Here is a 57,005-nt window from a genome sequence, read left to right as displayed (position 1 = left end):
TGGCCGAGGCATAGCCGAAGTCGAAGAACTTGAAGCCCTCATCGAACAAGAAGTAGATGAGGCTGTGGCTGGCCCGGGCGGGTCCGCCTCCGGTCATGACATAGATGGTGTCGAAGACCTGGAATCCGACGATGGTCTCAATGACCAGGACGAAGAACACCACGGGCTTCAGCAGCGGCAGTGTGACGTACCAGAACGATTTCCAGGCGCCTGCCCCGTCGATGCGGGCAGCCTCGTGGACTTCGGCCGGCTGTGCCTTCAGCCCGGCCAGGAAGATCAGCATGGAGTAGCCGAAGCCTTTCCACACGGACACCACGGCCAGGGACAGCAGTACCAGCAGCTGGGGTCCGGAGGTGAAGGGGACGGGGCCCATGCCCAGGCCGCCCAAGGCCGCATTCAGTGGGCCATCCGTGGAGAAGATCCACGTCCAGATGATGCCGGCCATGACGAACGAGCTGAGGTACGGAATGAACAGCAACGCCCGGAAAGTCCCGGTGAACCTGACCAGTTTGTCCAGGAGGACAGCTCCGGCCAGTGACACGGCGATGATGAACGGGACGAAGATCGCCACGTACAGGAACGTCACCTTGAGGCTTTGCCAGAAGTTGGGATCAGCAGCCAAGCGGGTGTAGTTGTCTGCGCCCAGGAATTCGAAGTCGCCGTTGAGGCTGTATTCGGTCATGCTCATGGCTCCGGCCCCGAAGATGGGGAGGAATTTGAAGAGACCGAAAATGACCAGGGTGGGCAGGACGAAGAGGATGCCGGCCAGTGCCTCGCGGCTACGGGCTTTCCTGGCCCCAAAAGGCTTGAGCGGTGGTGCCGTCAGCTCTGGATGTCGGCCGGCCAGTGTGCTTCTGGTGCGGGTGTTTACAGACATGGGGTGACCAATCGGTGGTTGGGCTGGACTCAGGATGCTGAGCGCTGCAGGATGCCGCGGGCTTCTTTGGCAGCACGGTCAAGGGCTTCCTTTGCGCTGACATCGCCGCGCAGGGCCGCCTGGATGTTCGGCGCGAGGGCGCCCATGACCTGGCGCGCAACGGGGGACGGTTCGCCGGGGTTGGCGGACTTCAAAGCCTCTGCCATGGCGATGGAATCGGGGTCCGTGCCAAGGGCTGCGGCGTCGCTGCGTGTGGGCAGGTTGCCTGCGGCGGCGTTGAGGGCCTTCTGGGACTCAGCGGAGCTCAGGTAGCTCATCACCTTGTAAGCGGCTTCGCGGTTTTCCTTCTTGTTGATGGAAGTCAGCGCCAGCAATCCGGGGTTGCCGTACGTCGCCTGGACCTTGCCCTGCAAAGGAGCACCCAAGGCAACGTTGTCGGCGCCGAGGGCGGCGCGCATCTGCTTCAGCTCCGGCAGCGAGGTGGTGGCCCGCATTGCTGCCTTGCCGGTGGCGATCGGCGCCCCTTCAACTTTGGGGCCGTCGGTGGCGGCATCCGCGGGCAGCCCGCCGAGCTTCTTGAGGTCCATCAGCAACTGCAGCGCCGAAACGCCGGCCTCCGAGTCGAAAGCGATGTCCTTGGCATCATCGGTGAACACGGTTCCGCCGGCCTGCCACAGCAGCGGATAGAAGGACAGGTTGAGCGTCTGTTCGGGGCTGCCGGCGTAGTCCATCACCGCGATGCCCTTCTCCGCAAGGACCGGCGCAGCACTGCGGAGATCGTCCCAGGTCTTGGGCAGTGGAATCCCGGCGTCCGCGAAGATCTTGGTGTTGTAGGCGGTGGTGTTGATGTTCTGGAACAGCGGAACGCCGAACACCTCTTTGTCGAACGTCGCCGCTTCCAGTGTGCCGGGATAGAAGCTGTCCTTGTCCTGCTCAACGGCCTTGTCCACCGGCAGCAGTCCGCGCACGTTGCGGTAGGTTGCTGCCTGGTCGGGCGTAATGAGCACGACGTCGGGTCCCGAGCCCGCGGCCAGCGCCGCCGAGATCTGGGCGTCCCGCTTGTCGAACGTCTGGAGTTCGATACTCAGGTCAATCCCAGGGTTCGCCTTCTCGAAGCTGGCCTCGGTGTCCTGCCAGAACTTCTTGCTGGCGGTCTCGTCCTTGATGACCGGGTACATCCAGAGCGTCACCTTGCCGGTGGCCTGGCCGCCGTCGGACGTTGGCGAACCGGTGGAACCGCAGGCGGTGAGCGTCAAAGCGGCGGTGACGACGGCGGCAGTTGCCAAAGCGGCGCGGTGCATCTTGCGTGTGAACATGGTGGCTACTTTCGGGTGAGGGTGGCTTCGTGGATTGCGCTGAGCGCGAGCTCGTGGCGGCTGGCTGCTACGGGTGCGGTGAGGAGGGGATCGCCGCATTCGCGCATCCAGTCGAAGAGGATTGCGGAGAGATCCCTGAGGATCTCCGATTGCTCCGGATGGCCGGCGATGTTGTCCAGTTCCTCTGGATCCATCGTCAGGTCGTAGAGTTCCAGCGCCGGACTGGTACCGATGGTTGGCCCGCCAAGGTCTGCGGGCAGGCTGCGGTGAATCCAGGATTGGGTGGGATCCATGGCGCGGGGCGCGTTGGAGAAGTTGACGATCAGCTTGTGCGTGGATGTCCGCACTGATCGTTTGGGGTCGTAATACGTGTGGTGGCTCAATTGGCTGAAACAGTGGCTTCGCGGAGCATCTCCCGCTTCCACGGCCGGCCGCAGGGTGGTTCCGGCGAGGCCGTCAGGAGTTGTCAGTCCTGCCAGGTCCATCAAGGTGGGCAGGACATCCACGTGACTGACGATGTCCCCCACTCGTCGCCCGGACCACGCCGGGTTGCCCGGATGGCGGAGCATCAGCGCAACTCCCAGTCCGGCGTCGTACAGGGTGCATTTGGCGCGGGGCAGCGCGAGCCCGTGGTCGGTGGTGAACAGCACCAGCGTCTGGTCGCGGAGGCCGAGCGAATCGAGTTCGGCGAGAATGCTCCCGACGCCTTCGTCCATATGTTTGACGGCGCCCTGCAGTTCGGCGATCTCCTCGCGGGCGCCGACGTCGTCCACCAAGTGGGCTGGAACGGTGTGGCCCAGGGAGACGTCCGGTTCCACGCCGTCGGCCAGGAAGCCCATCACCCCCGGACGGTCCCTTTCGGAGGGCACCCGGTGCGGCTCCGTGAAGCCGACCTGCAGGTAGAAGGGCCGGTCGCTGCCGGACATGCGACGCAAGGCGTCGGTGGCGCGATCCACGACGACGTCCCGCGCACCACCCGTCCGGGCGTGGTCGAAACCGAGCCTGCCGGCCACGACGTCGTCCGCCAAAACACGCGATTCGTGGTGCACGCCCACCAGCTCGGTTTGGTAGCCGACGGACTTCAGCCTGTAGGCGATGTGGTCCTTCGGTTCTTTGAGATCCCAGCTGAAGGGCTCGTGCGTCAGCCCGAGGACACCGTTGGTCTGCGGATACGTGCCCGTGAAGAGCGAGGCCCGGGCAGGGCTGCAGTGGGGAGCAGTTGCGAAAGCCTGCTCGAAGAGTACTGATTCATCGGCCAAGGCGTCCAGGTTGGGGGTGGACACTGTTTCCACCCCGTACGTGCCCAGGAAGCGGCCGAGGTCGTGGCAGTGGATCAGGAGAATGTTTTGCACGTTCAGCCCATCCTTTCGAGGTCGGCGCGGGTGAGGGCGTGTTCCATGGGCTGGCCGCCGATGAAGCGGCGGAGTTCATCAACCACGATCCCGCCGGCCCTGCGCCGGGAGTCGACGGTTGCTCCGCCGAGGTGGGGAGTGAGGAGCACGTTGGGCAGGGAGCGCCAGGGATCGCCTGCCGGCAGGGGTTCTTCGTCGAAGACGTCCAATGCGGCATCAATCCGGCCCGAGTGCACCTCCTTATAGAGGGCTTCCATGTCCACGATGGTGGAACGGGCCGTGTTCACGAACGCGGCCCCGTCCGGGAGTAGCGCGAGTTCGGCAGCACCGATGAGTCCTGCGGTTTCGGGGGTGGCCGGAGCATGGACAGCGACCACATCGCTGTGGGTCATGAGGTCATCCAACGTGGCGGAGCTGGCCGCGAGGGGATCTCCCGTGGGGATGTACGGATCGAACACGGCTACTTTCGCGCCGAGGGACCGGCAGGCCTCGATGTAGCGGCGGCCTGTCCGTGAGGCTCCAACGACTCCAACGCGGGCACCGGAGATTTCACGGGCGCGTTGGACGTTGCGGGCGTCGTCCCAGTTGGCTCCGGAACGGAGGCCGTGATCGAGCCGGTGCACGCGTCGCAGCAGGTTCAGCGTGAAGGTGAGCGAGAGTTCCGCGACGGCCGGTGCCATGGCTGCGCCGGCCTGGGAGATGGGGATGCCTGCGGCCCAGAAATCGTCGCTGACCAGGGCGTGCAGTGATGAGGCGGCGTGGACCACGCACTTGAGGTTCGGCGCCGCTGCCAGGTGTTCGGCGTCGAGGCGGGGGAAACCCCAGGCGGTGATGAACGCGTCCTTGCCTGCGGCAGCGGCGGAGAAAGCACCCAGGGACTGGAGTTCGGCGGGGGCGACTTGGGTGACCTCGCCGAGTCCGTCCAGGGCAGCGCGGGTTTCGGGGGAGATGAAGGCCGCCCGTTCCGCATCCGGGATGCTCAGCAGGATCTGCAGCCGGGTTGCTGTGGGTGGCGAGGATGTCGATGCAACGCCTTTGTTGTTGTTCATGGGACCGAGATTGCCAGTTTCAATATCTTTTGTCAATGACTAAAGTAAGTACAATGGAGAGTGTGAAGGCATCCGGACTGCGGATGCCAGAATGGGGGAGATCCCATGCGACGCGACAACAGGAGCCACCAGCAATGAAGCCACGCGCAGGCAGCAAGGCCCTGATCCGCGAGATCAATGAGGCCCTGGTGCTGGACATTGTCCGGACACAGGCGCCGGTATCGCGCGCCAAAATCACGGTTCAAACCGGTTTGAGCGCGGCCAGCGTCACGGGGATTACCGGCAAGCTCATCCAATCCGGACTGCTGGTTGAGACCGAGATTGCGCCCAGCACGGGTGGCAGGCCCGCACGACTGCTTGAGCTCGGACGCGAAGGTGTTTTCGCGGCGGGGGTGAGGCTGTCCGCTACGGAAGCCCACGCCGTCGTCGTCGATTTGCGCGGTGACGTGGTGGCCACCCACAGCGAGCCGTTGGCGTCCACCGGGCCTGACGAAGCAGCAGCGGCCGTGGAGCGGGCCGTGCGCGCGGCGGCCGGCCCGGTGGACTCCCGGCTTATTGGGGTGGGGGTTGCCGTTTCCGGCGTGGTTGACCAAGTCAGTGGCCTGGTGCGGCACAGCGGGGCGATGGGCTGGGCTGACATCAAGTTCCAAATGCTCCTTGAAGAGATTTCCGGGCAACCGGTCATCGTTGACAGTTACGTCAATGCCTATGCTCGCGGGCTGCTGTTCGATGACGTTTTCAAAGGCCGGGAGATGCTCATCTTCAGCGTCGGAACCAGCCTGGGTGCCGCCGTCGTGATTGAAGGCCGCATCCAGCGCGGCTTCAACGGTGCAGCTGGGGGCTTCGCCCATTCGCGGGCCATCACCGGGCCGGGGCCGGCCCGGCCCTGTCACTGCGGCGCGGAAGACTGCTTCGAAACCCGCGGCAGCCTGTGGGGCATGCAGCAGGAGTTGGCGCGAAGTGGCCAGGACCGGGGCATGGACCCCGACGTCGATTCCGGCCTGATTGCCGACGCCGCCCTGCACCTGGGTATCGGAATGGCGAACACGGCCAAGGTCATGGGCCCCGAACAAGTCGTGGTGGGTTTCGCGCCCGAGGCCGATCTGGGGTCCTTCGCCGAGCAGACCAAGCGCGCGTTCTTGAATCAGTACCGCCACGCGAACACTCCGTCTCCGTCATTTGATGCAGCGATTGCAGATCCCGTAGCCCTCGCCCGGGGTGCTGCATGCTCGGTGCTGGCGGGACTGTTTACGGCCAGCCCAACTGGGTAGCAGCAGCTGCCGTTGTGAGGGCTCAGAACGGCATCTGCTGCTACTTACATGGGCTTGGAGGGCCTACTTTTCTTTCTTGGGCTTCTTGTCTTTCTTTTCTTTCTTGAGCTTCCCCTCGGGGGACAGGTCATCAATCCGGACCAGGTTGGGGCCCTGCAACGTGTAGAGCAGGCCGTCTTCGTCCGCTGTGATGTGCGGGCCGCTGTACCAGCCGCCGTTGATCGCCGGGGCCACCACGGTGACCTCGAACGTGGTGGGGTCGATGCTGAAGACCGTGGTGTCAGAGACGCCGTAGACCTTCTCCTCGGTGGCCACCAGGGCTCCGAAATCAGTGCATACCGCGCTCAGGTCTCCGGTATGGACCACTTGGCGGGTGGTGAGGTCCACAACGAACAGGCCGGCCGCCTTCCGGGACATGCCAAAAAGGTAGTTGCCGTGGATTGCCATCGCAGCGATGCCTTGGGTCTGGCCGGGATCCAGGCGCCACAGCTCCTGGTTAGCTACCGGGTCCCAGGCAACTACGGTGCTCCGGGGGCCCGTGGGGTAGATGTTGTCGCCGCCGAGGTAGGCCACGCCGTCCTTGGTGGCTACGGCCCGGACCATTTGGAGGGCATCGATCGGGTTGACCTGGGCGATTACCTGGGTGGTTGAGGGCTTGTAGGCAGCGAAACAGCCGCCACCGCCGGTGTCGTTCTGGGCGCCGGCAATGACCAATCCGTTGACTGCATCCCAACAGACGTCCAACGGGCGGTTCTGCCCTGCGGGCAATGCGGCTACCTGGTACGGAAGTTGACCGGTAGCGGGGTCGTAGGCGTAGATCCCCCTGGAGTTGTACTGGCCTGTGTAGAGAATTCCGCCCACAATCACTGCGTCCTTGGCTTCACCCGTCGCCCGGAGATAGGACACCTGTTCCGTGGCAAGTTGGTGGCGGGCGATTGTCCCGGTGCCACCCACGTAGACGTCGCCCGCACCGGCAGCCAGGCCCATGCATAGCTGCGGTCCGCCCGGCGCCCCGGCCTGTTGCAGGTCATGCTTGACGGCTGTCTTCGCTACCGGGTCCACTTCAATGACGTCGTAGGAGGAGACCGTCAGTGCCTTGTTGCCGTAGACGTCCAGGCCCCACATGGCGCCGACATCTTCGGTGAGGATCTGGGTGATCTTCTTGGTGACCATGTTGTAGGACCACACGCCCGGTTCCTTGACGAAGAAGACGTCGTTGCCCAACTGCCTGAACATCACGCCGGTCTTGGCAATGATGGTGTACTGGGCGTGGTTGGCAAGGTTGATCAGCACGGACTTGCCCGGGCCCTTGACCCCCACTCCCAACTGCCCGTTCAGCACGCTGAGTGACGTGACAGAGACGCCGGTGGCTACTTCTGCCGGGAGGATGTTGGTGGAGGCTTTGGTGGTCCGGTCGAAAGCGAACAGGCGGCCGGGACTTGATCCGTTGCCGCCGCCCAGCGTGCTGCCCGTGCCGAAGTACACGTGGCTGGCGGTGGCGGCCACGGCCTGGGCAATCGTGGCTCCGGCGTCCGGGATGCCCCAGCTGGTCATGGCATTCGTGGCGGGATCGTATTCCCACAGGGAAGGTGCATTGGTGGTCAACCCGCCACCGGCAAGGTAGACCTTTCCATCGGGGGCCACGGCCAGGGCCCGGATATCGCGGTCGCCGGTTTCGCCGACGCCGACCGCGGGAACGTTGGGTGTGCTGAGGTCCCAGCGGTAGAGGTTCGGCTTGCCGTCAATTCCGTCGCGCAGTACGCCTGCGTACAGGTAGCGGCCGGTGGAGTCTGCAGCCAGGGCCTGGATGCTGTACCCGGAGCCGAGGTCTGTCCGCGAAGTGATGGTGCCAGTGGGGAGATGGAACCCGATGATACGCACAGGGTTGAGGTTGCGGGACCCGATGTAGACGGTGTCGCCCACCAGCAGCGAACTCATCAGGGAAAACTGAACGACGGCGGGTCCAAGGTCGGTGATATGCGGGACGCCTGCGGTTTGCTTTTTCGGTGCGGCCTGGGCAGCGCCGGAGGACATTGCTGACAGTGCTACGGCGAGTCCGCCGACGCCCCCGGTCTGCAGCAACTGACGACGATTGATGGCGAATGTGGACATGGAAGATCTCCTCATTGAGTATCCCGTGGGGCATATATCGTGGGGTGGTTTGGTGCCGCCAGGGGCGTTCCGGATACGTCCTGTGCACTTCATTCAGGGTTTCAGCCTGGGGGCGGGAAATCCATGATTCGAACATTTTCAGACATTCGATGTGTGGGAGGCCGTTCGGTCAGTGCGGCGCTTCCCTGTGGTGCACGCGCCGGAACTGGCTCGGTGAATAGCCGGTCTTCCTGGTAAAGAGTCGGCTGAAGTAGGCGGGATCGTCATAACCGGTCAGTGACGCGATCCTCTGCACGGGCAGGGCTGTGTCGGCCAGGAGCGATTGGGCGCGTGACATCCGGAGTTGGATGATGAGCTCTTTAGGGCCCACGCCGGTGGCTGCCTGGACCGAATGCCGGAGTTCGGAAACGGAAACCTTCAATGCAGCAGCCAGTTGCGGCAGGCTGAGCGGGAGATGGGCCATCTCCTGGAGTCTGCCGAGCAGCTCTCCTTGGGATTCTCCGGTGCTCGCGACTCCGTGGTTGCCGGCGTCGACGAGCACCCGTTGGCAGAGTATGGAAGCCTCCACATCACCGCGGTGACCGCCTGTCGCGAGTGTTGATCGAAGGGCTGGGAAAAGTCCAAGTGCTTCCGCGGGGCGGGCGTCCGAAGAGGCATCCAGCTCCACCATTGGGCGGTCCCGTGCAAAGCATCCCAGTTCCTCCAATGCCCTCGCCGTAGGACCGGTGAACAACACCCAGTGTTCCTTCCACCCCGCCGGTCCTGGACCATACCCGTGGCTTACGCCGGGGAAGAGCCAGATGATCGCCGGAGCTTGGACCGTGTACCGCCTGCCGTCCACGGAGAAGTGCCCGGAGCCTTCGGATACCAGCACCATGGCGTGGCTGCTCAGGGTCCGTCCGGAAAAGGAAGGCAAAGTCCCGCTTTGCTCACCTGCACCCAGGCAAGCCAAGCCCAGGTTACGGAGGGGAGAGCCCGGATGGCGGTACGTTGACCAATCGTCCATGAACCTCAATGCTGCCCTTACCAGCACGTGGAAACAAGTCGCACAAAAGTCCAAGTCCCAGGACACGGGAGTCCATTCACTTCGTTGCACACCGCTGCCAGGCTGGACATCATGTTGACCTCGAATGGCTACGTCCTGGATGAATCGGTATCCCGCCTCGCGGAGCTTGAGCCTGTACCCCCTTCCGAGCGCCGGGATCGTGACGCATTGTGGGCAAGGCTCCGCCGCGACGGATACCTTTACCTGAAGGGGCAGCTTAATCCGGACCATCTGATGGATTTCCGTGAGTTCTACTTTGCTTCCCTCAGCGAAGCCAATGTGTACGCGACGGGTACGGATCCGCGGGAGGGCATTGCAGCGCCGGGTGCGGTTGACCGTGCTGCGTTGCGGCGGGGCCTCTTCGACCACATCGTTCCCGGGCGGGAGTACCAGGCGCTGTGCACTGCGGAAGGCATTGCCGGCTGGTTCGCTTGGTTCCTGGAAGATGATGTCCATTTGCACCGTCGGAAGATCATTCGCCACACCAAGCCCGGCGAAAGCGGGATCGGCACCGCCACGCAGGCCCACTACGATCTGGTCTATCTGCGCGAAGGCAGCGATCGTGTGCTTTCCATGTGGATTCCGCTAGGTGATTGCCCACGCGAGCGGGGAGGCCTGGCCTACCTGGAGGGCAGCCACCACTGGGTGATGGCCGAGGAGCGGGAGGGAACCCTGAAAATGCCCGCTGCCTCCATTACGGCTGACCTTCCGGGGCTGGCGGACGAACGCGATGCCCGCTGGCTCGTGACGGATTATGAGGTGGGCGATGTGGTGGTCCACTCGGCGCATATTGTGCACGCCGCATTGGATAACACCGACCGCAACGGCACCATGCGCCTGTCTACCGATATCCGCTACCAGCGGCTCAGCGAACCAATTGATTGGCGCTGGCAGGAGCATTGGAATTACGACGACGGGCTCTAACCCGCCGCCGCTCACGGGATCAGGCTGCGTCGATGGAAGCGGGGGAGTTGAGCTTCTTTCGGGTGGCATGTCCCTTGACGAAGAAGATGGCCAGCAATGCCAAAAGGATGTAGACCCAGTTGAAGATCCCGGCGAGGGAAATCAGGCCGGCCGCTCCGGCTGATTCGGTGGCAGCATCGATCCCACCTGTGGCCAGGAACGTGGTGGGATCCGTGGCGGCGTGCAGCAGGATCGCCCAGGTGATGCTGCCTGTGACCCGCATGGAGAGGTACATCATGGCACCAAATCCGAAGGTGTAGACCACGGTCACGGCGACAACCAGTGGCTCCATTGTGAGAATGTTTCCACTGTGCAGCAAGGCGAAATACGCGGTGGACAAAACGAAGACGAGCCGTTCACCGTAGCCACCGTTACGGAGCATGTTGACAACGATTCCTCGTGTGGCAAGTTCTTCGGTGAATCCCACGCATAGGCCGAAGAAGGCCATGACCAAGACAAGTCCCACCGAGTACGAGGACCAGTTGGTCGCTACCAGCCGCAGGACGATAGGGATGATGAGCAGGGGGATCACAACCCACATCCAAGCCTTCCCCCGGAGGGGCTGGGGGCCGAAAATCTCCTTGACCCAACCGAGCGAGCGTGCAAACAGGAGCAGCAATATTCCGGCGACCAGGATGGGCAGCGCCAGCGTAAGGAACGCGGTGAGCGGATCAGCCAACGGGTTTTCCAGGTTGATGAAGCCCCCGAACAGGGTGCCGATACCAAGGCCGATCAGTTCATAGACGCCCCAGTAGAGGGCAACGAACAGAAGTGCTTTCCACCACGTCCCACGGTTCCAAAAACGGATCCATCCAGAGTCACTTTCATGCATGCCCAGCACCTTCCTGCTTGTTCCCCCTTTAGGCCGGGGCCATCCTGATAAGCCTAGGTGATGCCGGCGTGTGAAAGGTGCGCCGCTGCGGTTTTTGCGGTGCGGGATTGATGTGGCTGCTGTTTCAGGAACGCTGTGGCATCCGCGCAGCTTCCTTCCACCACGTCATCGTTGCAGTTGCAGCTTCCATCAGGGGTGTCGGTTCCAGGCCCAGGAGCTTCTGGCTTTCCGAGGAATCCATCACGAACGGGCGTTCGAACTGGTACAGCAATTCGGCAATCTCGCGCATGTCCGTGGAGAAAACACCCGCCACCCGCAGCACCCATCCGGGCACGGCGCTCACCTTGGGCACAGCAACCCCTGCGGCCGATGCGTGTGCTGCGGCCATGTCTCCCTGGGTGACGGCTGCGCCTGTGGGGGCGTGCAGCACCGTGTTCCACAGTTTGGGCTTCTGCGCGGCCGCAATCATGGCTGCGGCGAGGTCCGGGACGTAGGTGAACGAGTGCGGCTGGCGTGTGCTTCCGATGAACTGCACTGCCTTGCCTGCCAGGATGGGCGCCACCATGCGCTCTCCGGCATGTGCCATCTTCACGCGTGGTCCGAAGAAGTCTCCGGCGACGACACTTACGGTGTCGGCGGCATGCGTTTTCCTCGCCGTCAGCAGCGCGGTCCGCACTCCGCGCTTGCCACCGGTAGCCGTACGTGGGCCGGCTTCGGTCATGACGTTGTCCGGCTCGCTGTACGAATAGAGGCTTTCGGGGAAGACGACGACGGCGCCCGCGGCTGCCGCTGCATCCATCACCACTTGCTCGGCTTGGGGGAGTTCGGCAGCCCAGGCGGAGGCGCGGTATGCGGATCCATGGATGCAATGGAAGACGGCGGTTGCTCCCTGAATCGCCTGATCCAGCTGCGAGGCGTCCGAGACGTCGGCCTGGACCCGTTCCACCAAGGGATGCTCCGGGCCGCTGCCGGACCGCGTCAAAACGCGCACCTGATGGCCTTGCCGGGCCAGTTGTTCCGCGACGGCGTAGCCAACGGGACCTGCTCCTGTGACGACGTACATAGTGTGCCTTCTTTCGGGTCTGTATCCGTGAAATCAAAAGCGAGAGCAGTGCTCTCTAAATCAGCATGAGGGTGAATGTCGACCATGTCAAGAGCACTGCTCTCGTTTGTTGACAGCGCTCTCTGTTGTGGCAAGCTATTGGCATGACGTCCGCCGGCTCCAGTGCAACCAAGACCAAGGGAACAACGCCGCGGGAACGCGCCCGCACCCAGACAATCGCCGACATCATCCGCCTCGGCCGGGAGCACTTGGCTGTCCACGGTGCGGCTGCCCTGTCCCTGCGCGCCGTGGCGAGGGATCTCGGCGTCGTATCCTCGGCCGTATACCGCTACGTCGAGAACCGCGACGAACTCCTCACCCTCCTGCTCATCGATGCCTACAACGAGCTCGGCGACCACGTGGATGCGGCCGTCGGAGCGGTCCCGCAACAGGATTTCGCCGGGCAGTTCAGGGCCCTCGGCAATGCTGTCCGTGCGTGGGCCATCCGCGAGCCGGCCAGCTACGCCCTGTTGTTCGGAAGTCCCGTCCCCGGGTATCAAGCGCCGGGGGAGCGCACCACCGTCCCGGGAACCCGGGTCATCGTCCGCCTCGTCGGTATCTTCGATGCCGCCTACCGTGCGGGTGCGCTCAACGCCGAGGTGACCCCCGCCGTCGTGATTCCTCCGGCCTTGGCCGCAGACCTGGCGGCCATTCGCGCCGAGATGAATCTCGGGGCCCCCGACCCGTCGCTTGCGCGGGGTGTCCTGGCGTGGACGTCGGTGTTCGGGGCCATCAGCTTCGAGGTTTTTGGGCAGTATGGCGCCGGCACCTTCGCCGCCCGCGACGAACTGTTCGCGCATCAGCTCAGCGTGCTGCAGGGCGTCGTGGGGCTCCAAGGCTAGGCGCTAAAGTATTCAGATGGTTCGAGGGCTTGCAGACATCGGTGCGGAGGGCGTCCTGCTCGCCGGTGCAGGCCGCGCCATACTGCTGCAAATCGCCGACCCCAAAGTGGGCCATGGCGTGGCCGAGCACAGCAATTTCGCCGAGCGCCCCATGGACCGCCTCCGCGCGACCATGACGTACGTATATGCGGTGGTTTACGGCTCGGAGGAGCAACTCAAGGCCGTCCGCCGCGCCGTCAACCGTGCCCACGCGCCGGTCCGCCGCGAACCTGACGGCGACTCCAAGGGCTACAGTGCCTTCGATGCCGAATCCCAGCTGTGGGTGGTCGCGACCCTCTACGACACCGCCGTCACCGTCTATGAGCAGGTGCACGGAACGCTCGACGGCGAGACCGCCGAACGTATTTACCGCGAGTATGCGCGGATCGGGACAGCCCTGCAGCTTCCGGCGGGCATGTGGCCGGCCGACCGTGACGCTTTCGCTGCCTATTGGGACGCCCACGTGCAAGGACTCCAGCCGGACGAGAAGGCGCTGGGGGTTGCGCGGGACCTGCTCCATCCAGCTGGTGGACCGCGGCTGTTGCGCCTGGCCATGCCGCTGGCGCGGTTCCTCACCGCAGGACTGCTGCCCGACCACCTGCGTGAAGGCTTCGGCTTTGAGTGGGGCCCGGGCCATGCGCGCCGCTTCGAACGGACCATGCGCCTGATGGGACGTGTTTATCCACGGCTGCCACAGCGGATCCGGCATTGGCCCCGCGATCACTACCTGGGCCAGCTGGTGGTGGACTCAAAGGTGCTGCATGCGTAACTCCACGTCGGTGGAAGAGTCCATCGATGCCCTTGCGCATCGGTATCTGGACCGCGTCCGGGGAAGTCGCCTGCAATCCGGGCTCACCGAGTTCGTAGTCTTCGGGCTGAAGCAGGCCTGGGCATGTGTTTTTGGGGCCGCACTGCTCGCCGTGATTATCGGGGCCCGCCTTTGGTATCCGGATAACGCAGGGCTTGCCCGTAACGATTTCCTGACCCTTGCCGCCGTCGTCATCCAAATTCTGATGATCAGCTTCAAACTGGAGACGCTGCGGGAATTGCGGGTCATCCTGCTCTTCCACGTGGTGGGGACGGTGATGGAACTGTTCAAGACGGACGTCGGATCCTGGGCGTACGAGGCGGAGGGGTTCCTTCGGGTTGGGGCAGTTCCCTTGTTCAGCGGGTTCATGTACGCGGCCGTGGGGTCCTACATGGTGCGTGTTTTCCGGCTGTTCGACCTCCGCTTCGACAGGTACCCGAGGCGCTGGATCACTGCCCTCGTGGCGGGTGCGATCTACGTCAATTTCTTCTCGCACCACTACATCTTCGACGCACGCTGGGTGCTGCTGGCCGCCGTCGTGCTGGTCTACGGGCGGTGCGTGATGCACTTTCGGGTGTTCCGGCGTCGTTTCCGCATGCCCATCCTGGTCTCGTTCCTGCTGGTGGCGCTGTTCATTTGGTTCGCGGAGAACATCGGCACTTGGTCCCGTGCGTGGCTGTATCCGAACCAACTGAACGGCTGGCAGGCCGTCTCCATCGACAAGCTGCTGGCGTGGTTCCTGCTGATGATCATCTCCGTGGTGCTGGTGGCGTGGGTGTACAAGCCGGAGCCGCTGGATGCCCTTGGCGCCGCTAAGGTCCCTAGGCTTCGCCGCGTAGCGCCTTGAGGGCCGCGCGGCGCGCGTGAGTTTGTTCCGGGGCGGAGGTTGAAATGTGAGGGCGCTGTGTCGTTAGGTGAAGCTTTGTGGTGGCACCTGCAGTTCAGCGGCGGTCCATGGCAGACGGGTCGCATATGATCACAGAATGCCGGACTTACCGTGGACCACCAATCAGTTGCGTAAATTGGGCATCTGCATCAGGGACTCCCGGCCAATTCCCGAATCACTCCCCACCTACGACGCCGTAATGGTGTACTACAACGACGTAGCTGCTGACACCCAATCAAAGATCAAAGCGTTGGATTGGACTCCGTTACTTGGTGAGCGCGTACCGGAGGTCACATCCCGCCCTAAGACCATCGATACCCTCCGGCAGAAGCTTCAGCGCGACCACTCGACGCCCTTGCAAAGCGTGCAGGACGTCGCTGGTGTGCGGTTTGAAGCAGAAATGACCCTTGATGAGCAGGACGGGGTGGCGAATGCTATCGCTGGTCTGTTCGGCCACGATCTGCAGGTGTGCTGTCGCGACATGCGGGACAGTCCGCATAGTGGATACCGTGCGCTTCACCTCTGGCTAAAACTCCCGGCGCGAGTTGAAGTCCAAATCAGAACCCACCTCCAAGGCCGATGGGCGAACACCTACGAAGCAGCAGCAGACGTGCTGGGCAGGGGGATCCGATATGATGAGTTGCCCACGGACGACAGGGAGAAACAGTTCGTCGTTGACCTACAAGACATCTCCACCACTGGCCTCTCTACCCTTGAGCGGCGCCGTAGCAAAGTCCGCACGCTTCGCAGCTTGGAAGAGGCCAAAAAACAGCCGTCCAAGCGCAAGCTGAGAGAATTCACTCAAGCGGAAAGAGACATGGACGAGACGGAGAATGTCGTCTTGGAAGGACTGGCGAACCTCAAAGCTTCGTTTGATACCATGCGGCTTACTAGGAAGGAATGAGACATGCCTGGCTATGTTATCGAGTACAACCGCATTACCGGCGATCGGCTGGTTACGGCATTTCCTGGAGCCGATGGTCATAAAGCAGCCCTCTTAGAGCGTCTGCGACTGGAGAAATTACGCCCCAGCGACGACTGGGAAGTTGTCTCGCTGAACAGCGACTCTTTGGAGACCGTCCAGAAGACTCATTCGCGTTACTTCACAGGCAAAGAGGTTCACGCTTTAAGCGCCTGAAACACGCCTCGTAGAGGAAGGACTCGGTCAGTCAGGAGACTGGCCGAGTCCTTCTTTCGTTTCCACTGCTCATGTAGAACGTTCTGAACCCGAGTGCCAACCTGACCTGGGCTTGCCAGTTCACCGTGGGCGAAACCAGCCCTCCAGCCGCGTGATTCCGGGGTTTCTCTATGCCCGAAAAACAAAGTTGAGCGCACTTGACTCAACTTTGGATTGACTTAATTCTGAGGCTGAGTACAGTTGAGTGCAGAACGCTCAACTAGCCGATTGTTGAGCAGGCTTCCGGCACGTAGACCGCCCAGCGGACCGCTGTCAGGTGCAATCTCCAACATCGGCCATTGAAAGGAAAACAAGATATGTCACGTGCAGTAGGTATCGACCTCGGAACCACCAACTCCGTGGTCTCTGTTCTCGAAGGTGGCGAGCCCACCGTCATCGCCAACGCAGAAGGCGGCCGCACCACGCCGTCGGTCGTTGCGTTCTCCAAGTCCGGCGAAGTCCTGGTCGGCGAAATCGCCAAGCGCCAGGCCGTCAACAACATCGACCGCACCATCGCTTCCGTCAAGCGCCACATGGGCACAGACTGGAACGTCGCCATCGATGACAAGAAGTACACGCCGCAGGAAATCTCCGCGCGTATCCTCATGAAGCTCAAGAACGACGCCGAGAGCTACTTGGGCGAAAAGGTCACCGACGCTGTGATCACCGTTCCGGCCTACTTCAACGACGCCGAGCGCCAGTCCACCAAGGAAGCCGGCGAAATCGCAGGCCTCAACGTCCTCCGCATCGTCAACGAGCCCACCGCAGCGGCACTGGCCTACGGCCTGGACAAGGGCAAAGAAGACGAACTCATCCTGGTCTTCGACCTCGGTGGCGGAACCTTCGACGTCTCCCTCCTCGAGGTTGGCAAGGACGAAGACAACTTCTCCACCATCCAGGTCCGCGCAACCGCCGGTGACAACCGCCTCGGTGGCGACGACTGGGACAACCGCGTCGTCGAGTGGCTCCTGAGTCAGCTCAAGGTCAAGGGCATCGACCTCTCCAAGGACAAGATCGCCCTCCAGCGTTTGCGTGAAGCTGCAGAGCAGGCCAAGAAGGAACTGTCCTCCTCCACCAGCACCAACATCTCCCTCCAGTACCTCTCCGTCACCCCCGACGGCCCGGTCCACCTGGACGAGCAGCTGACCCGTGCCAAGTTCCAGGACCTCACCAAGGACCTGCTGGACCGCACCAAGAAGCCGTTCCAGGACGTCATCGCAGAAGCTGGCATCAAGGTTGCCGACATCGACCACATCGTCCTCGTCGGTGGCTCCACCCGTATGCCTGCGGTCTCCGAGCTCGTCAAGGAACTCGCCGGTGGCAAGGAGCCCAACAAGGGCGTCAACCCGGACGAAGTTGTGGCCGTGGGCGCCGCACTCCAGGCCGGTGTCCTGAAGGGCGAGCGCAAGGACGTCCTCCTCATCGACGTCACCCCGCTGTCCCTCGGCATCGAAACCAAGGGTGGCGTCATGACGCACCTCATCGAGCGCAACACCGCTATCCCCACCAAGCGTTCCGAGACCTTCACCACCGCTGACGACAACCAGCCGTCCGTGGCTATCCAGGTCTTCCAGGGCGAGCGTGAGTTCACCCGCGACAACAAGCCGCTGGGCACGTTCGAACTGACCGGCATCGCCCCGGCACCGCGTGGTGTTCCGCAGGTCGAGGTCACCTTCGACATCGACGCCAACGGCATCGTCCACGTGTCCGCCAAGGACAAGGGCACCGGTACGGAACAGTCCATGACCATCACCGGTGGCACGGCGCTCTCCAAGGACGACATTGACCGCATGGTCCGTGAAGCCGAAGAGCACGCCGCTGAGGACAAGGCCCGCCGCGAAGCTACGGACACCCGTAACTCCGCTGAGCAGCTCGCCTACTCCGTCGAGAAGCTGATCGCCGACAACGACGACAAGCTGCCCGAGGAAGTCAAGACCGAGGTCAAGGCCGACGTCGACGCCCTCAAGTCCGCGCTGGAAGGCACCGACGACGCCGCCGTGAAGACTGCGTTCGAGAAGCTCCAGGCTTCCCAGACCAAGCTCGGCGAAGCCATCTACTCGCAGGCCGCCGCAGCTGACGCTCCGGGTGCCGGTGCAGAAGGTGCTCCCGCCGGTGAAAAGGCTGCGGACGATGAAGACATCGTCGATGCCGAAATCATCGACGAAGACGAAGCGAAGAAGTAGCCATGCCTCACCACGGCAACGAAGCAGAGCACTCTGAAGGCAACGAGCCGCGCAAGCCCGTGATTCGGGACAACCGCAAGGTTGACCCGGAGACCGGCGCAGCCCGTCACCCTGAAAGCGAAGCTGCGGCTCCCACCGAAGGCAACGCCGCTCCCACGGACGGCGACGCCCTCTCCCAGGCTGAGGAAATCCTCAACGGGGTAGAGGTGCCGGCTGAAGAGTCGGTAGCCTCCGGTGCCGCGGCTGAAGCCCAGGCAGCGGAGCTCCGCAACGACCTCCTCCGCCTTCAGGCCGAGTACGTCAACTACCGCAAGCGCGTCGAACGCGACCGTGCCGTAGCAGGAGAGATGGCCGTCATCGGCGTCCTCAACTCCCTGCTCCCGGTACTGGACGACGTCGACGCCGCACGCCAGCACGGTGACCTCGATGGCGGCCCCTTCGCCGCCATCGCCACCAAGCTGGAGAACGCGTTGAAGACGTACGGACTGGAACGCATCGCGGACACGGGCGTCGAATTCGACCCCACCATCCACGAGGCACTCATCCAGCAGCCCGGCGAGGACATCGAGGTTGACACGGTCAGCCAGGTGCTGCGCTCCGGATACCGCTCCGGTGAGCGGGTCCTGCGTGCAGCCCAGGTCATCGTGGCTGTCCCGGTGTAGGTTCCACCGCGAAGCGGGGGCAACGGGCCCCCCCCCCCCCCCCCCGGGGGGGTAGAATCTAGACCCAAAACGCCCCCCCCCCCACACGCCCCCCCCCCCCCCCCCCCCCCGCCGCCCGCCCGCGCCCCCCCCCCCCCCCCCCCCCCCCCCCCCCCCCCCCCGCTCCGGTAGGCCCGAAGCCACTCCCGGGCCCCTTGTCTCGCTCCGCTCCGGCGGTCGGCTCGCCTAAGGTGGGTGGACGCAGGTGCTTATTTATTGATTTGAAAGGAAACGCTCTTGGCCAGCCAGGACTGGGTTGAAAAGGATTTTTACGCGATCCTTGGTATCGCCAAGGACGCGTCCGACGCGGATATTAAGAAGGCTTACCGCAAGCTCGCCCGGCAGTACCACCCGGATACCAACGCTGGGGATGCTGCCGCGGAGAAGAAGTTCAAGGACATTTCCGAGGCATACTCGGTGTTGTCGAGTCCTGAGGACCGGCAGCAGTATGACGCCATCCGTGCCATGGGTGGTGCCCGGTTTGCTCCGGGTGCGGGCGCTGGACGTGGTGGTGCTGGAGCCAACGGTGGGTTTGAGGACCTGTTCGGTGGCTTGTTTGGTGGCGGGCCCGGGGCGCGTCAGCCTGCAGGCGGCGGTATCCCTCCGGAGTTCGCTGACCTGTTTGGTGGCGGCTTTGGCGGTGGCAACCAGACCGGGTTCCAACGGGCTCCGCAGAAGGGCTCGGACCGGACCGCGACGACGTCCATCTCGTTTGCCGGTTCCATCAAGGGCACCACCGTGAGCCTGCGAGAAAGCAATGGCAACGTCATCGACGTCAAGATCCCCGCCGGCATCAAGGACGGGCAGAAAGTCCGTCAGCGCGGCAAGGGCAATGTTGGCCCGGCCGGAAACGGCGACCTCATCATCACGGTGAACGTGAAGCCGCACGACTTCTTCCACCGCGACGGCGACAACATCCGCATCCACGTGCCGGTCACGTTCGCTGAGGCGGCGCTTGGCGCCACCATTGAGGTTCCAACGCTCGACGGCGACACCGTCAAGGTGCGCGTCCCGGCCGGAACACCGTCGGGTCGCACCCTCCGGGTCAAGGGCCGCGGCGTGAAAACGTCCAAGGCGACCGGCGACCTGTTGGTGACTATCGACGTCGCGGTTCCCCAAAACCTGAGCAAGGAAGCGGAGGAAGCCGTGAAGGCCTTCGCTGCTGCCACCACTGACGCCAACCCGCGTCACGACCTGGCCGCGAAGGCCCGGTTGTAAGGAGGCGGTCATGGGCATCGACGTCAACCAGCCGATCTTTGTCATCTCCGTAGCCGCGGAGCTTGCCGACATGCATCCGCAGACGTTGCGCCAGTACGACCGCTTGGGCATCGTCTCGCCCAGCCGTGCGCCCGGCAAGTCCCGCCGCTACTCGCAGAACGACGTCAACAAGCTGCGGGAGGTCCAGCGCCTCTCGCAGTCAGGCGTCTCCCTTGAGGGCATCAAGCGAATCCTTGACCTTGAAAACCAGGTCGCCGCGCTCCAGTACCGGGTGGCTGAGCTGACGGAAGAACTGACCCGCCGCCGCACACCGGCCGGCGCGCGCATCTTCGCTGCAGGCGCGGCCGGCGACGTCGTCAGCCTGGCACGCGGGCAGCGGCCCCGGGCGAGGTCGCAGGCTGTTGTGGTGTGGAGGCCCCGCGGGGATTAATTCCTCGAGCTAGTCCCGGCTGCGGTCCCAACTCACCACCACGCGGGCAGCTCCCCCCTCGGTGCGCTCCACGTTGACCACGATCTGCGAGTCCGTTGCACCCATATCCCGGATCTGCTGCTTGTAATTCTCGAGGTGCTCCTGCAACGACTCTTCGGTCCACTCGCCGGGGCGCATCCTCGTGGAAATCTCCACTGGTTCCTCCCGGACAAGAATCTCGTCGGGCTGTTCGGTCGCTAAGGGTTCCGGCGTCGGGGAAGCCTGCGGCGCCAGCATCCGGAAGGCGAACGCGCCGCCGGCTATGCCAGCCGCCAAACCCGCTGCGATGAGCCAGATGGCGCGTCCTGGTCCGCGCCGTTTGGAACTGGTTCCGATCAGGTTTGCTGCCTTTTTGGAGCTTCGTCGTGCCATGGGAGTTCAACTTTCCAGTCGGCGTTCGGTGGTCCGTGCATCTGCGGGCCGCAACCCGCCCCTCCATCGTAAGCATCCTTAGAACCCTTGGTAAGCCGCGCGCCGCGTCCGCCGAAACCACCTAGCCGTCCAGCGCCGGTTGTACCTGTGGCTAGATGGGTGAAACGGGAAGATAATGAAGGCATGGCACGGCAAGCAGCGCTCGTGCTGATGACCTGAGCATCGTGAGGATGATTCCGGTGTCGTTGTCCGAAGAAGAACGCAGGAGCTTGGAAGAGCTGGAGCAGGAACTCGCGTCAACGGATCCCGGGCTCGCCTCTGAACTGAAGACTGGCCGCCCACGCGGAGCAACGGCCCGCACAATTCTTGGCGGCCTGGCTGTTCTGTCCGGCTTCGTCATGGTGATCGCCGGGATTATCACCCAGTTGGTAGTCCTGGGTGTCGTGGGTTTCCTGCTGGCCAGCGCCGGGGCCTACTGGCTTCTTGCCGGGTCTTCGCTCCGGGTGCGGATCGGATGGCGCCGGATCGGACGGCACGACGGCGAACCGGCACCTTAATGGGAATACGGCACCGCGGGCGCGGCCCCCGACGCCGGTGAGACGGACGCTTCTTAGGGAACCGGGGGTACGGGAGGCTGGATCGGAGTCTCCGGCTGCTTCACGGGTTCCGGCTCGCCCGGGGGCATCATCATGCGCCACGCCAGGACTGCGCCCGCGCCAACCACTGCCCCAACGAGGAGGCCGACAAGCCACCCGGACAGGCGTGGAGCACGCTGTGGGCTCTTGCGCTTCAGGGCCTGGGTGGTCCTCTTGACAGCGCTGGCAGCGGTCCGTTGGGCGTCCTTGGCCGCTTTCTTGTTGCCGGTCAGCGTGAGCATGACACCGTGAACCACGGCCGGGACGTCAGCGTGATCGATCCGGGTCAACGCCCACTTCACCACCGCATCAGCTTGGGACGATGTGCCGTCCGCCGCATGCGTCACCCACTCCCGTGCAAGATCCTGCACGGCGGGAATGATGTTCTGTGGTTTGTACATGGTGCACCCCTATCGGAGTAGATGGCCCCGTTTGCCAGCCTACGCCGGAGCCCCTGCGACCAACAGGGCGCCCCGGCGTCGTAGGGTCAGTCGCGGACCACTGCCGCCAACTCCACCGGGTTCTCCAGGCCGGCCCACTGGCCATTGAGGGTCAACTGGTTGTGGAGCTCAGGAGCTGCCGCGGTGCTGGCAGAAGCGTCCGCGGCCACATCCAGGACCCGCGCCACTTTCAACCGCAGCTCGCCCGCGTCGATGATCGTCACGCCGCTGCCCGATACCGGCGCCGAGGCACTCAAGGTGGGAACACCGCCGTCGAGCTTTCCGCTGCCTTTCACCGTGACCGTACTGGGCCGCGGTTCCGGCTCGCCGTCGACGATCAGTTCCGCCTCTTCCTGGCCGGTCAAGATGGCTGTAGCGAGGGCTTTGACGTAAATGGGGTCGGCGCAGGCGTCGTAGACATAGCGCTTGCCCAGGACCGAGTGATCCATGGTGCCTATGAGCCAGTCCTCGGCACCGGCCAGCTCGAAGCCGCGGTAGCTGAGGGGAACCTGGTAGATGCGCTCGCCGGCGGTGACGACGTGGGTCTCGATACCCACTTCTCCAGCGGGATCGTCAAAACGGTAGGCGCCGATGAGTTCCGGGGTGCCGTCCTGGATGAACCAGGGTTGCTTCGGCAAGTAGTCAGCGATGAGTTCGAGCTTGGACGGGGACAGGGTTGCCTTGTGAATGATCGCCATGGACTCCAGCCTAGGGCAGGGTGCCGCGGTCCCGAAGACGGGCACCCTGCCACCAGCTAGCGTGAAGGTACCCCCTCCACGAAAGTCGCCACAACGGACGTCCTGGCTAGCTCTTCAGGCGTGACCAGCAGTGGATCCTGCTCGAAAACCGTGAGGTCGGCCAACTTCCCAACACTGATGGTGCCCGTTTCCGCAGCCAGGCCGGCAGCGGCTGCGGCGTGGCTGGTATAGCCTTCCAAGGCCATCAGCGCAGTGAGGGCCTGCGCCGGTTGGACCGGCTCAACGTCCGGCCGCTCAACCGGCCGGCGCAGGATGGAATCAGCCATCATGGCCCGGGGATCGTAAGGCGTGATGGGCCAGTCGGAGCCGAGGGCCAAGGTCACTCCAGCCTCCCGCAGATCCCGGCACCGCCAGCCGCGGGCGGCCCGCTCGCCACCCAGCCGTACGGACCAGTTGTCCGTGCGGTCTGCACGGGTGTGGTGGGTCCCATGGACCGGCTGCATGCTGGCTGCGACGCCGAGTTCGGCGAAGCGGGCCACCAGATCGTCGGGGATGGTCTCGATGTGCTCGATCCTGTGAGCAGCCAAATACCGCGCGTCCCCGGCAGCCTCCAGCCCTTCGAGAACGTACCTAACCCCCTGGTCCCCGATGGCATGCGTGGCCGTGGGAATGCCGCGCTCCACAAAGAACCTCAGCGCTTTCTGGAAGTCCTCGGGGTCGGTCCACACCGATTCATGGTTCTCGCCGTAGGCATCAGGTTGTTCCAGCCATGCCGAGCCGTTGTCGATGGTGCCGTCGATGAAGAACTTCACGCCTTCCACTCGCCATCTCCTGCCGCCCGTGCCCTGCAATGCGGCAGCTTCCTCAAGCTCGTGCAATGATGCGCCGGCATTGACCATGGGGGAGAAGCGCAGCCGGATCGGGAGCTCGCCTGTGGCCTCAAGCTGGGAGGCAAGTTCCCCCGACCCTTCGGCGTAGTCCATGACATGCGTGGAGGTGATTCCGACGGCGGCCATCCCGTTCAGCAGTTCGCCCAGCCTTTCGACGCGGATTTCGAAGCTCTCCTGCGGGAGGACTTTCGTCACCAGGTCCATGGCACTGAACTCGACGAGGTAGCCGGTGGGGGTGCCGTCGTCGTCGACGTCTATCAGCGACTCGTCCGGAAAGTCCACTGGCCCCGTTATCCCAGCCGCGGCCAAGGCCGCAGAATTGACGATCGCCGAGTGGCCGTCGCGCATTCGCAGGAACATCGGCACGGAACCGGTGGCCTGGTCGAAAAGGCGGCCGCTGAAACTGATGCCGGTGAACAGATTAGGGTCCAGGCCCCAACCGATCACCCACTCACCCGGGCCGGCAACCGCGGCGGCGTCTCCGATGATCCGTTGGACCTCTGACAGGGGGCCGAAGTCCGTCAACTGCAAGCCACGGGCCAGGTCCAGGCCAAAAACCACATGTGTATGGCTGTCGTTCAGGCCAGGGACAATTGTGGCGTCGCCGTAGTCGCGGATCACGGTGCCGGTTCCACGGAACGGCTCAACGTCCGCAGGACTCCCGACGGCGGCAATCAGGCCGTCTTTGATCGCAAGGGCGGTGGCGGTTGGCGTTTCCGGGTCCAGGGTGTGGATTCGTTGTGCCAGGACGATGGTGTCTGCGACCGTCACGTCAGTGCTCCTTCGCTCATGGGTTCTTTCTTCTTCAGGCCCGCGAACAGCGCGTCTACGCGCGCCTGTTCTGCGGTGGGAGCCGGCTTGAGGACGGAGACCAGCAGGTAGACGGCCAGGTTGACCATCAAGCCGGCCACTCCGGAGGTCAGCCCACCCAGCCATGGAATCGAAAGGGGGCTTGGGTACATGAGTTCCAGGACGGCTGCCACCAGGATCCCCGAGACCATCGCGGCGTTGGCTGCGGCAGCAGTGCCCCGGCGCCAGAAGATGCCGAGCAGGAGCGTGGGCGCCAGCTGGCAGATGGCCTGGTAGGACACGAAGGCCACCACGATCAGGCCGGAGACCTGGTTTGCCATCAGAAGCGCGGCGCCGGCGGAGATGAGCGTGATGGCAGCGACGGCGATCTTTGCACCCTTCGCGGACTCAATCCGCTCATGCTTGTGAACGCCGATCACGTCGTTGGCCAGCTGCGTTCCCACGGCCTGCAGATTGGCTCCCACGTTGCCCATGGTGGCGGCCACAACACACACGCCGGCAATGGCAACCATGCCCACTCCGCCGACTCCAGCCAGGATGAACCACACAGTATCGGGTGCGTCGGAAACACTCGGGATGCTGGTGGCCAGCAGGCACACTGTGGTGAGCGCGGCAGAGAACAGGAACATGATCGGTGCTGCCTGGACGGCGGACTTCTGGACCGTCTTCGGGGTCTTGACGCTGAACATCCGGACAAACAGGTCCGGCCAGCACCAAGCGCCCATCATGCCCGTAAAAATCAGGGAGAACAGGTAGAACGGGCCCGCGGCGCTGCCGGGACCGGGAAGTTGGAGCAAGCTGGGCGAAACCTCGTTGAACCCGTGACCGTTGGTGATGAGCCACACCATGAGTCCGAGGATCACCAGGAAGCCGACGCCGTAGGCAAAAATCCCTTGAACCATGTCGCTGATGATGAGCCCGCGGGTGCCAAGCTTGACGGTCCAGATCTGGCGTGCGGCGATGAAGAGCACACCAATCACCACGGCGACGTAGGGGGAGACCTGCCCGAAGGACAGCGTGGAGAAGACGAGGCCAAGGGACTGCATGCCCAGGACGACCCACGGAATTGAGGCAAGGACGCCGATGAGCGCTGCGATGACCCGTACCGAGCGCGAGTTGTACCTCAGGCCAAGCAGGTCTGCCTGGGTCCGCAGATCGTGGATCCGGCCCCACTTGTTCACAGGTGTGCCGAGGAAGAACATCAGCACCACGCTGAGCAGTGAATAGGACAAGGAGTAGAAGCCGATGGCACCGGCACTGGCAGTCAACCCGGCAAAGGAAATGAACATCGTGCCGGCAAGCCAGGTGTTGAGGAACGCCATCGTGCCGAACCAGGAACTGAAGGAGCGGCCACCGGTGGCGTATTCGCTCATGGATTTGTCCACGCGCCTGCCGCGGCTCATGACAACCACCACCAGCACGGTGAACAGAAGGATGGCGCCGTAACCGATCAGCATGTTCATGGCGTTTCCTCGTCGTCAGCATCCCGCGTCATCCACAGGCCGAAGAGTGACAAGGTCACCAGCGCGTTGGCTACGAGGAAGTACCAAATGGTGGCTTGGCCATCGCTGAACAACCAGTGCACGGGTGGGGCAAGCAGGAGCAGGATATCGACCACGAAGATCGTCCTGCGTAGGTGGCTTCGGCGGTCCGAAGTCAGGACAGCTTGGGACATTGGGGGGATCCATTCCTCCGGGCGTCGTTGGCCGGATGTAAGCGAAGGAGACGATGTGCGGGAACGTTCCCGCAAATAAAAGTGTGGGACGTCACAGGGTTGATGTCAAGGGCTTCCCCAAGATCCGGGAAGCGGCGTCGCCCGGGCGCCGCCTAGGATGAGGTCATGGCGAGAACCCGGGCAACCATCATGGACATCGCGCGCGAGCTCGGCCTGTCCAAGACCACAGTGTCCAGCGCATTGGGCGGCTCCGGCCGTATCTCCGATGAGAAGCGCGAGCTGATCCAGGAAACCGCTGACCGCCTTGGCTACGTCACCAATCGAGCCGCCCGCAGCCTGCGCGTCAACCGGATCGGTACTATCGGCCTCCACATTCCTCCGGTGGCCCGAAGCCTCGCCTTCTACATGGACTTCGCCTTTGGCGTCACGGAAGGCGCTGCTGCCGCTGACTACGACGTCACCCTTTTTGCCCGCGAACTCACGCCGCGCATGGCTTTTCAGGTGGATGGGGTGATAGCCATCGACCCCGCCCCGGGGGAGCCGCTTGTGGCTGCTCTCCTTGCCAGTGGCATCCCGACGGTGAGTGTCGGCCGCTACGGCGGTCCTGGCGAGGAGCGGGTGCAAGGAACCTTGGAAGCCCATCACGCAGAACTGCAGACCCAGGTGCTGGACCACCTGCTGGCCCGGGGCCGGCGACGTCCGGCGCTGCTCGCCATTGACGACGCCATTGGATCATCCTGGGCTGTCGATACCCGCCGGACTTACACCGACTGGTGCATTCGGAATGGCATGGAGCCGCTCGTTCATGAGGTCGGGGCCAATGCCAATCCGCGGGATCTGATAGCCGCCATCACCCAAGCCGTGGACATTGGCCGTGCCGATGCGCTGGTGTGCGGTGCGCAAGGACAGGCTGCGCAAAGTCAGATTGTCCTGGAAAGCCGGGGCCTGTCACTGGGCAAGGACTTGGATGTGGTCTCCTTTGCCGGTGCGGCCGCGTTGGAAACCGGCAATCCGCTGATCAGCTCAATTGACCTGGCGCCGCGTGCTTACGGGAAGGCTGCCACGGAACTTTTGGACGCCATCATCCAGGATCCTGACGCCCCGCCTGTTCATCGTTGGTTCGAAGGGGCCAGCGTGCACCTGGCGCGCTGAGCGAAGCCCGGCACCGCTTACTGGGCGGGATTGGCGACGAGGGATCCTGGAGCCGCCCCCACCATTCCCTCCACCGCGCGGGCGAGGTGGCTGCCGCGGTCGTTGACGCCGTCCCAGCGGACCAGGGCCTGCGCGTTCAGGCCATCCACCATGCCGAGGATCTGCCAGGCTACGGCGGCGGCATCGGAAACGTTGAATGCTCCGGTCGCGTTCCCGTCTTCCACGACTCCCTGGAAGACCTTTTGCCAGGCGTCCATTTGTTCGCGGACGGACGCGGCCAGGGCTTCGTTGCGGCGTCCCAGCGTCCACGCTTCAACCCAAATGGCCGTGACGTCCAGCCTGCTGTTGTCCAGGAGCGTGTCCACCAGCAAGCTGAGCCGCTCGGACGGGCCGGGGAGCTGACTCAACAAGCCTGCGATTTCCTGTGTTTCCGCGGCCACGATGGTGGCGAACGTGCTGGAGACGAGCGCTTCCATGTTGGGCTGATAGTGCGCCACCAAGCCTGAAGCGACCCCCACCCGGGCGGCTACATTGCGCAGCGTCAGGGCTGTGAGACCCGTCTCGAGTGCGATCCCGCGGGCGGCTTCAGTGATTTCTGCGGCGCGTTCTGCCGGTGACTTCCGGACCGCGCGCTTCTGTGGAGTGCTTGACATCAAGGACCAGTCTAGATTACCTTTTCAGCATTGTTGATCGTGTGATCAACAAGAGAATTGCACTAAGGACGAAGGAGTCACCCATGGCTTGGAGAATGCCGGCCGAAACCGCACCGCATGAACGCACCTGGATGGCGTTTCCCCGCACCGGCCTGACCCTTGGCGACGACGCCGCCTCGGCCGAAGAGGCCTACGAGGCCTGGACCGCCGTCGCCCATGCCGTGGCCGAATTCGAACCTGTCACCATGGTGGTGGACCCGAGCGAGCGCGAGCGCGCTGCCCGCATGCTGGGCAACGGAATCGAACAGGTTGAGGCGCCGTTGGATGAGTTCTGGATGCGCGACGTCGGACCCACCTTTGTGCTGGACGACGAACGTCCCGGCGTGCTCGGCGCTGTGGACTGGATCTTCAACGGGTGGGGTGCCCCGGCGTGGTCTGAATGGCAGAAGAGCGCCGGAATGGCCCGCTTCGTCGCGGAGCAGTCGGGCGCCGAACTGGTCAGCTCGCTGCTGGTCAACGAGGGCGGCGCCATCCACGTGGACGGCGAAGGAACTGTGCTGATCACCGAAACGGTCCAGCTGGATCCGGGCCGGAATCCCTATGCCGACAAAGCGGCGGTCGAAGCCGAACTGGCCCGCACCATCGGAGCCACCAAGGTCATTTGGGTACCCCGGGGACTGACCCGCGACTATGAGGACCTGGGCACGCGCGGTCACATCGACATGGTGGCCACCCTCCCCACTCCCGGCCGTATCCTGCTGCACTCCCAGACCAACCCCGAGCACCCGGACTACGAGGTCAGCCGCACGCTCCAGGCATTCCTGGAAACCCAGACAGATGCGGCGGACAAGCCGTTCGAGATTGTGCCGCTGCCGGCTCCGGAAACGCTGCGCGACGACGACGGCTTTGTGGACTGGAGCTACGTCAACCACTTGGTGGTTAATGGCGGCGTGATCGCCTGCGGCTATGGAGAAGAACGTGCTGATTCCCTTGCGGCAGAAATTTTGGCTGAGGCTTACCCTGGCCGCCGCGTGGTCACTGTGGACGCCCGGCCCATCCTGGCCCGCGGTGGCGGTATCCACTGCATCACCCAGCAGCAGCCGCGTCTCAGCGGAGCGCCGTTCACCGGAGGTGCCGCGTAATGGCCCGCTTCGACGTCGTTGAGGCATCCATCGCGCAACTGCGCGGGGCACTTGAGTCGGGCGAGGTGACCAGCGAGGAACTGACCCAGGCGTACCTTGACCGCATCGAGGCCTTCGACCGCAACGGCATCAAGCTCAACTCAATGGTGGTCATGAACCCCGATGCGATGGCGGATGCTCGGGCCTCGGACGAACGCCGGGCCCAGGGCGCTGTGAGGGGTCCCTTGGACGGCATCCCGTACACGGCCAAGGACAGTTACCTGGCCAAGGGACTCACTGCCGCGGCAGGTTCGCCCGCTTTTGAGCATCTGGTGGCGCAGCGTGATGCGTTCACCATCGAGCGGCTCCGCGATGCCGGGGCGGTGCTGATTGGCCTGACCAACATGCCGCCCATGGCCAACGGCGGCATGCAGCGTGGTGTGTACGGGCGCGCCGAGAGCCCCTATAACGCAGAGTTCCTGACGGCGGCTTTCGGCTCCGGCTCCTCCAACGGTTCCGGCACCGCGACAGCGGCCAGCTTCGGAGCCTTCGGCCTTGGTGAGGAGACATGGTCAAGTGGCCGCGCACCGGCGTCGAACAATGCTTTGTGCGCTTACACGCCCTCGCGCGGCGTCATCTCGGTGCGCGGAAACTGGCCGCTGGTTCCCACCATGGACGTCGTGGTGCCGCACACGCGCACGATGGCCGACATGCTGGAACTGCTGGACGTGATCGTGGCCGACGACGCAGAGACGCGCGGCGACTTCTGGCGGGCGCAGCCTTGGGTTCAGCTCCCGAAGTCGTCCGAGGTCCGGCCGGAGTCGTATGTTGCGCTGTCTCCGGAAACGGTCGACGGCGGAGGGCTGGCTTTGCGGGGCAAGCGCTTCGGTGTGCCGCGCATGTATATCAACGCAGACCCGGACGCCGGGACCAGCGAGCAGCCGGGGATCGGCGGGCCCACCGGGCAACGCATTGAGACGCGGGCTTCGGTGATAGCCCTGTGGGAGGCCGCGAAGGGCGACCTTGAAGCTGCCGGGGCTGAAGTTGTGCTGGTGGACTTCCCTGTGGTCTCCAACTATGAAGGCGACCGACCCGGCGCGCCCACCATCGCCACCCGCGGCCTGGTCAGCTCCGAGTACCTCAAGCGTGAGATCGAGGACCTGTCGGCCTGGGCATGGGACGACTTTCTGCAGGCCAACGGTGATCCCTCCCTTAACCGGCTGGCCGACGTGGACGGCGCTAGGATCTTCCCGCACCCGAAGGGCGCGCTGGCGGACCGTTACACCGGATTCGACGACCATATTTCCGGCTATCCCCGGCAGGTCCGTGAGTACGGTGTCTCCCGATTCACCGAGATCCCCGAGCTGGAAGGCGGAGTGCGCGGCCTGGAGGAGACCCGGCGCGTTGACCTGGAGGACTGGATGGACGGGCTCGGACTGGACGCGGTCCTGTTCCCGGCAGCGGCCGACGTCGGACCTGCCGACATGGACGTCAACCCGGCCTCCGCGGACCTCGGTTGGCGCAACGGTGTGTGGGTGGCCAACGGCAACCTCGCCCCGAGGCACTTGGGCATCCCCACGGTCACCGTGCCGATGGGAACGATGGCGGATATCGGCATGCCCGTGGGCCTCACTTTCGCAGGCCGCGCCTACGACGACACGGCACTGCTGACGCTGGCTGCCGCCTTCGAAGCAACGGGTTCGCGGCGCACGGCTCCGCCCCGGACGCCGGCGCTGTAAAGGGATTCGACGGCGGATTCGATGGCGGGCAAGCCGGACCTAATGCGTTGCTGGGCCCCGGCTCTGATTACAATCAAAGGGACGTCGACCACTGAGGGAATCATGAAGAAACTCACCACTGTCCTGATCGCCGCCGGGCTCATCGCCTCGGCATCCGCTTGTTCCGCCCAGCAGCAGCTGACCACCGCGGAAACCTGTGACCGCGTTGGCGTCGCCGCAGCCGGCATTCCCCAGAACGCGAGCAAGACCGCCACCATCCGCGTGGCCAACGCAATCCGGCCTATCGAGCCCGTGGCTTCCACCGACATGAAGCCGGTTGTCACGGCCATCCTGGAGTTCCTGGATGAGCAGGCCAAGGAAACCCCGGATGAAGCAAAGCTGGGCGAGCTCGGCGCTGCCTATCAGGAAGCAGGCACCAAGTACGGCGAGCTCTGCCGCGGCTAATGACGCCCGCGCGCTGAACACGCAGTCGCTGAACTCGCAGAAGGGACCGGTTGAAGAACCGGTCCCTTTTCGCGTCCCCCGATCGACCCTCTCTCACCGTTGGGCCGTTTATGCCGGGCCCTCTCTCCCTTCTTTCAAGCAAGTGATAGAGGGTTTGGGGGATGGGCGCTGGAGGTGAGAGACGGTCCGCGCCAAGGGCGCATTAGGTGAGAGAGGGCTACTTTTCGTCGGGGCCCAGGTCAGGCTCGACGGCGAAACTTACCTCGCGCGTCGCGCTTCCATGCAGTTCCAGGATGGCGAGCTCGTTGGCGCCTTTGCGGATCAGGGGACCGGGAACGTACAGCGTGCGCTGTGGTCCGCGGCTCCAGTAACGGCCCAGGTTGAAGCCGTTGATGAAGGCATTTCCCTTGGTCCAGCCGTCCAAACGAATGAATCTATCCCCGGGGCCATCGGCGTCGAAGGTCGCGAACGAAACCGACGGACCAGCTACGCCGGCGGAGACGACACCGGGCGGCAGGTCAGCCGCTGCTGATCGGAACGCATCAAGCGAAGCCAAGTCAACAGCGCCGACCACCCAGTCCAGTACCTCCACGCCGTTCAGCAGCGCGGGCCCCATCAACCCCTTGGCCTCGCCGATCCTCTGCCCGTAGTTCACCCGGCCTTGATCCTCCAGGAGAACCTGCAAGCGGCCACCAGCGGGGATGGCAACAGAGAGCTCACCCAATTCCCGGCTCAGGACACCGACGGGCACTCCATCCAGGAAGAACTGCGCGCGGTCCCGGATTTCAGCAAAGGACAGGACGCCACCGGTTTCCAAGGACTTCTCATAGAGGTAGAAGCCCCGGTACTGGCCAGTGATTTCCACAGGTGGAACGGAGCCAGGAACCAGCTGCGTGGCAACCGGAACATCCAGCAAGGATACGGATTCGGACACAGTGAGCGAAGAAGCGGGAACCGGAACCCTCACGGCAGGCACCTCAGAAGGAACCGGGAAGTGCTTGGCGATCACGTCCCGGAACGCGAAGTACTTGGCCGTCGGGTACCCGTCCTCAGAGAGGGGAGCGTCATAGTCATAGGACGTGATGGTGGGCTCGTAAATGCCCTTGTCGTTAGCGCCGTTGGTGAAGCCGAAGTTCGTCCCGCCGTGGAACATGTAGATGTTCACTGAAGCCCCGGCAGTGAGCAGGGCATCCAGTTCGGCGGCGGAAGCAGCGGCGTCGGTGGTGTGGTGGTGCGTTCCCCAGTTGTCGAACCAGCCGTTCCAGAACTCGGCGCACATCAGCGGTCCCGTGGGCTGCCGCTCCCGCAAAAACCCAAGCCGCTCAAGGGAACGTGAACCAAACGTCCCGGTCTTATGCAGTTCGGGCAATGAACCGTCCTCGATCATGGTCCCGAACGGCTGGTCGCAGGTGAACAGCGGAACATCAACACCCGAGCGCTTGGACAGGTCCACCAGATGCTGCAGGTACTCCTTGTCGTTCCCGTAGGCGCCGTACTCGTTCTCAATCTGGAACATGATCACCGGACCGCCCCGCGTGATCTGCCGGGGCACCACCAAAGCCAGCACGGACTCCATGTAGGAAGAGACAGCCGCCAAGTAGCCGGGTTCGCTGCTGCGGACGCCCACAGTGGGGTCGGTGAACAGCCACGCGGGCAACCCTCCGTTGTCCCACTCGGCGCAAATGTAGGGGCCGGGCCGGACAATGGCGTGCATCCCGGAAGCGGCCACCAGGTCCAGGAAGCGCCCAAGATCCAGCCCGCCGTCGGCCAAAAAGACACCCGGCTCGGGCGAGTGCTCATTCCACGGCACATACGTCTCGATGGTGTTCAACCCCATCAGCCGGGCCTTATGGATCCGGTCGGCCCACAGGTCGGGGTGAACCCGGAAGTAGTGGATGGCTCCGGAGAGGATGCGGAACGGCTGATCGTCCAGGAGGAAGTCCTGATCGCCGATTGCGAAGTTGCTCAAGAAAGGTCCTAACAGGGTCTACGCGGAACGCAGCACGGCGTGGAAAGCGTACGAGGCATTGCTCCAGGTCACGAACAGCAGCGGTGCCGGCGCCAACGCGATACCCAGCACCGGCTGCATCACGGCGGCGGACACGATGATCCCCAGCAGGACCAGCATGGCCAGGCTGAGGTACCAGCGCTGCGCCACCAGATAAAGCGAAGCCTTGAGGACGCTTTTCAGCTTCGCCTCAGGCAGAAGTACGACGCCGGCAATCGCCGTGACGGTAAGGCTCACCGTCACGGCGGCCGCTACGACGATCAGCGGCACCAGCAGGGCGGCGCCTGGAATGGTCTGGACATTGTTCTGGAGGACGGCAAGGTCCACGCCAAGGAACATCAGCAGGGCCACGGCACCCACGCCGAGCAGTGCGGCTTTCGCGAAACTGCGCTTGTATCCCCGAAGGAAAGCGGCCACCGGCTTGACCGCGCCGCCGTCGTCGTTCAATGCCTTGAACGCGGCGAAGATGCCGGCGAGCGACGGTGCGATGGTGACCGAGAGGGCCAGGAAGAACGGCCACGCAGCGGCGGGGTCGGCCACCAGGGAGAGGCTGAGGACCAGCGGCGCGTTGGCCACGGCGAGCAGTGCGTTGCCGGCCAGGAAGGTGTAAATGAACCCGAAAATGCTCCCGAAGGTTTCAAATCCTGGCCCGGCCCATCGCCGCGGTTTAGCGCTCACACTACTCATCCTTTCATTCCGCTCGTCGCGATGCCTTGGATGAAGTAACGCTGGCCGATGAGGAAGATGATGAGGATCGGGATCACGGAGATCACGGAGCCGGTCATGATCATGGCGTACTCAGCGTCGAACTGGCCCACGAAGGACCGCAGGCCCAGTTGGACGGTCCAGAGGCGGTTGGACGTGAGGTAGATGAACGGACCCATGTAGTCGTTCCACGTGTTCACGAACGTGAGCAACGCCAGGCTGGCGAGGGCGGGCTTGGACAGTGGCAGGATGACGCGTGCCCAGATGCCGTATTCGCTCAGGCCATCGATGCGGGCCGCTTCGCAGAGTTCGTCCGGGATGGTCATGTAGTACTGGCGCATCAGGAACACGCCGAAGGCACCGAATGCCTGCAGGAGAATCAACGCGTTGAAGCTGTTGGTGAGGCCAAGGTTCTGCATCATGATGTACTGCGGCACCATGTAGGCCTGCCACGGAACAGCAATGGTGCCGATGTAGGCCAGGAACAGGACATCGCGGCCCGGGAAGCGGACCTTCGAGAAGCCGTAGGCGGCCAGCGAGCCCGTGAGGACCTGCAGACAGGTGATGATTACGGCAAGGTACAACGAATTCTGCAGGTAGCCCATCATGGGGATGCGGGTCCAGATGTCCGTGTAGTTGCTCCACACGAACTCCTGCGGAATCCACTGGATGGGAACGGTAAGGACTTGGTTGTTCTCCTTCAACGACGAGGAAAGCATCCAGATGAACGGCACCATGAGCGCCGCCACCAGGACCACCAGCACACCGTAGATCACGATGTTCGCGGTCCGCTTCTTCTGTTCGCGCGGGGAGCGTTTGCGGTCGGTTCGACGGCGGTCTTCCGCAGTAGGTGCCCCGTCCGGGAACGCTGCTGCGTCCGTCACGTGAGTGGCTTTGAGGTCTTCGGCCATGTTGGTCATCAGCGTTCCCTCCGCTGTTGGATCTTGAACTGCAGGACGGTAACCGTCAGCACGATGATGAACAGGACCAGCGAAATGGCCGAGGAGTAGCCGAACTTACCTTCGCCGATGCCCTCCTGGTAGATCAGCTGGGACAGCACTGTGGTGGAACGTCCGGGGCCACCGTTGGTCATGACCACGATCAGGTCGAACACCTTGAAGCTGGAGACCGTCAGCATGACCACCACAAAGAACGTGGTGGGACGCAGCGATGGGATGGTGACGTTCCAGAAACGCTGCCAAGCACTGGCGCCGTCAACTTCGGCGGCTTCGTACAGCTCGGTGGGGATCGCCTGCAGGCCGGCCAAGTACAGGACCATGTAGTAGCCCATGTCCCGCCACACGCTGGTGATGATGACAGCCGGCATGGCCCAGTCGGAACTGGACGTCCAGCCCGGCGGGTTGGCGATACCGATGGCGCCGAGGAACTGGTTGATGGGGCCGCTGTCGGGGCTGAACAGCATGTTCCAGACGACGGCGACAGCCACCAAGGAGGTGATGTAGGGGAAGAAGATGGCTACCCGGAAGAAACCGATGCCCTTGAGCTTGCGGTTCAGCAGCATCGCCAGGATGAGCGCGAGTGCCATGGTGAGCGGGACGTGGCCCAAGGCGTAGACCAAGGTGTTCCGCAGCGCGATCCAGAAGGAGTCGGACGCGAACATCCGCTCGAAGTTGGCCAGGCCAACCCACTTGGGAGCGCTGAACGAGGTCCATTCCATGAAGGAGAGCGCGAAAGCGGCCACGACTGGAATGAGGGTGAAGGCCAGGAAGCCAAGGAAGTTCGGAAGGATGAACGTCCAGCCGATCAGCGTGTTACGCCTGGCTTGCTTCCTGTTGCCGCGGCTGTGCACGGGGGCAGGCGCCTGGGTGATTGTTTCTGTAGTCATGATGACCGCTCCCCGGGACGGGGGCGTTCCTCCATTTCAGGATCCGGAGAATTCGGGTCCAGTTCCGGTGCGGCGTCCAGGGACGCAGCACCGGAACCAGATGCTTGCCTGGCCTTACTTGCCCAGGACTTCGCTGGTGACGCGCTTGCCCATCTCTGCGATGCCATCAGTGACGGAGCGCTCGCCGACCATGATGAGGTCGTGCTCCTGGTTGAGGATCTTGTCCGTAGCGGCAGACTTGTCGCTGACGGGCATTTCCAGGGCGGTCTGATCCGGGGCGAAAGCCTTCTTGGAGAGCTCGTCGGTAGGCAGGCCGTCCAGCTTGAAGTACTCGGCGGTGACTGACTCGTTTTGCAGGGCAGGGACGACACCGATCTTGGAGATGGCCTTGGCGCCCTCTTCACCGGCAGCCCACTCGATGAACTTCTTGGCCTCATCGGAGTGGGTGGCGTTCTTGTTCACGGCGAAGGCCGTGGGCGAACCGAACGTGGTGACCTTGCCGTCGTCGTTCTTCTGCGGCAGTGGAGCCAGGCCCCAGTTGACGTTGGTCTTGCCGTCCTTCTTGGCCTGCAGGATGCCTGCCGTGTACCAGGTGCCCATGGGCATCATGGCAGCCTGGCCGGTCTCGAACATGGTGCGGTAGCTGGTCTTCTGGCTCTTGGCGGTGCCGAAGTCCAGGGTGGTGCCGGACTTCTGGAGGTCCAAGGCGGTGTTGTACTGGTCCTCCATGAAGCCGTAGTCGCCGCTGTTCTGGTCAGCACCGTTCTGGGCCGCTGCGATGGCCTGGACCACGGAACGCCAGATGTGGTGGTAGGTGCCGTAGACCTTCTTGCCTTCAGCTTCGGTGGTGAGTTTCTTGGCGATCTCCGTGTACTTCTCCCACGTCAGGTCCTTGGGCTCTTCGATACCGGCAGCCTTGAACAGGTCCTTGTTGTAGTACAGGAGCCAGAAGTCCTGGCGGTAGGGAGCCGCGAAGTATTTGCCGTCCATGTCGAAGGCGTCCAGGCCGGCGAGGTTGTCCTTGCCCACCTTGTCCACCACGCTGTTGATCTCCTGAAGCTGGCCGTTATTGGCGTAGCGGGAGTAGTCGATCACGTTCTTCATGGTGAGGACGTCAGTGGTGTCGCCACCGGCAAGCATGGTGGTCACCTTCTGCGGGTAGTCATCAGCCAGGATGTCCACGGGTTCAATGTCCACGGTGGGGTTGGCGGCCTCGTAGCCGTCGAAGAGGGCCTTGAACTCGGGGGTGCCTTCGTAGTTCCAGACCGAGACGGTCAGCTTGGTCTTTCCGTTGGCTGCCGGTTGTTCGGCCGGACCGGCTGCGCCTGCACAGCCAGTGAGTCCAAGCCCTGCAGTCACCGCAAGGGCGATTGCGGCGAGGGTTGTGCGCTTCATTGCGTTCTCCTTAGTGGGGGTTCTTAAGTCTGCCGCGGCTGCGGCTGTGGGTTTGACGGGGCTAGGCGCTGAGGCCGAGGTCCGCGTGGACTACTTGGGCCTGGAGGTCCTTGCCGGCGAGGTACCGTTCGAGATCGTCCAGTGCGGCATCGGACATCCGCCGGGTTTCAGTTCCGAGTGAGCCGGCGATATGCGGTGTGAGGATCACATTGGGGAGGTCGTACAGCGTGGACTCTGCCGGCAGCGGCTCGGGCTCCGTGACGTCCAACAGGGCTGTGATTCGTCCGGTGGCGCACTCTTTCTCGAGGGCCGCCGTGTCAATCAATGAGCCGCGTGCAGTGTTGATGAGCGTTGCGTGGTCCTTCATGGCGCTGAGCTCTGCCGTGCTGATCATGTTGCGGGTTTCCGGCAGCGCAGGGGCGTGGATGGTGACCACGTCCGAGACCGGCAGGAGTTCTTCGAGCGTGACCAATGTGCCGCCCGCAGCCGCCACCTCAAGAGGATCGGCGTAGGGATCGCTGACCAGGCACGTCACGTCCTGGAGTTGCTGGACCAGGTGAACCACCCGACGTCCAATCCGGGAAAAGCCGATGACGCCCACTACGCGGCCGATGTTGCCCAGTTCGCCGCGATCTCCGATGTAGCTCCAGTCAGCGCGGAAGGTGCGGGCATCGTTGGCCAGTACATGGGCCTTTTTGCCTGCCAGGACGATCGACGCGAACGTGAATTCGGCGACCGGGATGGCGTTGGCGTCGGCGCCGTTGGTCACTGTAATGCCGCGATCCCAGAGTTCTTCGCTCACGAAGCTGCGCACTGTACCTGCACAGTGGAAGACCGCCCGGAGCTTGGGCATGCGCTCCAGACGCTCTGCATTGAGCTGCGGAACCCCCCAGCTGGTAAGGAGGATTTCCACCTCTTCCAAGCGGCCCGCAAGCTCGGGGGCGTCCAGGGAATCCGTCCAGGGTTCGTCACCAAGATCGACCAGTCCAGCCAGCCGCTCCAGTCGCGTGGAATCGAACTGGTCAGCAAAGGTTCCGCTATTCATGACCAGCAGTGCCTGGGGCTTGAGCGACATTGAGGGGATCCTCCCTTCGGATTTCGTTGGTCTGTTCGACCGTGATTTATGTGTTGCATCACATCTAATAATCAGTACATACTCATAAACAAGACAGTTCATTCAACTCAATCGAGCTTGATCTGAAACGTTCAAAATCGAACAACTGAGAGAAGAATCCCTATGGCAACCGGCAACGCTGCCGTTGTAGCGCCACCTCGTCGCCCGCTACGGAGCGCTTGGGGCCTGTTGGCCAACGAGCCCTCCCTGGTCGAGTCGCTCCGCGGCTCCCGGGACCGGCTCACCGTTCGTCCAGCGTCCGACGCCGGATGGCGGCTCGCTGCTTCACGTCCCCTCTCGGAGCTGCGCACCCAAGCGGACGCGGAGCGGGGGACACCCTGGCCCCAACCGCTCGTGTCCCACTACGCCCGGTACTTCCGCGACGGCAACCGCACGGCGTACGAGGGGCTCGTGGCGAGCCGGCAGCAGCGCCTGACGCGCGCCGTCGTCATGGCAGCCCTGGGCGAGCCGGGTTGGCTCGACGAGGTGATTGACGGCGCCTACCTCCTCTGTGAGCAGAGCTCGTGGAGCTGGGCGGCGCACGACGACGTGTTCACCCGCAACGGCGAAGTAGTCCCGGACCGCACGTGTCCCTATCTGGACCTCGGCGCCGGGGAAGTCGTGGCCCAACTCGCGTGGCTGGACCTGGTGCTGGGAGATGCCCTTGATGACAGGGCGCCTGGCCTCCGCAAGCGCATCCGGCTTGAGACGAACGAACGCGTCATTCGGCCCTTCCTGGACCGGCTCGACTGGCACTGGCTGGGGTTGCACGGCGACGTCCACAACTGGAACCCATGGATCCACTCGAACATCATCGCCGCGGCCTTGCTGCTGGTTGATGACCCTGATGGGCAGGCCCAGGTTATTGCCCGCTGCATCGAGGGACTGGACCGCTTCCTCGCCTCCATTCCCGCAGACGGTGCCATCGACGAAGGGTTCGCTTACTGGTGGAACGGGGCCGGCCGGGCGCTGGAAGGCCTTGCGCTGTTGGAGGAAGCAAGCGGCGGTGCCCTGAATCCGGACCTGCCGGTGATCCGCGCGCTGGTTGCCTTCCCGAGCCGGATGCACCTTGGTGGCCGCTGGTTCCTCAACGTCGCTGATGGCCCCGCCCGGGCGCATGAAGGACTCCCGTGGGGCATGCTGCATCGCTGGGCCGTCCGGCTGGGCGACTCCGAGGCCGCCGCGCACGCCGCCGCCTTTGCCGCCGTCGAACCCGAACCCAACGCCGCGGCGGGCCTGGGCCGCGTCCTCACCCAACTCGCCTCCCGCACCCAACTAGGTGACAGCAAACGTCGCACTGAGGGTCCATTGGGACGTTTACTGCGACCTAGTTGGGGGACGTACCTGCCCTCGGTGCAGATCATGCTCGCCCGCCAGAACCCCGGTTCCACGGACGGGCTCACCCTCGCGGCCAAGGGCGGGCACAACGGCGAGCACCACAACCACCGCGACGTCGGCTCCGTCGTGGTCGCCGTGGACGGAGTGCCCCTGCTCGTCGATGCCGGCCAACCCACGTACACGGCGCAAACGTTCGGACCTGATCGCTACCAGATCCGCGCGATGCAGAGCGCTTGGCACAGCGTCCCCGCACCCTTCGGGCTGGAACAGGGGACAGGATCTTCCTTCGCCGCAGTCCTCCTTCAGGAGCCCACCACAGAGGAGCCCACTCTCGCTTTGGGTCTCGGCGCCGCCTACGGACTGGGTCACGCCGAGCAATGGATCCGCACCTCAGTGATGAACCGCGAACCCGGGTCCGTAGTGATTGATGATCGTTGGAACCTGCCAGCGCCCCCGCCTGTAGGAACCCACCAGTCTGCAGGAACCCACGACGTCGACATCACCTACCTGGTTGCCGGCACCGTCCGTGTGGGTACAGACGCGACGGCGACCATCACCTCTGTCGGAATTCCGACAGTCAGCAGCCACGTGGGGCTGCACTTGCGCTGGAAGCCGGCAACCGCCGTCGTGCTCGTAGACGAATGGCACCTGGATGATCCGCTCCTCAGCGACATCTGGGGCCAAAAGCTCACCCGACTCCGGTTCCGCATGCCCGAAGAAACCCGCGCTTCAGGCGCATTCACCCTCACAGTGGAGGCCACAAATGACTAACGAATCAAGCCCGGAAGCCGGGAAATCGTTGTTTTCGCTGCAGCGGCGGGAACGGCTCATGGAGGAGTTGCGGGCACACGGAGCCATTACCGTCCGCGATATCGCGGCGAAACTGGGCGTTAGCGAGCTGACCATCCGACGCGACGTGAACACCCTCGCCGACGAAGGATTGGTCTCCCGTGTGCACGGCGGCGCGACGCTTCCCAGCCCGTTGGATCGCTCGGTGGCTGTGGGGAGGCCGGCGGCACACAGTTACTCCATCGGCATGGTGGTGCCCTCGCTGGATTACTACTGGCCGCAAGTGATTTCCGGTGCCCGCGGCGAGGCCGAAGTGCAAAATCTCCGCATCCTGGTCCGGGGCTCCGCGTACGACGCCGCCGACAACCGCCGCCAGGTACAGGCGCTGCTGGATACCCAGAACATCGACGGGCTGATCGTGGCCCCGGACATGGGTGGATCGCACGGCAAGGAGTTGCTGAGGTGGCTCAATGCCCTGCCCATTCCGGTGATCATGGCTGAACGCCGGGCGCCGTTGGAGATCCCGTCGCACCGGCTCGAGTGGGTCGCGACCGATCACTCGTTCGGCGCAGGGATGGCCGTGCGGCATCTCTGGCAGGAGGGGCACCGGATGATTGGCTGCCTCACCGATTCCAGCAGCCCCACCAGCCCGCATGTGGTCCGTGGCTGGAAGCAGGCCCTCGCTGCGTTGAAGATCCCGCTGGAAAAGTCCATCCATGAGGACTCGGCCAAGCTGGACAACGGGGACCGTTCCAAACACTTTGATCATGTCCTGGAGCTGTGCCGCTCTACAGGGACCACCGCCATGCTGGTGCATTCGGACACCCAGGCCGTGGCGTTCGTGCAGCACTGCGTGGACCGCGGCGTGGACGTTCCCGGCAGCATGGCGATCGTGGGATACGACGACGAAGTTGCCTACCTTGCCGAGCCCGCCATCTCCGCGGTTCGGCCTCCCAAAAGCTACGTCGGCAAGGTGGCGGTGCAGCTCATGGCGGCACGCTTGGCCGAAGGAAGGATGCGCCCCGTGCATCGCATTGACTTGAACCCGGAGCTCATTGTCCGGGAATCATCCGTGGGCGCGCCGCGAGGGTTCGCTGGAGTGGTCCTGGAGGATTCGCTCTGATGCTTCTCCCCACTTTGGATTACCAGCTTTCGCCCTACACCGGCCTGACCCGCGAGCACTGGTGCGCCTACGCGGACTACCTCCTGCGTTCGGCTCACCGCTTTGGCACCGGGGACCACGCCAACATCCACCTGCCCGGCGCCAACAGCCGGTACGGCCCGCGGAGCGATTCGCTGGAGGCCTTCGCCCGGACCTTCCTGCTGGCTTCCTTCCGGATTGCGGGCGACCCGGCCAGCACCGGGTGGATCGCCGAGTGGTACGCCGCCGGTCTCGATGCCGGGACCAACCCCGCGAATCCCGACCGCTGGCCGACGCCAGGCGAGCTGGGGCAGGCGAAGGTCGAGGCGGCGTCGTTGGCTGTTGGTTTGGCGCTGACCCGCGACGTTCTCTGGGACAAGCTGCCCGAACGCGTCCAGGAGCAACTTATCGCGTGGTTCGAGACCGTCATTGGCGAGGAATATCCGCCCATCAACTGGGTGTGGTTCCAGATTGTGGTGGAGACATTCCTGGCTTCAGTTGGTGGCCGGTATTCGGATGAGGACATCGACGCCGGACTCGCCGTCCACGACTCGCTCTACCGGGGCGGTGGCTGGTTCGCGGACGGGCCGGAGCGGGCGTACGACCACTACGTCGGCTGGGCCTTCCAGGTGTATCCGCAGCTCTGGGCCTTGATGGCGCCTTCGGATCCCCGGGTTGCTGCCCGCAAGGCGCTCGACGGCGATCGGCTGGCGGATTTCCTGGATGACGCCGCGTTCCTTGTTGGCGCGAACGGTGCCCCGCTCATTCAGGGCCGGAGTTTGATCTACCGGTTCGCGGCCGCCGCGCCGTTCTGGGTAGGGGAGTTGTCCGGGCACACCCGCTTGGCCCCAGGCCTGGCGCGCCGGGCAGCGTCCGGGATGCTCGACTACTTTGCGCGGCACGGCTCCATCACGGAGGACGGGTTGCTGTCCATCGGCTGGCACGGCGAGTTCGCCGGCATGAAGCAGGCCTACTCCGGGGCGGGCTCACCGTACTGGGCCGCGAAGGGGATGCTCGGCCTGGCGCTGCCCGCGGATCACCCGGCGTGGACTTCCGTTGAGGCTCCGCTGCCCGTTGAAGTGGCCGACACCCAGCGGCTCATCGAGGCGCCGGGTTGGCAGGTTGACGGGACTCGAGCCGACGGCGTGGTCCGGATCAGGAACCATGCCACGGACCACGCCGTTGTTGGTGCCTTGGTGGCTGACTCACCGCTGTACGCGCGGATGGGGTACTCGACGCACACGTTCCCGGACCTCATGGCAGAGTCAGTGGACAATGCGGTGGCCTTCGTTGACGCTTCTGGTCGGCTGACGCATCGGACGGGTTTTGAGTACCTCGGGTCCTACTCCGAGGGCGGGGTTCAGGTGGGAGCTTCCCGGTTCACCGCTCACTGGATTGAACCCGACCCCGACGCCGGCCCTGATCACGGCAGCGGCGTGGCCGGCGTTGCGACTCCCGGACCGTCGGTCACCGTGGTGTCGGTGACGCGGGGGGCCGTTGAGCTTAGGTTGGTGCGCGTTTCCGGGGCTTCCGGTTCTTCCTCGGGTAGCGCGCTGCGGATCGGCGGTTGGCCGGTGGATGCTGCGTCTTCGGTGGTGAGCTCTGTGCTGCCGGTCCCAGGTTTCGGCCTGGCGTTGGATTCGTCCGGGACGTTCGTCCGCTCCGGCGCGCACCCCATGGGTTCGGAGCTCACCATTCCGTGGGTGGGGACCTCGGGCACCGCGCACGACGGCGACTACGCAGCCGTCGTCGTCCTCGCCGATGACGGAGGTGCTTCGGCGGATGCGGGTGTCACGTTCATTGCCGGGGAAGGGGATGGCCGGTTCGTTTTCTCGGACGGCACCTCCGTGGAGCGCTCCCGGCTGTGGCGTGCCCAATTCGACGCCTAGCTACGGGTTAGACGGCTCCTACCGTCTTGTGTGCAGCGAGCCATCGAATCGGGCGAGCCCACCCCTGCAGTAGGCTCTCGGGATGAGCCAAACCGACGATCGAGCACGCTTCCTCGCGGCCTATGACCAGGACCTCCGCACCGACGCAGAGACCCCAAGTGCCGTCAAAGTGACCCAGCACGGACCCGTGCGCTTGGTGACTTTCATGAAGGGGCGGGGTTTCGTCACGTACAAGGATCTGGGCGACGCGGATGCACAAACCGTCAGACGGCTCGTTGCCGAGGCAACCGCCTACTTCCGCGCGGAACCTGGCATCACCAGGGTGGAATGGAAATCCCGCGGGCATGATCACGCGCCGGGTCTGCACGAGGCCCTCATCGCAAACGGCTTTACCCAGGACGACCCCGAATCAATCATGATCGGGGAAGCGAAGGCTTTGAGCACAGCTGTGCCACTTCCCGAGGGCGTGACGTTACGGCAGATCACGGACGAGCCGGACGTGCGGGCGATGAGCGCCATGCAGGACGAGGTCTTCGGTGAGCCGGTCTCAGATGAGATGGCCGATGCCCTGCTGCACCGTCTCTCCCTCGATGACGGGATGCAGTTGTGGGTGGCGGAGGTGGACGGACAAATCGTCAGCGCAGGTCGCTTGGAGCCAGTGCCCGGCACGGCCTTCGCCGGTATCTGGGGTGGTGCCACCAGAGAAGAATGGCGCGGCCGGGGGATCTACAGGGCGTTGACGGCCCGCCGCGCGCAAGCCGCACTCGAGATGGGAAAGACCCTCATCCACAGCGACTCCACCGAATTCTCCCGGCCAATCCTGGAACGCTCCGGGCTGCTCAAGGTCTCCACCACGACGCCGTACCGCTGGGTGCGCGGCTGAGTAGCTCAGACGGCTTTGGCGGCCAACCGCTTGTTCATTTGAGCGTACTCATCCCACGTCGGTGAAAACACAGCGAGGCCCCTCAGGATCGAAATCCCGAGGGGCCTCACTATCTCAGAATTCCCTACTTCCCAGCCGCGAAGAAGCTCACGCACTGCCCCTGATTCGTGAACACGGGCGACGGGCTCGTCTTCCAGCCGCCGTTCTTGCACGCGTCCTTGCCGGTAGAAACAGTCACGCGATATTCCTTCGTGGTGCCGTCCGGCGCCGTCACGGTGACTACCGCCGTCGGGTTCCCAGCGGTGGGCTGCTGGACCGTCACCTTCGCGTTCGTGTCCAGCGGGTAGCCGACGACGGCGGGGGTCGCCGTCGCGGTCAGCACCCGGTAGTCGGTGGTCGCCGGGGAGAATCCGACGACGGACGCTTGGTTGACGAGGAGCCTGCCGAGGTCGGCGAGTCCGCCATCAGCCAAACGTGAACCCGCGATGGCTACCTCGGCGACCTTGGTGTATGAAGCCGTGGTCACGAACGAGACGCGGATGCCGCGGGTGGTCACGGGGTCGAATCGAACTGTCGTGGGCTCCGAAGTCGAGAGTCCCGTGATGGTTCCCGCTGAGGTGTCCTTCCATGCTCCGGAGGCGTCCTGATACTGCACCTTGAGGCTCGCAGCAGCTTTCTCCGCGGACGTGACGGTCACGGATGAAACGGTGTAGTCGCGGCTGAAAGCGTAGCTGAGACTGTCACCCGCACGGCCGCCACTCACCCAGTTGGACCAACGGGTGGAGGCGTTGGCATCGCAAGTGTTCTTCGCGATGTACGAGCCCTCGGTGTAGCTGGCCGTCGCGACGGTGGTGGGGTCGTCCTTGCAGATGTTGCTGCTGGGAACCCTATCCACCACCACGACAGTGAGGGTCGCGGACAGTGAGCCGGCCTTGCCAGGAATGGTCACCGAGCCGACGGTCTGCAGTGCAGATTCAGACAGCGAAGCCCAGTCCCACGTAACAGGAATCGGGTTGCGGGCGGGTCCGTCGCCGATTTGGCCGGGGACTGTCACCGGGGCAGCCGCCTGCACCGATTCGAGCGTGGAACCAGCACCCACGGTCACGGATGCGGGATCTGTGGCGACGTACTGCCCAACCGTCACAGTGAGGAGCGCGTCGTCAAAAGCCTGGCCGTAGGGATCTACGCCGGAGCCGCGAAGCGTCACCTTCCCATCCTTCTGCCAGGCCGAGGGGTCAACTGCGGACCACGTAACGGTCAGCGGCTTGCCCGGACCCGCCTCATACAGCGGAGTCACTGTAGAAGGGAGGGTGGGCGCAACACCTGTGAGCGTACTCAGTTCAACGGGCGAAACACCCAGGAGCTTCAAGTCAGCGATGTCCGTGAAGGCCCACGCTTGATGCGGGCTTGCCGAGGCGGTTGCGGTGGTGCCGGTAGATGAAGCAAGTGCCACTGACGTTCCAGCAGCGGTCTGGTTGCCCGAAACCTGCAGGGCAATCGCGGCACCGGCGTTGACCAGGGACCACTGCTTGCCGTTCTCAGTCGTGACGATCCACTGTGCAGAAGGAGTCGCCTTAGCTTCATCCAACGTCAGGGAAGCAAGTGAAGCGGCACCGGACTGGCTGCCGTTCAGCACGCCTCCATTGCCTGTAAGGACCCGTCCGTCCGCACTGGAAACTACCCAACGACGATCGTTCGCGAACTCGTCTGCACCCACGGCTTTGAACGTCCACGTCTGCGGCGCCACGCCTGCCGCGTCGGTGCCCAGTTCCTCGATCGAGGCAGTTCCGTTCGCACGCCCGGTCAGGTACTTGCTGCTCGCCTCACCCCTGAGGTGGTAGCTGTGGCCGTCCTGCACAGGTGCGGCATCCTCTGAAACTCCACTGACGCCGTCGACGATGAACGTCACCACAGACGCGGCGGGAACCTCGAGCGTGGCGGACTTGGCTACCGTGTCAACGGCGACCGGTGCGCCGGCTACCAGTGCATTCTTCTCGATATCGTCCAGCGGCGATTTCGTGGTGACCACGGGTGTGACTTTGGCGCCGGGTGCGATGCTGCCGAAGCGGCTGAGGTCGATGGTGACCTTTTCCGCCGTCGGGGTGTCGTTGAAGTGGACCAGCGTTGCGCCGTTGCCGTCGGCGCGGAGGGCGCTGGCGGTCTTGGCGTTGTCGTTCTGGATGAGGAAGTCGCCGGGCCGGATGTAGTGCGTGAAGTTCCTGGTGGTGTTGTATTTCTGGTTGGTCAGGACCCTGCACTTGGCTTGTTCCTGGGATGCGCCGTCGTTGATGCGGCGGTTGGAGAAACCTTCGCGGCCTTCGTAATTGCAGTCGAAGTCGATGTAGATGGAGCCCCAGCCCTTGTCTGCCTTCTCCTGCTTGTACGTGTCCTCCACGGGCTGCCAGAAGACCCACGCGTTGGGGTCGAGTTCACGGAGATCGTTGACCATCCGGCCGGCGATGCCCAGGCCGTTGGTGATGTTGGAACGGTCCCAGCCACTGGTGGAGTCGCCGAGCACCGGGTTGCCGGTCCAGAATCCGCCCACTTCGCTCATCCACAGCGGCTTATCCGTGGAGCTGGCTAGGTCGCGGACACGACGACGATCGTTGGTGCCGTAGGTGTGGACGTTGAGCTGCGCAACAGCGTCCTTGGCTTCCTGGCTGTAGCCGTTCCAGTTGGTCATGAATTTGGTGGGATCTGTCTCGTCCATCGCGGAGATGACGGCGTCCGTGCTGCCCTTTTCCAGTTCGGCGGCCAGCAGCTTGGTCACGCGGTCCTGGGCGGCCGGGTAGATCAGCGCGCCCTCCTGCTTTTGGGTGTACGTGGTGGGCGGCTTGCCGGTGGCTGCGTTGATGTCCGTGCCCCAGTAGCCGGAGTTCGGCTCGTTGAACGGATCGATGGTGTCCACTGTGATGCCGCTGCCTTTTTCGAGGAGCTCGACGGCGTTCCGCATGTAGGCGGCGAACTTGGCTTCCGCTTCGGGGAGCAGGTTTTCGCCCTTGGCGGTGTTCACTTGGCCGGAAACGTAGCCGCTCTTGGTCATGAACCAGGGAGGGGAATTGCTGAACGCTTCCCAATGCGTGATCTGCTGGTCTGCGGCGAGGCGTTCCACCCACCAACGCTGGTTCTTATCGGCGTCGGGGTTGTAGGACGCGGGATCGTCCGGATCCCACTCGCTCAAGAACGCGAGCTTGTTGGCCTGCGTCTTGTCCACGGTTCCGTCCGGGTTGTAAAGGTTCGACGCCGGCTGGCCGGGTTGCCCTTCAGCCACCGGCTTCCACCATCCCTCCACAGCGCTGCCATCGTTGAGGTAGTTGGCTACGTCTGACGCATTGCCGCCGCCCACGTTGTAGCGGGCGATGTTGAGGTTGAGTCCGTCCGCACCGAAAACTTTCTGGTACAGCTCCTCACGTAGCTCGGGGGAGTAGCCCGCCGTCGCATTCGCGAACCAGACCAGGCTGGTTCCCCACCCTTCGAAGGCTTCGCCTCGGGTGGCGGGGTTCGGGGTGATGGTGACCGCTGTTGCATCGTCTGCTTGTGCCTGGGGTGTGGTTGCGGGCATGAGTGCCAGGCCGGCGGCTGCAGTCACAGCTGCTGCCAGGACTGCCACTGGCCTTCGGATTCTTCGTGCGGAAAACGCCATGGGTGGACCTCATCGTCGGGGTTCGGGGTGATGGTGCAGGGCTTCGCGGGAAGGCCCGGCACGCCGAGACTATGAGGCGGCTAGGAGCGTCACAAGGCACTCGAACAGGCTCGAACGGGGTTGGTCGGAAGTGGTCACCTGCATTCAAGCAACGCGGGGTCACTTACGGCCCCTTTTTGGCGCTTGAAGCGGCCGTAAGTGACCCCGCGTTGCTTTTGTTGTGTGCTGCTCATCCGGGAGTGTATAGATGTATACAAGTACACCTTCTTTTTTCGGCAGGGCGGCACCACATGGCAGATCCACAACCACGAAACACGGGGGCGCACCTTGTCTATGGCGAGTTGAAGCGCCGGATCCTCAGCCTCGAGCTGAAACCGGGTGAGCGCATCTATGAGCCCGCCATGGCCACGGCCTTGCAAGTCAGCCGCACGCCGCTTCGCGAAGCCATCCGTCGCCTGATCTCCGAGAGCCTGCTGGAACAGCAATCCACCGGAGGAGTCCTGGTTCCCGCGCTGGATGAGAAGGTGATTTCCGAGCTGTACGACGTTCGCGCTGCGTTGGAATCCCTGATGGCACGGGAGGCCTGCGCCAATGCCACCGCAGCGGACCTTGAAGAACTCCGCGGGATTCTGGCCCGCAACGCTGCGATGGTGGAGTTTGCCGACGAAGCCATGAAGTACGGGGTTGCCCTGCATGCTGCGATCGCCAGGATCGCCGGGAACTCCTGGGCCCAGCGCTTCCATGAGCAGATCGCCAGCCAAGTTGAGCGCTACCGATACTTCACCAACAACGCTCCCGAACGCCGCGACGAAGCACTCTCCAATCACCGGCTTTTGGTCGAGGCGATCGCTTCAAAGGATGCGGAGAAGGCAGCCAAAGTCGCCTTCCACCATGTCATCGGCGCACGGGATGAGACCTTGCGGGTCATCTCCAGCTCCGGCCTCGTGGTCGAATGATCGGCGAACTCGGAAGGCGTTCCTCCACGGCCCTCCTGATCCACTCGACGCTCATCCAGGCCGTCACGTTCCTGGTCCGGCCGGCCACCACGTACCGCGCACTGGAACTCGATGTTCCCGGCTTCGCGCTGGGCCTGCTCGCCGCCAGCTACGCTGTGTTTCCCCTGCTGCTCGCCCTGCCCATCGGCGGACTGGTGGACCGCCTTGGTGAGCGCCGGCTCATGGCGATCGGGGCCGCCGTCGTGCTGGGTTGTTCTGCGTTTCTGTTGTTCTGGGGGACCTCGGTTCCGGCGCTCGTGGCCGGCACAGCGCTCCTTGGCGCAGGTCAATTGGCCTGTGTGGTGGGGCAGCAAGCGGTGGTCGCGAACAACGCGGCGTCGTCTCGTCTGGATTCTGCTTTCGGGTACCTGACCTTTGCCGCATCCCTGGGCCAGGCTCTCGGTCCGTTGGCCATTTCCGTGGTGGGCGGTGCTTCCGTTCGGCCGAATACGCAGGCGATCTTCCTGCTCGCGGCGGCCATGAGCCTGGTGATGTTCCTGACCACTTTCGTGATCTCTTCAAAGGTCAGCCGAGGTAGGCGCACACCCAAGGGCGGCCCAAAGGGCAGCGCCGTATCGCTCCTCAGAACCCCGGGCGTTGTCCGTGCCCTGGCAACGAGCGCCACCGTTCTGGCTGTCGTGGACCTGACAGTTGTCTACCTGCCTGCACTTGGCGCCGAACGAGGCCTCACGGCTGCAACTGTGGGCCTCCTGCTCACTGTCAGGGCGGTGTTCTCCATGGTGTCCCGGCTGGGGCTCGGCAGCATGTCCCGCAAGCTGGGCCGCATGAAGTTGCTGATCCTGAGCCTGGCCATCTCCACAGCAGCCCTGGGGGTGGCCGCCATACCGATGCCCGAGTGGTTGCTCTTCGTCGTGATGGCGTTCCTCGGATTGGGGCTGGGAATCGGCCAGCCCCTGACGATGTCCTGGCTCTCGGCCCAAGCGCCGGAAGGCCAGCGCGGGCGGGCGCTTGCCTTGCGGCTTGCCGGGAACAGGGTGGGCCAAGTGGTGCTGCCCAGCGTCATCGGCGTGGTGGCGGTAGGGCTCGGCGCCGCAGGCGTGTTCCTGGCATCGGCCGTCGCAGTGGGCGGAACGATGCTTCTGCTACGGGGAGTACGGCTGGACGACTGACTGAACTGACCTGAGGGATTGATGGAGCGACTCACACGCCCCGACCGTGCACAGGTCTGGCGTTCGCGGGAGGTTCCCCGACCTCGTGGATGGTGTGGCCGCTGCAAGCCGTCTTGGTGACGCTGGCTCGCTCGATGCGGGCTACGGTGAACCACCGCATGGCGTCGCGAAGTCGACACCATCCAACCAAGTACCACTGGCCGTTCGTTGAGGCGAACAGCACGGGTTCGACGTCGCGGGTGGTGGTGCTCCCATCTCCCGACGTGTAGCGCATGCGGATGACTCGTTGCTCGGACATCGCCTCCTCCAGAGCCGACCTGATGGTGCGCGAAGAAGCGGCAGCCGCATTCACCCAGACCCGGCCCGCCAGTTCGTCGGCTCTTGCCCGGGTCTTGGGATCGAGGACATCTACGATCTTCCGGATCCCGGCTGCTGCCAGATCGGCATAAGGGGCGTCGGGTGCAGCGGACACGGCTGCCATGAGCGCAACGGCCTGCGCTGGGGACAGGCTGACAGGCGGCAGGGAAGCGCCAGCGGCCAACCCGTACCCACCACCATGTCCTGGGCGCGACCATACGGGCGCACCGCTGCTCTCCAACGCATCCAGGTCCCTCTTGACTGTGCGCACGGATACCTCGAACTCTCCGGCCAGCCGCTCGGCGGAGACACCCCGCGCTCCGCTGCGACGCAGCAATTCGGAGAGAGCATGGAGGCGTTCTGCACGCTTCACCTTTCAGCCCGCATCAAATTCATGACATAAATAGTGACATACCCTTGTCCGTAGCGCCTGCGAGGGTAGTGACATGACAACTACTACAAGCAGTCCGGACATCATCCTTATCGCCGGCCACTGGCTGGGCGCTTGGGCGTGGGATGAAGTCCTTGAACATTTGGAAACGGACCACTCCCGCGCAGTTGCGGTGACGCTCCCCGGTCTCGATGGGGACGATCCTGAGCGGGATACGAAGACCCTCGACGATCAAGCTGCAGCCGTCCTGGAAATTCTTGCGCACTACGGGGTTTCCGAAGATCGGCCCGCTACTATCGTGGCTCACAGTGGGGCGAACGGCCCCGTCAGCCTTGTCCTTGACCGACACCCTGAGCTTGTTCATCGGGTGGTGTGGGTCGACTCCGGCCCTCTGGCAACAGGGAGCGTGTTCGCCTCGGATCTCCCGGAAGGGTTGATGGAGCTCCCGCTGCCGTCCTTCGAAGTCCTCGCACAGCAGGCAAGTCTCGAAGGCCTGAGCACGGAAGTCCTCGAGCGTTTTCGTGCCCGGGCCGTCCCGGAGCCTGGCCCCGTGCTGCGGCAGCCCGTCGAACTCATGAACGATGCCCGTCGCCAGATCCGGACCACCCTGGTGTGCTGCTCGATCCCTGGCGCGCAGGTGCTGGAGTTGGCCCACGCAGGCCATCCCATGTTTGCTGAAGTCGCGAACCTCGAAAATCTCGACGTCATTGACCTCCCCACGGGTCACTGGCCCATGTGGAGCCGCCCCCGCGACCTTGCCAAGATCATTCAGTCAGCTTCCACACGGGTCGACTGAACCAGCGCGCCCAGGTCATCCGCCGTCAATGAGCCACCGGCAAGCGCGTCGCCCTCCATCACGTCAGCGAACAGCTGTGATTTCTTGGCCTTCAACGCCATGACCTTCTCCTCGATGGTGTCCTTGGCAACCAGCCGGTAGACCATGACGTTCCGGGCCTGCCCGATGCGGTGTGTGCGGTCCACAGCCTGTGCCTCCGATGCCGGGTTCCACCAAGGATCCAGCAGGAACACGTAGTCGGCCTCGGTCAGGTTGAGCCCGAACCCACCGGCCTTCAGCGAGATAAGGAACACCGGAGCGGCACCGTTCTTGAACTCGCTCACCACATCACCACGGTTCCGGGTGCTGCCATCGAGGTAGCAATACTCCACGCCCTCTTCGTCCAGGCGCTCGCGGACCTTCCCAAGGAAGCCCGTGAATTGGCTGAAGATCAGCGTCCGGTGGCCCTCGGAAATGACGTCCTCCAGTTGCTCGAACAACACATCGAGCTTCGAGGACCGCACGCCGGACAACGAAGAATCCACTAGTGACGCGTCCAGACTCAGCTGCCGCAGCAACGTCAACGACTGGAAAATCGTGAAGCGGTTCTTGTTCACGTCATCGATCAGACCCAGGATCTTCTGCCGCTCGCGTTGCAGGTGCGTCTGGTAGACCTTCTGGTGCCGCGGGTTCAGCACCACCTCAAGGATCTGTTCCTGCTTGGGCGGCAGGTCCTTGATGACCTGCTCTTTGGTGCGGCGCATCATGAGTGGACGGACACGACGGCGGAGCTTGCCCAGCTGCGCCGAGTCACCGTTTTTCTCGACCGGCTTTTGGTAGTTCTCGGCGAACCGCTTGGGGCTCGGGAACAGTCCCGGCGCCACGATGGACGTCAGCGCCCAGAACTCCATGAGGTTGTTCTCCAGCGGCGTGCCCGTGATGGCCAGCTTGAAACGGGCTGGCAGTTTGCGCGCGCACTGGTAGGCCTTGGACTGCTGGTTCTTGACGAACTGCGCCTCGTCCAGCATCAGTCCTGCCCAGTGGAACGACGCGTAGGCATCGTAATCAATGCGGAACAGGGCATAAGACGTAATAACGACGTCGGCGCCCGCCAGAGCTTCGACAGGGGACTGGCCACTCTTGGCGAAAGTTTCACCGACGGTCCGCACCACGAGCCCGGGAGCGAACCGCTGCGCCTCCAATGCCCAGTTGCTCACGACACTCGTCGGGGCAACCACCAGGAAGGGAGCGCGCGGAGTTACCTCAACAGAGTCGCCCTGGGCGGCAGCGGCAGTCTCCGCTGCCAGGTCCTTCGCCGCACAAATCAGCGCAATGGCCTGCACAGTCTTACCCAGGCCCATGTCGTCAGCAAGCACACCGCCGAGGCTGTGCTTGTACAGGAAGCTCAGCCAGTTGAAACCCTCCAACTGGTACGGACGCAGCTCAGCGTTAAGGCCGGCCGGCAGCGGCAGGCCGGTCACGCCGTCGTCGAGCAATCCGCCCACAGCCTCACGCCACGCGGCCGCTTGTTCGTCCACGATCCCCAGCTGGGCGAGCTCGTCCCAGAGCCCGGCCTGGAAGCGGCTGATCTGCAGGGTGCCGTCCTTGTTGTCCGGGTTGTCCTGCAGGGAGCGGGCTTCGTCGATCAGTGCGCGCAGCTGGTGCAGCTCGGGCAGGTCCAGCGAGAAGTACGCGCCGCTGGGCAGCAGCATGCGGCTCATCCCGGCTGCAAGGGCAGAGAACACTGCGGCGAAGGAGACGGGTTCGCCTTCGAGGGTGATCACGATGCCGAGGTCGAACCAGTCGCCGCTGGCCGTTTCCTTGGTGGAAATGGACACCACGGGTGCCTCGGCGGCCTCACGGTAATCAGCGATGTCACCGGAGGTTTCCACCACGACGTCGGGCAGTTCCCTGAGTGCGGGCAGCACCTCTTCGGTGAACGCCAGGGTGTCCAGACCACCAAGTTCCACCGATGCAGCGAGGCGCGGTGTACCCCAACCGCCCGTGGCAGACTCGGCCAGCGCTGAAACAACGTCCCACGGCCGGCCCAGCGATTCCAGGATGCGGGCTTCCTCAGGATCGTCGCGGTAGCCACGGTCATCGGGGTGCCGCCATAGGGGCTGTGCCGTGACCAGCGTGCCGGACTTGTAGTGCCACTCCCAGTGCAGCCGGACCTTGTGGTCGTTGCCGTAATTGGCCAGCAGGGACAGCGTGGGGACCGCCAAGGTGGGCAGCTCAACGGATTCATCAGCGGCCTGGACCGGTGTGGACTGCCGCAGTTTGGGGTAGAACGAGGTCAGGAACCGGCTTTCGTCCTCGGCCGGAATCTGAAGTGTCTGGCCGTCCATGACGAACTCGAGCAGTTCGTCCGTGATGCCGCCCTCGATCGGGGCCAGCGTGATGAGGTTCTTCTGCTGCGGTACTCCGGGCAATGTTTCCCCGGAATGCGTGAAGAAGATTCCGTTGGCCGGCTTGCCCAGGAAGCCCACGGTCGCGGCATCAACCGGCTCCCCGGCTACGGTGACTGACGGCGCGAGCTGCAGGCCGCCGTCGGGGGTTGTGCTTTCCGTCCCGTTCGCGTCCAGGCGCGCCAGACTCAGTCCGACGACGGCGGCCTGCGACTCAACGCGGACAGGTTCGCTACCAGCCGAGTGAATGAGCGGAATGCCCGCCTTGGTGGCATCGGAAAGGAGGGTCCAAAGATTCTTGGCCGCGAAGTCGTTCAGGCTCAGCCACATGGCCCCGGACGGTTGTTGGCGGCCGTTGCTGGAACCGTGTGCGGCGAGGAAAGTCTGAAGCCATTCGACGTGGACTTCATTGAATTCGCGCCGGAAGCTGACGTAGCTGAGGTTGTTCCAGGAGACGTCGCCCCGGATCCATTTGCCCTTGGCACCCATCATGACGGGACGGGCCTTGAGCTGGCGGACGCTGCGCATGGGGTCACGGCGGCCTGTGTAGGAGAAGTGGGCGGCGGGCTCTTCCACTTCGAACTGCAGCGCGAGCTGGATACCTGCAGCGCTGGGGGCCGTGCCGGGTTTCGCGATCAGCCTGTTGAGGGCTTGTTCCCAAGCGGGACGTGCCGAGCCGCCCTGCTGGCCCGAACCCACCCGCGACGTCTGGATGCCGGGAGCCTGTGACAGGAGCTGGGCACGAATGGTGGGGTGGTCTTCGGCCGTGAAGAGCAGTGCGGCGACGTGCTTGCAATCCTTGCGGACCGGGCAACTGCAGATACCCACGGTGCAGCTCCAGCCGCTGGGCTTACGGACCAGTTTCGCCGACGTCGAATACGGCTGTGGGCCGGTGCCGCGGACTTTGCCCATCAGGAGGCCCGTAGCGGCGTCGAAAGAAATCCCGTTCACGCGGCTGCCCATGGCATAGGCCAGTCCGGCCGCGAGCGAGCGGTCCGTTATGGCAGGAGTCTGAATGGCCAGTTCCCAGTTTTCGTCTGTGTGGGACGGCATGCGTAGGGCTACTTTCGGCAGGAGGTTATCTGTTCAATCTTAGTCAGCAGAAAACGGCTCCCAAACTTCGCCCTCCGTTAACCTCATCCTCGATTGCCGCGCCGCTCCCACGCGTACGTTGAAAGTGTCCGGAGCACCATCAGCTTTCAGCAGTGAGGATTCCCCATGACTACCAACGAGTACCCCGTCGTCCTGAACAAGACCAGCTTCGAAGCCGGCAATGCGGATGTTGTGGATTCCAACGTCAACGTCGTGAACCAGATGTATCAGGAGCTCCTCAACAGCGACGAAATCGCACCCGCTGCGCTCAACAGTTTCTTTGTGGATTTCTACCTGACGCAGGCGCTGTCCGGCGGATTTGCCCAATACGTCTTCACCGCGCCGGAGCGTGAAGAAGTGGACGCCTACGTCCGCGCCGGTCTCGAAGGGATGGGGGCCACCCGGCACCTTGACCTTTTCAACCGCACCGCGGCCACGTTCGATGCGCTGACAGAGGACGAAGCAGAGGCATACCTCGACGGCGAACTGGACGAGTCCGAAACTCCGCCTTCTTCGGTGGTTGTGCTGGACGAGCTCGACGGCGAGTTCGAAGCCCTGCTCGAGGAAGAGGACATCATCGACCTCAACGCTGCGTACCTCCGCGACCAGTCGGGCCTGCTGGTCCTGGCAGACGAAGAAATCGAAGCGCACATCGCCGAGCGCGTCGCGTTGATTCCGGACCTCGCCGAGCGCCAGGCCGAGGCCGAGGAAGAAGCCCTCGCCAACGCCCCCGAGTTTGAGGTCATCATCCGCGAACTGTGCGACGTGGCCGGATATGCCCTGGGAAAGATCACCATGGGCGATCCCAACTACGAGCACGACGGCGTGAAGACCCTGGCCTGGCACTTCGCCACGGACCACGGCGACTACATCATGGTGGAGGACGACGACGAAGCCTTCATGATCCACCCGGAAACGAAGGAAATCATCGCAGCCGTGGAGTTCGAAGAGTCCGAGGAATTCGCGGACGCTTAAGCCCCACCGCGCGAGATCGCCGGAACGCTGCGGAATCGCCGTAGCGTTCCGGCGGTCTCGACGCGTTTCCGGCGATTTCAGGCTACGTGGATCGGCGCTGACCGCGCCGGAGTTTGACCACCTGCCAGACGATCATGGCCTGCCACAAGGTAAGCAGGCCGATCCAAATCCAGTTGGGACCATGGTCGGCTGCATTGAGCATCATGGCCAGGAACCCGAGGAGCCAGGCGACCTCCTGCGTGATGAGGGCCGCCAGGGTCGGGCGTCGGACGTTTGCTTTCTGTTCTGCCATTTCTCTCCCCACTGAGTGGCTTTGCAGTCTAGCTGAGACGGTTCGTCGTTCGCGCGACTTCGCCTGAAGACGGCGACCGTTGGGGCAGACCGCAACGGCAAAGGGCTATTTGATCATCTCCCCAGCCGGGCTCACCAAGTACCAGACGCCGCCCACGCCCTGGCCCGTGACGTCGCCGGGCGCCTTGTCCTTGGCGTAGTAGTACAGGGGCATGCCGTTGAGCGTCACGTGCTTCTTGCCGTCCGGCGAAGAGATGGTTCCCACTGTGCCGGTGACGCCATCAACAGTGGGGGCGTCCGACGTCGTGGTGAAAATAGGCCAAGCCGCCAGGCAGGCTTCCGTGCACGCGCTGGTTCCCGAGTCCTTGACGTCCTTGGTGAAGAAGTAGAGGCTCATGCCTTTGCTGTCCACCACAATCTGACCTGCGCTGGAGGAGGCAACCGTCATTTCGGCTCCGGCGGCCGCGGTGGCCGGTGCGCTGGAGGGAGGTGCCGCGGAGGAGGTAGCTGCGGGGGGAGTGGACGTGGTGGTTCCCGGGCTTCCGCCGCACCCCGCCAATGCGGCAGTCAGGACCAATGCTGCGAATCCAAAGCTAAGTGGTTTCTTCATGTCCAGCTCCTTTGACGAGCCGGCCGTGATGGGCCGGCGCTAACCCCTACGACGCCGAGGGGGGAAGAATGGTTCATGGACCTGAACCTTTTCCGGATGCGCGTCGTCGTATAGGCGAAGGGACAGCGGAAAGAGTGCGAGGGAGGTGTCTATGCCGTTGGACGAGGACGTCGTGGCAGCGATCTATCGTGACCACGGCACTGCACTGAAACGCTTCGTTCTCAGCTGCACATCCGATGCCCACCAGGCCGACGACGTCGTGCAGGAAACCATCCTCAAGGTGTGGCAGCACGCCCCGCAGATCACGGGAAGCTTGCGAAGCTACCTCTTCCGGACGGCGCGGAACGTCATCATCGACA

51 protein-coding genes (2 of these 51 running past the window's edge) are annotated in these 57,005 nt (G+C 63.8%); 25 read left to right on the top strand and 26 right to left on the bottom strand.

From position 1 onward, the window contains the following. The 4 genes in view from LN996_RS01330 to LN996_RS01315 are tightly spaced (at most 29 nt apart) and all read right to left on the bottom strand, a layout consistent with a single transcriptional unit that may run on beyond the window. Positions 1–877 carry the 5' portion of a carbohydrate ABC transporter permease gene (locus tag LN996_RS01330; RefSeq protein WP_231338401.1) on the bottom strand. Its footprint begins 80 nt before the window's first position, so the window shows 877 of its 957 coding nt (coding positions 1–877); the start codon lies at positions 875–877; the stop codon falls past the left edge of the window. 29 nt (positions 878–906) lie between these two features. Next, complete coding sequence (locus tag LN996_RS01325; RefSeq protein WP_231338400.1) at positions 907–2,193, bottom strand: extracellular solute-binding protein; 1,287 nt, start codon at positions 2,191–2,193, stop codon at positions 907–909. Between the two features lie 5 nt (positions 2,194–2,198). Next, positions 2,199–3,545 (bottom strand): sulfatase, encoded by a 1,347-nt coding sequence (locus tag LN996_RS01320; protein ID WP_231338399.1) that lies wholly within the window; start codon positions 3,543–3,545, stop codon positions 2,199–2,201. Positions 3,546–3,547: 2 nt separating this feature from the next. After that, positions 3,548–4,594, bottom strand: coding sequence for a hydroxyacid dehydrogenase (locus tag LN996_RS01315; protein ID WP_231338398.1), 1,047 nt, complete (start codon positions 4,592–4,594; stop codon positions 3,548–3,550). A 134-nt stretch (positions 4,595–4,728) separates the two neighbouring features. Here LN996_RS01315 and LN996_RS01310 point away from each other — a divergent pair, with 134 nt between their 5' ends. Then, complete coding sequence (locus LN996_RS01310; protein ID WP_231338397.1) at positions 4,729–5,865, top strand: ROK family transcriptional regulator; 1,137 nt, start codon at positions 4,729–4,731, stop codon at positions 5,863–5,865. Between the two features lie 63 nt (positions 5,866–5,928). Here LN996_RS01310 and LN996_RS01305 read toward each other — a convergent pair whose 3' ends face one another. Further along, positions 5,929–7,977: a hypothetical protein gene (locus LN996_RS01305; RefSeq protein ID WP_231338396.1), complete on the bottom strand. Its 2,049-nt coding sequence runs from the start codon at positions 7,975–7,977 to the stop codon at positions 5,929–5,931. A 169-nt stretch (positions 7,978–8,146) separates the two neighbouring features. Beyond that, a complete protein-coding gene (locus LN996_RS01300; protein ID WP_231338395.1) occupies positions 8,147–8,983 on the bottom strand; it encodes an AraC family transcriptional regulator in 837 nt (278 codons plus the stop codon). 111 nt (positions 8,984–9,094) lie between these two features. On the opposite strand from LN996_RS01300, the gene LN996_RS01295 reads away from it, so the two are divergent. Next, entirely contained in the window at positions 9,095–9,946 is an 852-nt protein-coding gene (locus tag LN996_RS01295) for a phytanoyl-CoA dioxygenase family protein (RefSeq protein WP_231338394.1), read from the top strand. A 19-nt stretch (positions 9,947–9,965) separates the two neighbouring features. On the opposite strand, the gene LN996_RS01290 is transcribed toward LN996_RS01295, so the two are convergent. Further along, a complete protein-coding gene (locus tag LN996_RS01290) occupies positions 9,966–10,817 on the bottom strand; it encodes a CPBP family intramembrane glutamic endopeptidase (protein WP_231338393.1) in 852 nt (283 codons plus the stop codon). Between the two features lie 124 nt (positions 10,818–10,941). Beyond that, on the bottom strand, positions 10,942–11,880 hold the full coding sequence (locus LN996_RS01285; RefSeq protein ID WP_231338392.1) for an NAD-dependent epimerase/dehydratase family protein: 939 nt from the start codon (positions 11,878–11,880) through the stop codon (positions 10,942–10,944). A 143-nt stretch (positions 11,881–12,023) separates the two neighbouring features. Between LN996_RS01285 and LN996_RS01280 the strand changes: the two genes are divergently transcribed. From LN996_RS01280 to LN996_RS01240, 9 genes are all read left to right on the top strand, one after another. Further along, positions 12,024–12,761 (top strand): TetR/AcrR family transcriptional regulator, encoded by a 738-nt coding sequence (locus LN996_RS01280; protein WP_231338391.1) that lies wholly within the window; start codon positions 12,024–12,026, stop codon positions 12,759–12,761. A 16-nt stretch (positions 12,762–12,777) separates the two neighbouring features. Next, entirely contained in the window at positions 12,778–13,569 is a 792-nt protein-coding gene (locus LN996_RS01275; protein WP_231338390.1) for an oxygenase MpaB family protein, read from the top strand. Further along, the gene (locus LN996_RS01270; RefSeq protein ID WP_231338389.1) at positions 13,562–14,455 is read left to right on the top strand and encodes a DUF817 domain-containing protein; all 894 of its coding nucleotides are present in this window, start codon (positions 13,562–13,564) and stop codon (positions 14,453–14,455) included. Before LN996_RS01275 ends, LN996_RS01270 begins: the two co-directional genes overlap by 8 nt. 136 nt (positions 14,456–14,591) lie before the next feature. Beyond that, the gene (locus tag LN996_RS01265) at positions 14,592–15,398 is read left to right on the top strand and encodes a hypothetical protein (RefSeq protein ID WP_231338388.1); all 807 of its coding nucleotides are present in this window, start codon (positions 14,592–14,594) and stop codon (positions 15,396–15,398) included. A 3-nt stretch (positions 15,399–15,401) separates the two neighbouring features. Further along, positions 15,402–15,632 carry a hypothetical protein gene (locus LN996_RS01260; protein WP_024818250.1) on the top strand — a complete coding sequence of 77 codons (231 nt, stop codon included), beginning with the start codon at positions 15,402–15,404 and terminating at the stop codon, positions 15,630–15,632. Between the two features lie 356 nt (positions 15,633–15,988). Next, positions 15,989–17,854: a molecular chaperone DnaK gene (dnaK, locus tag LN996_RS01255; RefSeq protein WP_231338387.1), complete on the top strand. Its 1,866-nt coding sequence runs from the start codon at positions 15,989–15,991 to the stop codon at positions 17,852–17,854. Positions 17,855–17,856: 2 nt separating this feature from the next. Beyond that, a complete protein-coding gene (locus LN996_RS01250) occupies positions 17,857–18,516 on the top strand; it encodes a nucleotide exchange factor GrpE (RefSeq protein WP_231338386.1) in 660 nt (219 codons plus the stop codon). Positions 18,517–18,792: 276 nt separating this feature from the next. Next, a complete protein-coding gene (locus LN996_RS01245) occupies positions 18,793–19,773 on the top strand; it encodes a DnaJ C-terminal domain-containing protein (protein ID WP_231338385.1) in 981 nt (326 codons plus the stop codon). A 10-nt stretch (positions 19,774–19,783) separates the two neighbouring features. Continuing rightward, positions 19,784–20,203: a heat shock protein transcriptional repressor HspR gene (locus LN996_RS01240; protein ID WP_231338384.1), complete on the top strand. Its 420-nt coding sequence runs from the start codon at positions 19,784–19,786 to the stop codon at positions 20,201–20,203. A 9-nt stretch (positions 20,204–20,212) separates the two neighbouring features. Here LN996_RS01240 and LN996_RS01235 read toward each other — a convergent pair whose 3' ends face one another. Then, entirely contained in the window at positions 20,213–20,614 is a 402-nt protein-coding gene (locus tag LN996_RS01235) for a hypothetical protein (RefSeq protein ID WP_231338383.1), read from the bottom strand. Positions 20,615–20,844: 230 nt separating this feature from the next. Between LN996_RS01235 and LN996_RS01230 the strand changes: the two genes are divergently transcribed. Then, the gene (locus LN996_RS01230; protein ID WP_231338441.1) at positions 20,845–21,171 is read left to right on the top strand and encodes a DUF3040 domain-containing protein; all 327 of its coding nucleotides are present in this window, start codon (positions 20,845–20,847) and stop codon (positions 21,169–21,171) included. Positions 21,172–21,224: 53 nt separating this feature from the next. Here the strand turns inward: LN996_RS01230 and LN996_RS01225 are convergent, their stop codons facing one another. The 5 genes from LN996_RS01225 to LN996_RS01205 form a co-directional block, all read right to left on the bottom strand. Beyond that, on the bottom strand, positions 21,225–21,650 hold the full coding sequence (locus LN996_RS01225; protein ID WP_231338382.1) for a hypothetical protein: 426 nt from the start codon (positions 21,648–21,650) through the stop codon (positions 21,225–21,227). An 86-nt stretch (positions 21,651–21,736) separates the two neighbouring features. Next, complete coding sequence (locus LN996_RS01220) at positions 21,737–22,387, bottom strand: hypothetical protein (RefSeq protein WP_231338381.1); 651 nt, start codon at positions 22,385–22,387, stop codon at positions 21,737–21,739. A gap of 56 nt (positions 22,388–22,443) precedes the next feature. Further along, positions 22,444–24,048: an amidohydrolase gene (locus LN996_RS01215; protein ID WP_231338380.1), complete on the bottom strand. Its 1,605-nt coding sequence runs from the start codon at positions 24,046–24,048 to the stop codon at positions 22,444–22,446. Further along, entirely contained in the window at positions 24,045–25,550 is a 1,506-nt protein-coding gene (locus tag LN996_RS01210; RefSeq protein WP_231338379.1) for a sodium:solute symporter, read from the bottom strand. Before LN996_RS01210 ends, LN996_RS01215 begins: the two co-directional genes overlap by 4 nt. Beyond that, positions 25,547–25,762, bottom strand: a complete 216-nt coding sequence (locus tag LN996_RS01205; RefSeq protein ID WP_231338378.1) for a hypothetical protein — start codon at positions 25,760–25,762, stop codon at positions 25,547–25,549. Before LN996_RS01205 ends, LN996_RS01210 begins: the two co-directional genes overlap by 4 nt. 165 nt (positions 25,763–25,927) lie before the next feature. On the opposite strand from LN996_RS01205, the gene LN996_RS01200 reads away from it, so the two are divergent. Continuing rightward, positions 25,928–26,914, top strand: coding sequence for a LacI family DNA-binding transcriptional regulator (locus tag LN996_RS01200; protein ID WP_231338377.1), 987 nt, complete (start codon positions 25,928–25,930; stop codon positions 26,912–26,914). 17 nt (positions 26,915–26,931) lie between these two features. Here the strand turns inward: LN996_RS01200 and LN996_RS01195 are convergent, their stop codons facing one another. Next, positions 26,932–27,567 (bottom strand): TetR/AcrR family transcriptional regulator, encoded by a 636-nt coding sequence (locus LN996_RS01195; protein ID WP_231338376.1) that lies wholly within the window; start codon positions 27,565–27,567, stop codon positions 26,932–26,934. Positions 27,568–27,650: 83 nt separating this feature from the next. Here LN996_RS01195 and LN996_RS01190 point away from each other — a divergent pair, with 83 nt between their 5' ends. The 3 genes from LN996_RS01190 (at position 27,651) to LN996_RS01180 (ending at position 30,871) form a co-directional block, all read left to right on the top strand. Continuing rightward, positions 27,651–28,709 carry an agmatine/peptidylarginine deiminase gene (locus tag LN996_RS01190; protein ID WP_231338375.1) on the top strand — a complete coding sequence of 353 codons (1,059 nt, stop codon included), beginning with the start codon at positions 27,651–27,653 and terminating at the stop codon, positions 28,707–28,709. Then, complete coding sequence (locus tag LN996_RS01185) at positions 28,709–30,427, top strand: amidase (protein ID WP_231338374.1); 1,719 nt, start codon at positions 28,709–28,711, stop codon at positions 30,425–30,427. The genes LN996_RS01190 and LN996_RS01185 overlap by 1 nt, the downstream gene beginning before the upstream one ends. A gap of 102 nt (positions 30,428–30,529) precedes the next feature. Next, positions 30,530–30,871, top strand: a complete 342-nt coding sequence (locus LN996_RS01180) for a hypothetical protein (RefSeq protein WP_231338373.1) — start codon at positions 30,530–30,532, stop codon at positions 30,869–30,871. Positions 30,872–31,088: 217 nt separating this feature from the next. On the opposite strand, the gene LN996_RS01175 is transcribed toward LN996_RS01180, so the two are convergent. The 6 genes from LN996_RS01175 to LN996_RS01150 form a co-directional block, all read right to left on the bottom strand. Then, on the bottom strand, positions 31,089–32,840 hold the full coding sequence (locus LN996_RS01175) for a beta-galactosidase family protein (protein WP_231338372.1): 1,752 nt from the start codon (positions 32,838–32,840) through the stop codon (positions 31,089–31,091). An 18-nt stretch (positions 32,841–32,858) separates the two neighbouring features. Next, the gene (locus LN996_RS01170; RefSeq protein ID WP_231338371.1) at positions 32,859–33,557 is read right to left on the bottom strand and encodes a DUF624 domain-containing protein; all 699 of its coding nucleotides are present in this window, start codon (positions 33,555–33,557) and stop codon (positions 32,859–32,861) included. A gap of 5 nt (positions 33,558–33,562) precedes the next feature. Continuing rightward, a complete protein-coding gene (locus LN996_RS01165) occupies positions 33,563–34,504 on the bottom strand; it encodes a carbohydrate ABC transporter permease (protein ID WP_231338370.1) in 942 nt (313 codons plus the stop codon). Then, complete coding sequence (locus tag LN996_RS01160; protein WP_089596338.1) at positions 34,504–35,430, bottom strand: carbohydrate ABC transporter permease; 927 nt, start codon at positions 35,428–35,430, stop codon at positions 34,504–34,506. The genes LN996_RS01165 and LN996_RS01160 overlap by 1 nt, the downstream gene beginning before the upstream one ends. 114 nt (positions 35,431–35,544) lie before the next feature. Next, positions 35,545–36,825, bottom strand: a complete 1,281-nt coding sequence (locus LN996_RS01155; protein ID WP_231338369.1) for an ABC transporter substrate-binding protein — start codon at positions 36,823–36,825, stop codon at positions 35,545–35,547. 61 nt (positions 36,826–36,886) lie between these two features. After that, complete coding sequence (locus LN996_RS01150) at positions 36,887–37,900, bottom strand: hydroxyacid dehydrogenase (RefSeq protein WP_231338368.1); 1,014 nt, start codon at positions 37,898–37,900, stop codon at positions 36,887–36,889. Positions 37,901–38,062: 162 nt separating this feature from the next. Between LN996_RS01150 and LN996_RS01145 the strand changes: the two genes are divergently transcribed. From LN996_RS01145 to LN996_RS01130, 4 genes are all read left to right on the top strand, one after another. After that, positions 38,063–40,048, top strand: a complete 1,986-nt coding sequence (locus LN996_RS01145; protein WP_231338367.1) for a heparinase II/III family protein — start codon at positions 38,063–38,065, stop codon at positions 40,046–40,048. Next, on the top strand, positions 40,041–41,189 hold the full coding sequence (locus LN996_RS01140; protein WP_231338366.1) for a LacI family DNA-binding transcriptional regulator: 1,149 nt from the start codon (positions 40,041–40,043) through the stop codon (positions 41,187–41,189). The genes LN996_RS01145 and LN996_RS01140 overlap by 8 nt, the downstream gene beginning before the upstream one ends. Then, complete coding sequence (locus tag LN996_RS01135; protein ID WP_231338365.1) at positions 41,189–43,096, top strand: DUF2264 domain-containing protein; 1,908 nt, start codon at positions 41,189–41,191, stop codon at positions 43,094–43,096. The genes LN996_RS01140 and LN996_RS01135 overlap by 1 nt, the downstream gene beginning before the upstream one ends. Positions 43,097–43,178: 82 nt before the next feature. Next, positions 43,179–43,979 (top strand): GNAT family N-acetyltransferase, encoded by an 801-nt coding sequence (locus tag LN996_RS01130; RefSeq protein WP_231338364.1) that lies wholly within the window; start codon positions 43,179–43,181, stop codon positions 43,977–43,979. A 124-nt stretch (positions 43,980–44,103) separates the two neighbouring features. On the opposite strand, the gene LN996_RS01125 is transcribed toward LN996_RS01130, so the two are convergent. After that, positions 44,104–47,622, bottom strand: a complete 3,519-nt coding sequence (locus LN996_RS01125) for a discoidin domain-containing protein (RefSeq protein WP_231338363.1) — start codon at positions 47,620–47,622, stop codon at positions 44,104–44,106. Positions 47,623–47,912: 290 nt separating this feature from the next. Here LN996_RS01125 and LN996_RS01120 point away from each other — a divergent pair, with 290 nt between their 5' ends. Beyond that, positions 47,913–48,578: a GntR family transcriptional regulator gene (locus LN996_RS01120; RefSeq protein WP_231338362.1), complete on the top strand. Its 666-nt coding sequence runs from the start codon at positions 47,913–47,915 to the stop codon at positions 48,576–48,578. Continuing rightward, positions 48,575–49,747, top strand: a complete 1,173-nt coding sequence (locus tag LN996_RS01115) for an MFS transporter (RefSeq protein ID WP_231338361.1) — start codon at positions 48,575–48,577, stop codon at positions 49,745–49,747. Before LN996_RS01120 ends, LN996_RS01115 begins: the two co-directional genes overlap by 4 nt. Positions 49,748–49,778: 31 nt before the next feature. On the opposite strand, the gene LN996_RS01110 is transcribed toward LN996_RS01115, so the two are convergent. Next, positions 49,779–50,477, bottom strand: coding sequence for a YafY family protein (locus tag LN996_RS01110; RefSeq protein WP_231338360.1), 699 nt, complete (start codon positions 50,475–50,477; stop codon positions 49,779–49,781). 73 nt (positions 50,478–50,550) lie between these two features. On the opposite strand from LN996_RS01110, the gene LN996_RS01105 reads away from it, so the two are divergent. Then, positions 50,551–51,291: an alpha/beta fold hydrolase gene (locus LN996_RS01105; RefSeq protein ID WP_231338359.1), complete on the top strand. Its 741-nt coding sequence runs from the start codon at positions 50,551–50,553 to the stop codon at positions 51,289–51,291. On the opposite strand, the gene LN996_RS01100 is transcribed toward LN996_RS01105, so the two are convergent. Further along, complete coding sequence (locus LN996_RS01100; RefSeq protein WP_231338358.1) at positions 51,264–54,731, bottom strand: DEAD/DEAH box helicase; 3,468 nt, start codon at positions 54,729–54,731, stop codon at positions 51,264–51,266. The two genes, LN996_RS01105 and LN996_RS01100, sit on opposite strands and share 28 nt — an antisense overlap. 165 nt (positions 54,732–54,896) lie before the next feature. Here LN996_RS01100 and LN996_RS01095 point away from each other — a divergent pair, with 165 nt between their 5' ends. Further along, positions 54,897–55,745, top strand: coding sequence for a hypothetical protein (locus tag LN996_RS01095; protein WP_231338357.1), 849 nt, complete (start codon positions 54,897–54,899; stop codon positions 55,743–55,745). A gap of 82 nt (positions 55,746–55,827) precedes the next feature. Here LN996_RS01095 and LN996_RS01090 read toward each other — a convergent pair whose 3' ends face one another. Next, complete coding sequence (locus tag LN996_RS01090) at positions 55,828–56,037, bottom strand: hypothetical protein (protein ID WP_231338356.1); 210 nt, start codon at positions 56,035–56,037, stop codon at positions 55,828–55,830. A 105-nt stretch (positions 56,038–56,142) separates the two neighbouring features. After that, on the bottom strand, positions 56,143–56,646 hold the full coding sequence (locus LN996_RS01085; protein WP_231338355.1) for a hypothetical protein: 504 nt from the start codon (positions 56,644–56,646) through the stop codon (positions 56,143–56,145). A 151-nt stretch (positions 56,647–56,797) separates the two neighbouring features. On the opposite strand from LN996_RS01085, the gene LN996_RS01080 reads away from it, so the two are divergent. Continuing rightward, positions 56,798–57,005, top strand: the beginning of a protein-coding gene (locus LN996_RS01080) for a sigma-70 family RNA polymerase sigma factor (protein WP_231338354.1). Its footprint extends 290 nt past the window's final position; 208 of the gene's 498 nt are visible here — the first part of the coding sequence; the start codon lies at positions 56,798–56,800; the stop codon falls past the right edge of the window.

The organism is Arthrobacter sp. AK01 (assembly GCF_021109375.1).
GTDB lineage: Bacteria > Actinomycetota > Actinomycetes > Actinomycetales > Micrococcaceae > Arthrobacter.
The sequence above is the reverse complement of the archived record's forward strand: the minus strand, read 5'-3'. Positions and strand labels throughout refer to the sequence as shown.

Excerpts from the sequence above, each read along its gene's own strand:
- LN996_RS01305 (WP_231338396.1), bottom strand. The coding sequence starts at position 7,977 with ATGTCCACATTCGCCATCAATCGTCGTCAGTTGCTGCAGACCGGGGGC.
- dnaK (WP_231338387.1), top strand. The coding sequence starts at position 15,989 with ATGTCACGTGCAGTAGGTATCGACCTCGGAACCACCAACTCCGTGGTC.
- LN996_RS01200 (WP_231338377.1), top strand. The coding sequence starts at position 25,928 with ATGGCGAGAACCCGGGCAACCATCATGGACATCGCGCGCGAGCTCGGC.
- LN996_RS01230 (WP_231338441.1), top strand. The coding sequence starts at position 20,845 with ATGATTCCGGTGTCGTTGTCCGAAGAAGAACGCAGGAGCTTGGAAGAG.
- LN996_RS01185 (WP_231338374.1), top strand. The coding sequence starts at position 28,709 with ATGGCCCGCTTCGACGTCGTTGAGGCATCCATCGCGCAACTGCGCGGG.
- LN996_RS01280 (WP_231338391.1), top strand. The coding sequence starts at position 12,024 with ATGACGTCCGCCGGCTCCAGTGCAACCAAGACCAAGGGAACAACGCCG.
- LN996_RS01160 (WP_089596338.1), bottom strand. The coding sequence starts at position 35,430 with ATGACTACAGAAACAATCACCCAGGCGCCTGCCCCCGTGCACAGCCGC.
- LN996_RS01085 (WP_231338355.1), bottom strand. The coding sequence starts at position 56,646 with ATGAAGAAACCACTTAGCTTTGGATTCGCAGCATTGGTCCTGACTGCC.
- LN996_RS01105 (WP_231338359.1), top strand. The coding sequence starts at position 50,551 with ATGACAACTACTACAAGCAGTCCGGACATCATCCTTATCGCCGGCCAC.
- LN996_RS01300 (WP_231338395.1), bottom strand. The coding sequence starts at position 8,983 with ATGGACGATTGGTCAACGTACCGCCATCCGGGCTCTCCCCTCCGTAAC.
- LN996_RS01115 (WP_231338361.1), top strand. The coding sequence starts at position 48,575 with ATGATCGGCGAACTCGGAAGGCGTTCCTCCACGGCCCTCCTGATCCAC.
- LN996_RS01295 (WP_231338394.1), top strand. The coding sequence starts at position 9,095 with ATGTTGACCTCGAATGGCTACGTCCTGGATGAATCGGTATCCCGCCTC.
- LN996_RS01180 (WP_231338373.1), top strand. The coding sequence starts at position 30,530 with ATGAAGAAACTCACCACTGTCCTGATCGCCGCCGGGCTCATCGCCTCG.
- LN996_RS01290 (WP_231338393.1), bottom strand. The coding sequence starts at position 10,817 with ATGCATGAAAGTGACTCTGGATGGATCCGTTTTTGGAACCGTGGGACG.
- LN996_RS01275 (WP_231338390.1), top strand. The coding sequence starts at position 12,778 with ATGGTTCGAGGGCTTGCAGACATCGGTGCGGAGGGCGTCCTGCTCGCC.
- LN996_RS01210 (WP_231338379.1), bottom strand. The coding sequence starts at position 25,550 with ATGAACATGCTGATCGGTTACGGCGCCATCCTTCTGTTCACCGTGCTG.
- LN996_RS01240 (WP_231338384.1), top strand. The coding sequence starts at position 19,784 with ATGGGCATCGACGTCAACCAGCCGATCTTTGTCATCTCCGTAGCCGCG.
- LN996_RS01250 (WP_231338386.1), top strand. The coding sequence starts at position 17,857 with ATGCCTCACCACGGCAACGAAGCAGAGCACTCTGAAGGCAACGAGCCG.
- LN996_RS01095 (WP_231338357.1), top strand. The coding sequence starts at position 54,897 with ATGACTACCAACGAGTACCCCGTCGTCCTGAACAAGACCAGCTTCGAA.
- LN996_RS01120 (WP_231338362.1), top strand. The coding sequence starts at position 47,913 with ATGGCAGATCCACAACCACGAAACACGGGGGCGCACCTTGTCTATGGC.
- LN996_RS01140 (WP_231338366.1), top strand. The coding sequence starts at position 40,041 with ATGACTAACGAATCAAGCCCGGAAGCCGGGAAATCGTTGTTTTCGCTG.
- LN996_RS01310 (WP_231338397.1), top strand. The coding sequence starts at position 4,729 with ATGAAGCCACGCGCAGGCAGCAAGGCCCTGATCCGCGAGATCAATGAG.
- LN996_RS01100 (WP_231338358.1), bottom strand. The coding sequence starts at position 54,731 with ATGCCGTCCCACACAGACGAAAACTGGGAACTGGCCATTCAGACTCCT.
- LN996_RS01325 (WP_231338400.1), bottom strand. The coding sequence starts at position 2,193 with ATGTTCACACGCAAGATGCACCGCGCCGCTTTGGCAACTGCCGCCGTC.
- LN996_RS01145 (WP_231338367.1), top strand. The coding sequence starts at position 38,063 with ATGGCAACCGGCAACGCTGCCGTTGTAGCGCCACCTCGTCGCCCGCTA.
- LN996_RS01270 (WP_231338389.1), top strand. The coding sequence starts at position 13,562 with ATGCGTAACTCCACGTCGGTGGAAGAGTCCATCGATGCCCTTGCGCAT.
- LN996_RS01155 (WP_231338369.1), bottom strand. The coding sequence starts at position 36,825 with ATGAAGCGCACAACCCTCGCCGCAATCGCCCTTGCGGTGACTGCAGGG.
- LN996_RS01235 (WP_231338383.1), bottom strand. The coding sequence starts at position 20,614 with ATGGCACGACGAAGCTCCAAAAAGGCAGCAAACCTGATCGGAACCAGT.
- LN996_RS01135 (WP_231338365.1), top strand. The coding sequence starts at position 41,189 with ATGCTTCTCCCCACTTTGGATTACCAGCTTTCGCCCTACACCGGCCTG.
- LN996_RS01225 (WP_231338382.1), bottom strand. The coding sequence starts at position 21,650 with ATGTACAAACCACAGAACATCATTCCCGCCGTGCAGGATCTTGCACGG.
- LN996_RS01190 (WP_231338375.1), top strand. The coding sequence starts at position 27,651 with ATGGCTTGGAGAATGCCGGCCGAAACCGCACCGCATGAACGCACCTGG.
- LN996_RS01150 (WP_231338368.1), bottom strand. The coding sequence starts at position 37,900 with ATGTCGCTCAAGCCCCAGGCACTGCTGGTCATGAATAGCGGAACCTTT.
- LN996_RS01260 (WP_024818250.1), top strand. The coding sequence starts at position 15,402 with ATGCCTGGCTATGTTATCGAGTACAACCGCATTACCGGCGATCGGCTG.
- LN996_RS01195 (WP_231338376.1), bottom strand. The coding sequence starts at position 27,567 with ATGTCAAGCACTCCACAGAAGCGCGCGGTCCGGAAGTCACCGGCAGAA.
- LN996_RS01285 (WP_231338392.1), bottom strand. The coding sequence starts at position 11,880 with ATGTACGTCGTCACAGGAGCAGGTCCCGTTGGCTACGCCGTCGCGGAA.
- LN996_RS01220 (WP_231338381.1), bottom strand. The coding sequence starts at position 22,387 with ATGGCGATCATTCACAAGGCAACCCTGTCCCCGTCCAAGCTCGAACTC.
- LN996_RS01130 (WP_231338364.1), top strand. The coding sequence starts at position 43,179 with ATGAGCCAAACCGACGATCGAGCACGCTTCCTCGCGGCCTATGACCAG.
- LN996_RS01315 (WP_231338398.1), bottom strand. The coding sequence starts at position 4,594 with ATGAACAACAACAAAGGCGTTGCATCGACATCCTCGCCACCCACAGCA.
- LN996_RS01265 (WP_231338388.1), top strand. The coding sequence starts at position 14,592 with ATGCCGGACTTACCGTGGACCACCAATCAGTTGCGTAAATTGGGCATC.
- LN996_RS01165 (WP_231338370.1), bottom strand. The coding sequence starts at position 34,504 with ATGACCAACATGGCCGAAGACCTCAAAGCCACTCACGTGACGGACGCA.
- LN996_RS01125 (WP_231338363.1), bottom strand. The coding sequence starts at position 47,622 with ATGGCGTTTTCCGCACGAAGAATCCGAAGGCCAGTGGCAGTCCTGGCA.
- LN996_RS01090 (WP_231338356.1), bottom strand. The coding sequence starts at position 56,037 with ATGGCAGAACAGAAAGCAAACGTCCGACGCCCGACCCTGGCGGCCCTC.
- LN996_RS01205 (WP_231338378.1), bottom strand. The coding sequence starts at position 25,762 with ATGTCCCAAGCTGTCCTGACTTCGGACCGCCGAAGCCACCTACGCAGG.